The following is a 56,218-nucleotide window of genomic DNA, read 5'->3' on the forward strand; positions in this document are numbered from 1 at the left end:
CCGGCGTGCACCGCGGGTCCTCCAGCGGCTCCCCCTTCTCATACCGGTAGCGGCAGCTGCCCGCCGCGGGCTGCCGCTGCACCGTGTACGTCTTCTGCGGGCCGGCCCCCACCGCGATCGAGCGGGCCCCGCCCACGGCGCCCGGCGCAGACGCGGACGGCGCCGCAGCACCGGATGACGACGGGTCCGACACACCCAGCGGGACGGACGAACAGCCCGCCAGAAACAGACAGGTCAGCAGCGCGGACGAAGCGACGCGGCGGGCGGAGCACATGACGACCCCTCACGGGCAGGCGATGACTGAGCAGATGCTGCCCTACCGTAAATTCCGCACACCGGGCGGGGCGCCCGGGCGGGAGCACCCACGCCATCCGGCCGTCGGCCAGGCTGCGGCGGGCTGCAGTGTTCAACGGGGTGGTACGGGCGGCCACACGCAGGTTGCAGGCATCGTCGTAGCGACCCACCAGCAGAGTGAGCGGACGCGATGGTGTGGCTGAACCAGTGGGGCTTGCCGATGACGATGTCGGGGTGCAAGCAGGTCTTCGTCTTCGCCGACGCCAATGCACGGTGCCGTGCTCAGGGCGTAGACGTGGGGGGCGGGGGGGCAGCTCCGCACATGCTGCGGCATTCGTACGCGGTGATCACGCTGGAGTTGCTGTGGCGAGGCCATCTGCAGGCGCTGGGCGAGACGAACGAGCAGCAGCGGCTGACGTATCAGCGGGTGTTCGGTGATCCGCTGAACTGGGTGCGGATCAGGCTCGGTCACCGTTCGGCGACGACCATGGCGCTCTACCCGCACACCTTGCAGGAGCTGGAGACGCGCACCCGGCTGGAGCTGGTGCCGGAGGGGGCGTGGGAGCCGGTGGGCTTCAGGGAAGAGGGCTGGATGGAGCGGTCGGCGGTCGGCGGCCGGCGGTGGTCGCGTGAGCGAGGTGGCTCCGCGCGCAGGCCGCGGCCATGCGGCGGCCATGCTCGACGGCTTCTACGAGCCGCCTCCGACGGTGGAATTCCCCGAGGACCGCGGGACTCCGGTGGTGTGGTTCACCGGTGAGGACGGCCGCGAGCGCGTGTTCCGGTTCGAGGAGTTGCCGCTGCCGGGAGTGCAGCGGGACTTCGCGCACGCGCTCGGGGTGCGGATCGGGCCCCGGCGGCGGGCGCCCACGCTCGTCCGGCCCGGCCTCGGGATCAGATGGCGGTCAGAATAGCGCGCAGCCGCTCGTCCTCGCGGATGATGCTGTTCGCGATGCCTGAGTCGACGATGCGCCGGTCCTGCTCGGCGAGTTCGGCGACGCGCAGGCGCTGGTGGGTGCTCAGGGCGGTGGCACCGAGGGCTTGGAGGGCCTCGCAGGCGCCGGAGATGTCCGCTCCGGTTTCGACGGAGTGGAGGGCTGCCTCGGCGAGTTGGCCGAGGTCGACGACGTCGGGGTCGGTGATGGCGAGCAGTGCGAGGACGCCGGCAGGGGCCTTCTCGGGGTCGGCGAGCAGTTGTTCCAGTCGGGGGATCAAGGGCCGGGCGGCCGCGCCGAGGAGGGCGGTTGCGCGCATGGCGCGGACGGCGGTCCACCGGTACCAGAGCCGGTTGCCAGGGGTGCGGTCGAGGACGGAGGCCAGGATCGTGACGGCTTCCTCGGTGTCGCCGTCGATCTGCCACAGGGCGGTGGCGATCGCGATGTCGCGGTCCAGCTGTGGGGTGGTCGGCTCGGCGTCCTCGCTGACGGCTGCCCGCAGGGCGGGGAGCAGTCCGGCGGCCGTCGCGCCCAGGGTGGCGGCGGCCTGGGCGGCCTCGGCGACCTCCCGCGGGCCGGCGGCGAGCGCCTTGGCGACGGCGTCGAGCAGGACGTCGGTCTCGCCGGTGAGGTCGTGGTGGGCCTGCGCCACCATCAGCGACCCGGCGGCGGCACGCAGCACGGCGCCGGCCTGCTCGCGTTCGGCCTGCGGGCCGGTGGCTGCCACGGCGGTGATGGCGGTGGCCGCGTACTGGAAGCGGGGCAGCACGGCGTACAGCTCGGGCAGGGCGGCGGCGGCCTGCGGGCCCCACTGGCGCAGCAGGTGGACCAGGTCGGCGGTCTCGTTGTTGCCGAGCCCGTCCGCGGCCAGGCGTGCGCGGACGGCGGCGAGCAGGGTCGGGTCGAAGGGGAAGGCGGGGGCCTGGAAGTCTCCTGCGGCGTTGAGCGCGCGAGGGCGCTGGTCGAGGTCCCGGGCCAGCAGCGGGACGGCCTGTCGGGGCGCGACCCGGACGAGCACGGCCAATGCCTGGTCAGCCGCCTCGTCGTCGGGTTGGGCGGCGAGTTCGGCGAGGGCGGGCGCCGCCTCGGCGGCGGCCGGGCCGAGCTTGCCGAGCAGGGTCGACGCCGGGTACTCGGCGGCGAGTGGGGCGATGGCCGGGACGAGTCGCTGGGGAGCGCTGCGGGAGAGGCAACAGGCGTGGTCGGCCGCGGAGAGCGCCTCGGTCCGCACCTCGGGGCGGCCGTCGCGCAGGGCGGCGTCCAGCAGGGCGAAGGCGGTCTCGCGGTCTGCCTCGGTCTCGCGGCGCAGCAGGCTGTCGACGATCGCGTGCAGCGGCTCTCGGTGGTGCATGCTGTACCGGTCGGCGGTGAATTCGCGGGCGGGCAGCAGGCCGAGCGCGGCATCGTGGTGGGCGTCGGTCCACGGCTCCCCGGCGGCCAGAGCGACGAGGAGCGCGGCCAGACGCAGCGGCGCGGGCGTGTCTGCGCCGAGCAGCGCGCGGGTCTCGACGGCGGCGCCGGAGAGGTCGACCCTGCCGAGGGCGATGAGCAGTTCGGCCCGGACACCGGGATCGGGCTCGGCCGTCCACCGGCTTCGCAGGGCGAACGGGGCGGTCTCGGTATTCCGGGTGTGGCCGAGCGTCCAGGCGGTGAGCAGCCGGACGTTCACGTCTTCATGTGCCAGCAGCGGTATCAGCAGGGGGATTTGGGTGGCAACGGCGGCCCGGACGGCGCCCGGCGCGATCTTCCATTCATCATCGCTCTCGGCCAATCCGCCGAGCAGGCAGAGGACTTCGGTCGTCCCGGGCCGGGCAGCAGCGGCGATCCGGGCGAGGTACGGGACGGCGTCCACGCTGGCGGGATACACCGTGCCCTGGTGGAGGATGCACGAGTACAGCTCCGAGATCGCCTCCTCGGCATCACCGCCGCCCTCGGCGAGGGCGCGCAGCAGGTCGGGCAGGTCCTCGGCGGGACCGTAGGCGTGCGAGACGGAGGCCCAGGGGTGGGCGTCGAGGCCGGTGAGGGCGTCAGCGAGATCCATGGGCGTGATCTTCGCAGCCGGGTCCGACAGGACGGTCGGGGGCCTGTGGCGACCTGCGTCAGCGCGCCTGCTTCGCCGCCTTCGGCAGCGTGCGTCCCCGCCCGCCCCGCGCACTGGCCGGGGACGGCGCGGTGGAGGACGAGATGTAGAGGTCCTCGGAGTCGAGTCCGCCTACTCCGATGCCGGCTGCGGACGCCATGTGCCGTCGAGCGGAACGGCGGCGGCTGCCGCGATACGGTCGCGTGACTCCACCAGTCGGGTCCGCAGCGCCGGCAGGTCCACGTTCACCAGTACGCCGTCGCGTTTGACCGTGCGGCCGGCGACGAGGACGGTGTCGACCAGGCCGGGGTGACCTGCACTGACGAGGGTGGCGACCGGGTCGGTGACCGGGAAGACGGTCAGGTCGTCGGTGCGCAGCAGGATGATGTCGGCGTCCTTGCCAGGTGTGATGCTGCCTGTTCGGGCGTCGAGTCCGCACGAGGCGGCGGCGTCGAGCGTGGTGAAGGCGAGCAGGTCCCGGGAGCGCAGGCCGCCGTCCAGGCCGCGCTGTACGGCGAAGGCGGTGCGCATGGTGGAGAACATGTCGCCGCCGGCGGAGGGGACGTCGTCGACGGACAGCGTCGGGCGCAGGCCGGCGGCCAGCGCCCGGCCGGTCATCGGGTTGCCGAATCCCATCTTCAGCTCGACGTCCGGGCTGATCGACAGCGAACTGCCCGCGTCGGCGAGCATCCGCAGCTCCTCGTCGCTGAGTCCGTTGCCGTGCACGAACGTGGTGGTGTCCCGCAGCAGTCCGTGCTCGCGCAGATCGGCGACAGCGCCGGCTGCGATGTCCACGTGCAGGCTGGTGCGCAGGCCGAGTTCGGCCGCCAGGTCCAGTTCCCGGGCGACGGTGTCCATGCTGGTGGCCTCCGGGCCGCGCAGACCGAGCGCCATGGTGACCGGGCCGCCGTCGGCCAGTTGGGAGTGGACACGGCGGATGTCGGCGTCGACGGGGTCGGGGGTGCCCCATCCGGCGCCGAGGCAGAAGATCGACCGTCCGGGCGCGTCGCGCAGCGCGGCGACGGCGGCGTCCTCGTGCTGCGGGGTCTGGGCGACGTGGTACCAGTCCAGCATCGTGGTCACGCCGCAGTGGAGGGCCTCCAGGCGGCCGAGGAGGGTGCCGGCGTAGACGTCCTCGGGCCGGTAGTGGGGTTTGACCGTGCCGTGCATGGCCGCCGCCCACTCGGGGAACGTCCAGTCCGCGCCGACGCCCCGGAACGCGGTCTGCCAGGTGTGGCGGTGGTTGTCGACGAAGCCGGGCATGACGATCCGGTCGGTCGCGTCGATCCGCTCGGCGTCCGGGGCGTCGATGCGCTCCGCGACCTCGGCGATCACGCCGTCCTCGATGAGCACGTCACCGCGGGCGAGATCGCCGACAGCCGGGTCCATGCTGACCACGGTGCCGCCGGTGAGCAGGGTTTTCATCGGGTGAACTCCTTCACAGACATTTTCGGATGGTTCGAGGGTGTGTCGTGACCGCCGCCGGGGTTCCGCTCATGCGGGCGCCGATCAGGCGCGGGCGGTCAGGGCCTTCTGCCGCAGGTAGCCGATGAGGGAGAGCGCCAGGGCCAGGCCGCCGGTGAAGTACAGCTGCACGCGGGTGTCGGACTGGCGGGCCATGAGGGCCAGGATCGCCAGCACTCCCGCCAGCGCCAGCCAGGTCAGGGCCGGGAACGCCCACATCTTCACGACCAGCTTCTCGGGCGCCTCTCGCTCCAGTCGTCGGCGCATCCGCAGCTGGGCGGCGGCGATGAAGCCCCACACCACGAGCACGGCCGCGCCGACCATGTTGAGCAGCCAGGTGAAGACGGTCTGTGGCCACCAGTAGCTGAGCAGTACCGCGATGAAGCCGAAGGCGGAGGAGGCGATCACCGCGATCCGCGGCACTCCGCCGGAGACCGTGCCGACGGCTTTCGGGCCGTGGCCGCGGGCGGTCAGGGAGTACGCCATGCGGGAGGAGCCGTAGATGTTGGCGTTCATCGCCGACAGCAGGGCGATGAGCACGATGACGTTCATGAGCTGGCCGGCGGCGGGGATGTCGAGGTGGTCGAGGGCCGCCACGTAGGGGCCGCTGGTGGTGACGGCGGGGTCGCTCCACGGGATCAGCGTGACGATGACCAGCATGGATCCGACGTAGAAGACGGCGATCCGCCACATCGCGGTGCGCACGGCCGTGGCGACGCCGCGTACCGGGTGTTCGGACTCGGCGGCGGCGATGGTGACCGTCTCCAGGCCGCCGTAGGCGAAGACCGAGGTGAGCAGGCCGATGACCAGGCCGTTCGTGCCGTGGGGAAGGAAGCCGCCGTCCCCGGTGAGGTTGGCCGTGCCGGGGGCGTGGGTGCCGGGCAGTACGCCGAAGATCGCGAGGCCGCCCAGGACCAGGAAGAGGGAGATCGCGCCGACCTTCAGGGCTGCGAACCAGAACTCGAACTCACCGAAGTTGCGGACCGCCGCGAGGTTCGTGCCGCAGAACGCGGTCATGAACAACAGGACCCACATCCAGGACGGGGTGCCCGGGAACCAGCCGGTCATGATGCTCGCGGCACCGATCGCCTCGGCGCCGACGCCCACGCACAGCAGCGTCCAGAACATCCAGCCGGCGGTGAAGCCCGCCCAGGGTCCGATGGCCCGCTCGGCGTGCACCGAGAACGACCCGGAGGCCGGGTTGGCCGCCGACATCTCGCCGAGCATGCGCATCACCAGCATGACGAGCACGCCGGAGAGCGCGTAGGCGACGACGATCGACGGCCCGGCCGCCGCGATACCGGCACCGGAGCCGACGAACAGACCCGCGCCGATGACCCCGCCGAGCGCGATCATCGACAGGTGACGCTGCTTGAGCCCCTGAGCGAGCGGGGGGCCGCTGCGGGGCGCGTCACCGTGGCTTTCGTCGGCAGGTGCGGCGCCGGCGAGGGGATGGTTCTGCAGGTTGGGCATGGAGGTGCACCTCTTCGTTGAGCTGCTGGACTCTCAGGGGGCTGGCTGTGTCGAGACCCGCGCCGTTCACGCCTGCGCGCTCGGGTGGTTGGCGCCGCCGCCGCAGCACGCGGCCGACGCTCTCGCGGTGGTTCAGACAGTCGCCGCGGTGGCGTGTACGGCGTCGGCGGCGGCCAGTGCGTCGGCGACCAGGTCGGCGGTGTCCTCGGTGCCCGCGGCCAGCCGGACCAGGCCCAGCGGAACCGACTCGGCGATCTGGTCCTCGCTGAGCATTCCGCGCCACATGGACGCCGGGTGCACGGCCAGGGATTCCACGCCGCCGAGGCTGGCCGACCGGAGCGAGTAGCGCAGCCGGCTGAGGAAGGCGTCGGCCATCTCGAAACCGCCGGTGAACTCGATGCCGAGCACCCCGCCGAAGCCACTCATCTGGTCGGCGGCCAGCTTGTGCTGCGGGTGGCTCGCCAGACCGGGATAGTGCACCCGGGTCACGGCGGGATGCTCGTTCAGCGCCTCGGCGAGCGCCTGGCCGTTGGCGTTGTGCCGGGGCACCCGCAGCGGCAGGGTGCGCATGCCGCGCAGCAGCAGCCACGCGTCGATCGGGCCGAGCGTGGCGCCGGTGAGCAGACCGACGTCCCAGATCCGGTCCAGGAGCTCGGCGGGTCCGGCGATCACTCCGGCGGAGACGTCCGAGTGACCGTTGAGGTACTTGGTCGCGCTGTGCCAGACCAGGTCGATGCCGAGCTCCGCCGGCCGCTGGTTCAGCGGGGTGGCGAAGGTGTTGTCCGCCATGGTCAGCACGTTGTGCGCGCGGGCCAGGTCCGCGACGGCGCGCAGATCGGTGATCTGCAGCAGCGGATTGCTCGGCGTCTCCACCAGGATCAGGCGGGTCTGCGGGGTCAGTGCCTTCGCGAACGCCTCCGGGTCGGTCTGGTCGACCACGGTGGTCGACACCCCAAGGCGCGGAAGCAGGTTCAGCAGCACCGAGCCCGTGCCGCCGTAGGTCGACTTCTGCCCGATGACATGGTCACCGGCGGAGACCAGGGCCAGCACGGCAGTGGTGAGCGCGGCCATCCCGGACGCGGTGACCATAGCCGCCTCGGCGCCCTCCAGCTCCGCGACCACGGCCGCGACCTGTGCGTGGTTCGGGTTGCCGAAGCGGGTGTAGAAGTCCTTCCCGCGCGGTTCGACAGCGCCCTGCGCGAACGTCTCCCCGTCCTCGGCCCAGAACGTCGCCGTCTGGTAGATGGGCGGTGCCACGGCACGGGTGGGATGGATCTCGCGATCGGCGTGGACGGTGATGGTGCTCTTGCCCGGCATGGCCTGCCCTTCCATAGGCGTCGGTTACGACGACAGGAAGCGTGGCTGACCACGGCTCGAATATGGACGGATCTTGGCAACTTTGGCAGCAAATTGCGCTCACTGCGGGCTCACGATTGTGGTACTCGGTTGACAGGCGCAATAATCTGCCGCCATGGACGAGATGGATCGGGCGATTCTGGCCGTGCTCGCAAACAACGGCCGGATCAGCAACAACGAGCTGGCCGCCCGGGTCGGGCTGTCGCCGTCACCGTGCCTGCGGCGCGTGCGCCAGCTGGAGGAAGCCGGCGTCATCCGCGGTTACCGGGCGCTGATCGATCCTGCCGCGGTCGGCCGCAGTCTGCGAGTGTTCGCCGGGGTGCGGCTGATGCGGCACACCCGCGCGGACGTGGTCGCGTTCGAGCGCGGGATCACCCAGCTGCCCGGGGTGGTCGCCTGCCACCACATCACCGGCAACTTCGACTACCTGCTCCAGGTCGAGGTCGCCGACCTTCCCGCCTACGAGGACTTCCACGCCAACCAGTTGTCCGCCCTGCCCGGCGTGGCCACGGTGACCAGCTACGTCACCATGAAGACACTCTCCCCCGACACCACCTGACAGCCTGGTCCCGCCACCGGTGGTCTGGCACATGGATCACCGCGTAGCTGCCCGCGCTCCGGCAACCGCTGCGAACGCGCGGGCAGGTGGGGGTCAGAGGGTGATGTCGCCTCGGATGCAGACGGTGGCGGCGCCGCTGACCCAGACGGTGCCGTCCGCATCGGCGGTGATCTCGATGCTGGCGGCCCGTCCCAGCCTCGTGCCCTGGGAGACCCGGTAGGTGGAGGGTGCGGCGCCGGTGGCGGTGAGCCACTGCCCGACGCCGGCGCTCATGCTGCCGCACGCGGGATCCTCGGGCACACCGGCGCCGGGGGCGAAGGTGCGCATCTCGAAGTGGTGCTCTGACCCCTCGGGGTGGGCCCCGATCGCGCCGACCATCGCGGCCGGGATGAGGGACAGGTCAGGTTCGAGGGCGAGCACCTCCTCGGCCGTGGCCAGCTGAACCACCGCCCAGCCGGGCCCGTTGTCCACCCACTGGTGGGCCAGGACCCGCTCCCGCGTAATGCCGAACGCGGCCACGACCTGGTCCAGATACGCCTCGTCGAGCGCCCCGTCACGGACCCGTGGCGGGGCGGCGAACGACAGGGCGCCCTCGCCGCGGCGCACGGTGACCAGGCCGGCCGCGCACTCCTGCACGATCCGGTCGGCGTGCTGCGGCGTGCCGCCACCGTCCAGCCAGGCGCGCGCAGAGCCGAGGGTGGGGTGCCCGGCGAACGGCAGCTCGCCCTGAGGCGTGAAGATCCGCAGCCGGTAATCCGCCTCCTCGGTCGTCGTCGGCAGGACGAACGTGGTCTCGGACAGGTTCGTCCAGCGCGCCAGGCCCTGCATGTCCTCGTCGGTCAGGTCCGTCCCGTCCAGGACGACCGCGACCGGGTTGCCGCGATAAGGGATCGTGGAGAACACATCGACCTGCACGAACGAGCGGGTACGCGGCATGGTCATTGAGGGCCTTTCGTAGCGGCGGCAGCGGATTGTGTGCGCTCGCCCGTCGGTGGGCACGGGTCGGGTCCATCCCAATGGGTGCCCACGGGGCCAGGACAGTGCCAGTCGCGACACAGTGGACCGACTCGCCGGGGACTTGAAGACGAAGTTCACGGTCGGGCTCGTCCCGCCGCGACAGCGCGATGGCCGGCGTCCCGCGGGTGCGGGACGCCGGCCATCGAGGTGGGCGTCAGCTGGTGACGGCCGTGTGGAGGGCCTTCGCGTACAGGGCCTTCCAGAGGCTGCCCGCGCCCGGCATCACGCAGAAGACGAGGAGCGCGATGGACGCCAGCGTGAAGGGGAGCGGGCGCACCCACTGGTTCCAGCTCGCGAACCGGTCGGCGATGGTCAGCGAGTACACCCGGTCCGAGGCATAGATGGTGGCCAGCAGGGTGAGGAACTCTGCCCAGTGAGGCATGGCCGGCGTGCGGAAGATGCGCTTCACGATGGTCTCCTCTCTCAGCCGAAGTGACGGATGCGGGCTGCGGTCGCGGGGGCGTACGGCAGCCAGTCACTGGTCGTTCCAGTGGTGACGAACTCGGCGACGGCGGTCGCGAATTCGCGGCCCAGGGCGCGCTGGGCGTCGCCGTCCCCGGCGAGGACGGGGCTGTCGGGGGAGGCGTCGAAGGTGTTGAAGAGGAAGGGCAGTTCGGCGCAGTGGGTGGCGCCCAGGGCGTACGGGTCTTCGGCGGGGGCGTAGTCGAACTGGTAGACGTAGGTGGTGTTGCCACCGGCCGCGTGATGGTCGGCCACCTCCAGCGAACCGTCGCGGAAGAGGCCGTCGGTCTGCACCGCGGTGAAGATCTGCGCCGGCGTCGCCTGCTCGCCGAGGCGGGCGGCGTGCTGCTGGTAGACGTCCTGGGCGGCCTGCCGGCCGACCTGGGCGGTGAGGATGTCCAGAGCGCCGGTGGTGGTGAGGTTCTGGATGCGCGGGTCGAAGGCGAAGAAGGCGGTCGCCTCGTCGCGGGTGGTGCCGATCAGCAGCGGCTTGCCCTCCAACGCGCCGTCCGCGAGCGCCTGTTGCCGGGTGCGGGGCATGCCGGGGGCGCCGAGGACCGGGTACATCGGCGGGGCCGCGTTGCCCGGGGCGGCGAGCTGCACGGAGAGGCGGCCGTAGGCGTCCAGCAGCTGCTCGGCCGGCAGGGCGCGCAGGGCCTTCGCGGTGTCCGTGCCGGCCGGGATGCCCAGCAGGCGCAGATAGGCGTCGGCGTTCTCGGCGGCCTGGTGCGCATCCTGCGGGTTCAGGCCGAAGGGCCCGCTCTGCAGCAGCACCCGCGTAATGGATCCGTTCGTCGCGGGGTCGAGGGCGAGCATCAGGGAGGAGTAGGCCCCGGCGGACTGCCCGCCGACGGTCACGGTGCGCGGATCGCCGCCGAAGGAGGCGATGTTGTCCTGCACCCAGCGCAGTACGGCGGCCTGGTCCTGGGGGCCGAGGTTGGCCGCGCCGATCTGCGGCAGGTAGAGATAACCCAGGGGTCCCACACGGTAGTTGGCGGTGACGACCACGATGTCGCCCAAAGCGGCGAGGCGGTCGCCGTCGTACCAGTCCCAGCCGCCGGAGCCGCTGGTGAAGCCGCCCCCGTGCCACCAGAGAAGGACCGGGCGGGCTGCACCGTCCTCCAGCGCCCGGCGCGGAGTGAAGACGTTGACGGTCAGGCTGCCGTCCTCGTTCCAGTCCGGCACGCGCTGCCCCTGCACCTTCTCCAACCGGGAGGCCGCCTGCGCCGCATCCCGCACCTCCGTCCAGCCCGGGTGCGGCTGCGGCGACGCGAACCGCAGCTCGCCCACCGGCGACGCGGCGTACGGGATGCCCCGGAAGGAAACCGCCTCGCCCTCCACGACGCCCCTGACCTTGCCCCGATCGGTGTCCACGACCGTGTGCTCGATACCGGTCATCGTGCTCACCTGCTCTCTCTCGTCTCGGTTGCTCTGAGACTTTTCTAGGCGAGCAGGAGAATCCGAGCCAGAAATGCCCATCTCAATCGAGGAAGAAGGTCATAGGATCTTGCTTTATGGAGAAAGTGCGCCATCGGCTGAATGAGACGGACGGTCGGATCGCCGCCGCGATGCTGGCCGCCCCACGCGCCTCGTGGCGCACGGTCGGCCGTGTCCTGGGCATCTCGGAGCGCACCGTCGTACGGCGTGCGGCGCCGCTGTTCGGCGACGGGACCCTGCGGGCCACGGCGGTGCGCAACCCCATGCACTTCCCCGATCTGATCCCGCTGGCCCTGCGCATCCGCTGCAAGCCCAACCGGATCAGCGCCGTCGCCGCCACCCTGGCCCGCCGCCCGGACACCATCTGGGTGGACGTCCTCGGCGGCGGGGACGAGATCTGCACCATCCTCTTCCTGGACGGCTCCGACGCCCGCAACAACCTCCTGCTGCGCGACCTCCCCGCCACCCCCGCGGTCCAGTCCTGGACCTCTCACGTCCTGCTACGGGTCTTCCCGGCCGCCTTCGACTGGAGCGGCGGCCTGCTCACCGAGGCCGAACTGGCCAGCCTACGGCCGGACATGCCCGCGGTCCCCGACCGGCCGCCCCTCCAGCCCGTTGACCACCAGCTGATCACCGCACTGATCGAGGACGGACGCGCCGCCTACACCGACCTCGCCCGCCGCGCCGACACCACCGCTCTCACCGCCCGCCGCCGTCTTGAGGCACTGGTCGGCGGCCAGGTCCTCCGGCTCGCGACCGAGGTCGACCTCGCCCGGCTGGGCATCCGCACCGAGGCACTTTTGTGGATCACCGTCGCACCCGGCGGACTGGAGGAGACAGGCCGGCAGCTCAGCCGCCACCCCCAGGTTCGCTTCGCCTCCGCCACCACCGGCACCGCCAACCTCCTCGTGGCGGTCGCGGCAGCCGACCTCGACGCGCTCTACCACTTCATGAGCGACACCATCGGCGCCCTCGAACACGTCTCCACCGTCGAGATCACACCCATCCTGACCGGAGTCAAGAGGACCGGCCTGGTCCGCCCCGGCAGCCTCTGAGCCGAACCCAAGCGGCCTTCGGCGTCACCGACACCGGGCTGTACCGGATCCCGTGTCGTACGGGGTGATGTCGCGGTCGCCCACCGTCCGCAAACGGATCTCACCGAACCCGGCGGTGCCGCCGGTACGGCCGAAGGATCTGAACCAATACCGGGAATCAGGCCGCGACGAGCTCCTGCTCGCGGTCCGGCGTTTTGACCTTGGGCTTCTTGTTCGGCAGCGAGAGCCGGACGACCTTGCGCCACGCGGAGAACACCTGCTTGGGCAGCGGCCCGGTGACGTACTCCAGCTCGTACTTCTCGAACAGCGCGCGCACCTTCACCGCGACCTCGGCGTACCGGTTGCTCGGCAGGTCCGGGAACAGGTGGTGCTCGATCTGGTGCGACAGGTTGCCGGTCATGAAGTGCATGGCCTTGCTGCCGCTGATGTTCGCCGAGCCCATCATCTGGCGCAGGTACCACTGGCCGCGCGTCTCGCCCTTGATCGACCGGCGCTCGAAGACCTGCACGCCCTCGGGGAAATGCCCGCACATGATCACCGAGTGGGACCAGATGTTGCGGACCAGGTTCGCGGTGAACGTGGCGGCGAGCGTGGTGAGGAACGACGGGCCCGACAGCAGCGGGTGGATCACGTAGTCCTTGAGCACCTGCTTGCGGATCTTGCGGCCCACCGCCTTGGCCCGCGCGCGGAACTCCGGGTTCTTGCGGCGGCGCTTGTGCAGGTTCTTGCCGAGCTCCAGGTCGTACGCTGCGATGCCGTACTCGAAGAAGCAGGCGTTGATGAAGTTCCACAGCGGCTGGCCGAGGTGGAACGGGTGCCACTTCTGGTCCTCGTCGACGCGCATGATGCCGTAGCCGAGGTCGTTGTCCTTGCCGATCACGTTGGTGTACGTGTGGTGCAGCTCGTTGTGCGAGTGCTTCCACTGGTCGGCCGGCGAGACGTGATCCCACTCCCAGGTGGTGGAGTGGATCTTCGGGTCCCGCATCCAGTCCCACTGGCCGTGCAGGATGTTGTGGCCGATCTCCATGTTGTCCATGATCTTCGCCACGGACAGACCGGCGGTGCCGATCAGCCACGCGGGCGGGAAGATCGAGAACAGCAGCACGCCCCTGCTGACCAGCTCGAGCTTGCGCTGCGCCGAGATGACCTTGCGGATGTAGGCGGCGTCCTTCTCGCCGCGGCCGGCGATCACCTCGTCGCGGATCGCGTCCAGCTCGCGGCCGAGCTCCTCGATCTGCTCCGCGGTCAGGTGGGCGGTCGGGTCGATGGCGGTCAAGGTGCTCCTACCGTTCGATGTCGCACGGGCCCGCCGCGGCGGACACGCAGGTCTGGATGAGGACGCCCGGCTCGGCCTCGGTGATCTCGCCGGTGCGCAGGTCGCGGACGGCGCCCGCCTTGAGCGGCGAGACGCAGCCGAAGCAGATGCCCATGCGGCACCCGGAGGGCATGAGCACGCCGGCCTCCTCGCCGACGTCCAGCAACGGCGTGGCGCCGTCCGCGTCGACGGTCTTGCCGGTGGCGCTGAACGTGACCTCGCCGCCGTCACCGGCGACGACGATGCCGGGGCGGAAGCGCTCGATGTGCAGGCGCTCCGGGACGCCGTGCTCGCTCCAGTGCTTTTCGGCGGCGTCGAGCAGGCCCGCGGGTCCGCAGGCCCAGGTCTCGCGCTCGGCCCAGTCGGGCACGAGTTCGTCGAGACGGGCGATGTCGAGCATGCCGTCGGTGTCGGTGTGCACCTCGGTGAGCTGCAGCTTCTTGTCCGCGACCAGGTCGTGCAGTTCGTTGCGGAAGATCACGTCCTGCGGCTGTGGCGCGCAGTGGACCATGACGACGTCGTCGAACTCGGTGTCGCGCAGCATGCCCATCACGGGCGTGATGCCGCTGCCGGCCGTCAGGTAGAGCACCTTGGCGGGCTTGGCCTCCGGCAGCACGAAGTCACCGGTCGCCTGGTCGAGCTGGACCAGCGTGCCCGGTTTCGCCCTGCGGACCAGGTGGTTGCTGACCTTGCCGTCCGGGATCGCCTTCACGGTGATCGTGACGCGGCCGTCCCGGCGGTCTGTCGGCGAGGTGACCGAGTAGGCACGCCACAGGCGCACCCCGTCGACGTCGACGCCGATCCGCACGTACTGACCGGCCGTGTGGCCGCGCCAGCCCCGTCCCGGCCTGATCACGATGGTCGCGGCGTCACCCGTCTCGGGGTGCACGGCCTCGATGCGCCCACGCAGGTCAGCGCCCGCACGCAGCGGGCTGACCAGGTCGAGGTAGTCCGACGGCAGCAGCGGTGTCGTGACCATCTCCAGCAGTTTCCACGCCCTACTGCGGAGGGCTGCACTCGTCATGACTCCAGCTTGCTGTGCCTCAAGGCGTAAAGTCCTGACCGCAGGAGGTAAATCTGGTCGGCTGAATTGTTCGCAGGGAATGAAAACGTGAGCCATGCAATCCGGAGGGCCAGCGAACTGGCCCTGGATGAGACGACGGTCACCGCACTGCGGGCCGCGCTGAAGACCACCGCCGACGAGGTCGTCCAGGCGATCATCGACGAGGTCCCGCCCTACGCCAACGCCCTTTCGGGCCGCATGGGCGTCACCATCCGCCGATCCGTCCGCACCGCCCTGGGGCACTACCTGGACCTCGCGAGCGGGAACGCCACAGGCGGCGACGCCGGTGACGCAGCCTACGAGCTGGGCCGCGGCGAGGTCCGGGACGGCCGTTCGATGGACGCCCTGCTCAGCGCCTACCGCGTCGGCGCCCGCGTGGCCTGGCGAGGCCTGGCAGCGGGTGCCGTACCCGCAGGTCTGCCCGCCGCCGAGGTCGCCAAGTTCGCCGAGCTGACCTTCGCCTACATCGACGAGCTCTCCGCCGCGAGCGCCGCGGGCCACGCCGACGAACTGGCCGCCCAGGGCCGGGCCCAGGAGCGCCACCTGGAACACCTGGCCCGCGACCTCCTCGCCGGCGCGAGCCCGGACGTGCTGCTTGTCTCCGCTCAACGGGCCGGGTGGCAGCCTCCGGTTTCGCTGACCGCGGTCCTGCTGCCCGCCGCCCAGGCCAGGCCTGCCTACCGCGCGCTCGACCCGAGCACCCTCGTCCTCGACGATCTGCCGGACGCCTTCGGCGTGCTGCTCGTCCCCGATGCCGACCGATCACATCTCTTGCGGCAGCTGACCGACCGCACCGCCGTGGTCGGCCCGGCCCGGCCATGGACTCGTGCGTCCGCCTCGTACGCACGAGCCGTACGCGCGCGCTCCCTCTCCTCTGATATCCGCGACACCGAGGACCACCTGCCCGAGCTGGTGCTGAGCGCCGACGTGGACGCGTTCGCAGACCTGCGTGCCCGAGCCCTCGCCCCGTTGCGGACCTTGCCTGTCGCCACCGCGCGGCGGCTGGAGGAGACGTTGCGGGCGTGGCTGCTGCACCAGGGCAGGCGGGATGAGGTGGCGGCGGCGTTGTTCGTCCATCCCCAGACCGTCCGGTACCGGATGTCGCAGCTGCGAGAGCTGTTTCCGGATCTCGCATCGCCGCACCGGGTCCTTGAACTGACGCTGGCGGTCGGTCTTCGGGTCAGCTGACGCGTTCTTCGACCGCCCAGGACCGCGGCTGCGAGCGGTCCGGGAATCGTGCTACGTCCTGCCGAAGAAGGGAGAGGCGGCGGCGCACGGCACGGGGCCTATGACCATCGCCGAGGTACGGAAGTTCCTGGACGGCCACAAGGCGGTGCCCGTCGGCCTCGACGCCCAACGAGAGTCCACACCTCCGTGAAGGCCCTGGAGGACGACATCGCCGCATGGATCGACACCTGGAACGACAACCCACGGCCCTTCACCTGGACCAAGACAGCCTCAGAATTTCTGGCGCATCACACTAGGCGGGTCCTCCGGGCTGGTTGGACAAGGCGGCGAAGGTCTCGACGATCGCTCTGCGGTCGGCCTCCTGGGCGACCAGGGCGTGCAACAGAAGCCGTGCCTGAAACGGGCCAAGGTCGCCGGCCGGGATGAGACCGCGGTCGATGAGGTCCTTCTCCGATCCTGGGTAGCCGTACGTTCTGGTCAGAACGGGGCCATTGCCGATGCGCGAGGTAAGAACGACGGGGATGCGGGAGGCGAGCGCTTCGAGTGTCTCCACGAGGCGTTGGGGGACGTGGCCGACGCCGAAGGCGGCGATGACGAGCCCGTCGCAGAGGCTGTCCCACGCGGAGAGCAGTGTGCCGTCGTCACCGAGGCTGACTGCATACATGCCTACGCGGACCTCGCGGCTCGGTGGCCCGAGGGGAGCTGTCCGTCGGGGCGGGGAAGAGAGCAGACGTACGCGGTCCTCCGTGACGCGGCCGATGGGGCCTGCCCCAGGTGAGGCGAACGCTGCGGGGCTGGTGGTGTGGGCCTTGCGGACGTGCCGTGCCACGTGGATCTCGTCGTTCAGCACGACCAGCGCCCCGGCTCCGCGCAGGCACGGGTCTGCGGCGGCGATGACGGCCGCGAACAGGTTTGCGGGGCCGTCGGGGCCGGCCATCGTGGGGTTACGCATGGCGCCGGTGACGACGATGGGCTGGTCGTGACCGTGGTGCAGGCCGAGGAAGAACGCGGTCTCCTCGATGGTGTCGGTGCCCTGTGTGATCACGACACCGTCGATGTCGCCGCCGTCGAGGGTGTCGCCGATAACGGCGGCGAGTTCGGTGAGGTCGTCGAAAGTGAGTGACGCGCCGGGTACCCGGCGGAAGTCGTGGACGCGCAGCTCGATGCCGCACTTGTCAAGGCCGGGGACGCCGGCGAGGAGATCGTGTGCGGACAGGGCGGGTACGACTCCACCGGTCAGCGGATCGGTGGTCATGGCGATGGTGCCGCCCAGCGAGTAGACCGCCACCGTTCTCGTTGCACCCATCATGCCCCCAGGCTCGCGCTCGTCAGGTCCGGTTTCGTGAGGAGAATCGTCACGTGTCCCCGCCCACGGAGATCGCCTCATGCAGGCTATCGGTCGTTTCAGCGTGTGTGCCGGCCTCGAACCCGACCGGGCGATGCGTGGGGCGACCGCGCCGATCACAGTCCTCAACGAGGGGCCGCGACTGGTCTTATCGCGGCGGGGAGGGCGTCATGCACCCTGACGGAATGCCGCACATCATCACCCCGCGTCTGCGCTACGGCTCCACCGCCGTGCGCCCAGGCTGGGACCAGCTCCCGCAGGACATCCGCCGACTGATCTCACGACGCATGGACAAGCAGGATCGTCTTCTGCTCCGCCGGTGGCGGGAATCCGACCTCGAACCGTGGGCGGCCATGAACTCCGATCCTGAAGTCCGAGAACACCTGGGGGAACTGCTGACGCGGGAGCAAAGCGATACCTCAGTGGCACTCATGCGGGCCGAGTTCGACGAGCGAGGTTTTGGGTGGTGGGCGCTCGAAGCACGGGAGACCGGTGAGTTCATCGGCCGTGCCGGCTTGGACGAGGTGGGCGAGGACATGCCGTTCGCGGGAGTGGATATCGGTTGGCGGTTGACGCGTTCGGCGTGGGGCCACGGTTACGCCACCGAGGCCGCCTTGGCCTGCCTGGCTTTCGGCTTCGAGGTCCTCGGGCTGCAGGAAGTGGTGGCGTCGACGACCGTCCACAACCGTCGTTCCCAGGCAGTGATGCGCCGGATCGGCATGACCCGGGATCCGGCCGACGACTTCGAGGATCCGAGCGTGCCCGAGGGACCGCTTCGCCAGTGTGTGCTGTACCGGATGCCCTGCAGAGATGCTCACGGCCTCTCTCACGAGAGTCCTTCCGCGGCCGGCTGCGATGCTGACCTGTACGTCGAGCGACACCTGCAGCAGGTGGCTGTCGGGGCTGGTGACCGTGATGAACGGAGTGAGATCGTCGCGAGAACCGGCCCTGCGATGCCGACCGGGCCTTCCAGCGCTCCGCGCAGGGCGCTGCGTGACCGACTGCGTCGCCGACACAAGTCGGCGCCCGCGCTGGGGCCGCCTCTCGGTCGTCGGTCAGCAGGACGGGGATGCCGAGCTGGGCGCCGCGCCCGGCGCCGACCAGCCCCGGTGAGGATGAACGTCGTCATACCGGCGGCGGCTTGAAGTTCCTGAGCACGGCATCGAACTCGTCCTCGGCGAACGGCAGGCGCGGCAGCCTGCGGGGCGTATGGCTCACTCCGCACGCAGGCCGTCCGGCCGCATCAGCCGCAGCAACGGTGGCAGGGCTGAGGACGGTCACCAGCAGGACGACGGCGGCACCGATGCCAGTCATTGACAGCGCGCTCGCCCAGTCCACGCCCACCGGCCTGTCCGTCATCTCAGCAGGACCGCGCCCAGTGTCAGCCCGACCGCCGTGGCCGGCGCGAGGCCGAGCCCGAGATCGGGATCGCCGTCCGCCACAGCACGGACAGGCGCAGTGTGCGGCGCCGGGTGCCGAAGGCGATCAGCGACGACAGCAGCTTGCGGCGCTTGCGCAGCTGCTCCAGCCGCGACACCAGCAGACTCGCGCCGATCAGCGCCAGCACGCAGGCGGCATCGAAGAACAGGCCGGTGCGGATGGAGCGGACGCGTGGTTCTGCATTGCGCGGTATCGACCCTGGTGGAGCGCTCGGACGCGGCTCAACGGATCGCCGTTCTCGGCCTGCTACGCCTCGACGCCCTGTCGAGGAGCGGGCTGGCGGCGGGCGGCCGCGAGGCTGTCGGCAAGGCGGAGCAGGTCCGGGCTCAGGGGCGAGTCGGCGTTCCAGACCGCTTCGAAGGAGATCTGTACCTCGCGTCCCTCGTCCATCAGCGGCCGGTGGGGCACATCGGGGGATGTGAGCTTGGAGCGGGGGACCAGGGCCGAGCCCAGGCCCAGCTTGGTCCAGTCCTCCAGGACCTGGTAGCTGGCGGCCTCTCCCGGATAGGTGCACAGCGGCATTGCGTGGGCCTGGAAGAGCTGTGTGGTGAAGGTGGTCAGGCCGCAGGTGTCCGGTACGAGGATGAACTGCTTCTTGCCGGCCTCTTCGAGTTCCAGCGGAGTCGCGTCCGCCGAATCGGGGCTGACGACGACGATCGGCTCGACGTCGATGACCCGGTGCTCGAAGCGCGGCATCGCGGTGACGGCCGGGATCAGGATGATGTCGAGCTGCCCGGCCAGCAGGCATTCGCGCAGGTCCTGCATGTTCGCCTCGCGCAGCACGAGGTCACGGGGCGCTGGAAGGTCCTGCACCTTGCCGAATGCCCGGGCCACGAGGTGGGAGCCGATCAGGGGTGAGACGCCCATGCGGATCTTCTGCTCGCCGGGTTCGGTCAGCCGTCTGGCCTCCGCCGTCACGGCGTCGAGGGCGACCAGGGCGCGCTCGATCAGGGGCAGGATCCGGGTCCCGAACTCCGTCTGGGTCACCCCGCGCGGCGACCGGTCGAACAACCTGTCGCCGAGCCGCTCCTCCAGCTTGGCGATGCCGTTGGACAGGGCTGGCTGGGTGACGCCGTACGCCCGTGCCGCGGCGCTGAACGACTTGGTCTCGGCGACCGCCTGCGCGTAGCGGAGCCCTTCCGGGTTCAGGCGATCACTCATAGCCATGTCTTATCGCTCCATTCACTGATGTCCCCTACCGGGCTGGTGTCCCCCTGCCTACGGTTGGGTCCCTGCGGATCCAACATAACAACCACCTATATGACCCGTCGTGCCGGGAAGGGGGAAGAGGAGCCATGTCAGACACCGCCGTGACCATGGCCGCGACGGCGTCGCCGAGGGCAAGTGGGCCCGGGCCCGGGTGTCCGTCACGGCGAGCGGCGCGTGCAACGCCGGCCTCGGGACGGGCGGCCGCGGCCACCGGGGCGGGCACGTCGCCGTGAGGCCGACTGCGCTCCGGCGCCCCCGCTTCCGCATCGTCGTGGACACGGCCGATATCGCGTGACCCCTCCCTCCCAGCCTTGAAAAAAAGGAAATCACCCATGTCCCACCAGGACAGCCACGACGTGATCGTGGTCGGCTCCGGCGCCTCCGGACTGGCCGCGGCCACCGCCCTGCACGCCGCCGGCCGCGACACGCTCTGCCTGGAGGCCCGCGACCGCACCGGCGGACGCCTGCTGTCCGCTCCCACCTCGCATCCCGAGCGGGCCCTCGATCTGGGAGCCACCTGGTACTGGGACGGAGAGGAGCGCGTACGGGCCCTGGCCGCTCGCAGCGGCATCAAGACCTTCGAACAGCACCTCGCCGGCGACACCCTGCTTCAGGAGACCACCGCCGTACGCCGCTTGCACGGCAACCTGGTCGACGCACCCTCTCGCCGCTTCGCCGCCGGAGCCCGGAGCGTCACCACCGCCCTCGCCGCCGCGCTGCCCGCCGAGTCCCTGCGGCTGAACACGCCCGTCACCGCCCTTCACCCGGACGGACAGGGCGGCCTCGCCGTACGTAGGCCCCGTAGTCCTACCTCGGACACCAGGGAGCAAGTGACCCGCTGGTAGCTTTCAGGACTTCGTCGCGGCGATCTTCTTAGGCTGGCGGGGCACGGTCTTGGTCTTGTCGAGGTGCCCGTAGACCGTGGAGCGGGGGACGTTGAACATGTCGGCGATCTGCTGGACGGTCTTCTCGCGGGCGTCGTAGAGCTGCTGGGCCAGTTCGGCCTGGTCCGGAGTCAGCTTGGGCCGGCGCCCGCCGACTCGGCCGCGGGCCCGCGCGGAGGCGAGCCCGTCGTTGGTGTTGGCCACGATCAGCTCGCGCTGGAGCTCGGCGAGCACCGACAGCATCCCGAACATGGCACGGCCCTCCATGGTGGAGGTGTCGATGCCCTGCTCGATGACATGCAGGCCGATGCCGCGCTCGCGCAGCTCGGCACCGAGAGTCACCAGGTGCAGGACGGAGCGGGAGATCCGGTCGAGCCGGGTGACCTTCAATGTGTCGCCCTCGCGCAGCAGCTGCATAACGAGGTCGAGCTTTGGCCTGGACGCCTTGGCGCCACTCGCGGTGTCGACGTGGATGCAGTCGCGGTCGACTCCGGACCGCAGCAGGGCGTCGATCTGGTGATCGGGATTCTGGTCGGCGGTGGAGACCCGCGCGTAGCCGATGAGCATGTGTCGGAATCTATCGGCAGGACCGTTCGTCGACGTTGATTTCCGACGCGGGTTTTCGACAGTGCCCACCTGCGGGTTCGTGATCACGGGGTGGAGTGTCGGCAGACGGTCGTTTGCCGACACTCGGGTGTCATGCGGACCCGTGGGTCGTCGGCGTCGCGGTGCGGGCTGTTGGTTCGATACGGCGGCTCTCGGGTGTGGGGATGGCGATGTTGCGCATGAGGAGGAGTGCCGCGAGGGCGAGCAGCCCGGCGATGGCTCCGCTCCAGGCGATGGTGGATCCGATCGCGGCAGCGGGCGTGGCGTGATAGCTCATCAGGGACTGGCCGCAAGCCAGGCCGAACGCGCCGCCGATCTGTTTGGTGAGGGCGGCGCCCGCGGTGGCGGTGCCCATGTCGGCGTGCGGGACGCAGTTCTGGGTCGCGATGGTGATGCCGCTCATCGCGGGGCCGGTGCCCAGTCCGGCGATCAGCAGCCATACGCAGGTCCACGCCGGCGGTGTCGCAGTGTCCAGGGTGAAGAAGGCGGCGGTGCCGAGGGTGAGCAGTCCGGCGCCGGCCAGGAGTGCGGGCTTTGCGTGTCCGCTGCGCAGGACGGCGGTGGCGGTGAGCCGGTTGCCCAGCGTCATGCCGATGAGCAGGGGGAGGAGTAGGAGGCCGGAGACGGTGGCCGAGTGGCCGCGGACGTACTGGAAGTACAGGGGAAGGAAGACTCCGACTGGCAGCGCGGCGACCTGGAAGAAGAACCCGGCGGCCAGCAGGGCGCTGTAGGTGCGGTGTTGGAACAGCCGCATGGGCAGGACGGGGACGGCCGCGCGCCGCTCGACGGGAACAAGCAGGGCGAGCAGAGCCAGGCCACCGAGCAAGCAGCCCGCGACGGTGGGATCGGTCCAGGACGGGGAGGTGGTATTGCCTTTGAGGCTGAGGCCGGTCAGCGCCAGGGAGAGACCGGCGGCGAGCAGTGCGATCCCCGCGACGTCGAGGCGGCCGGATGGTGCTGTGGCGGGACGGTGGTCGGGCAGGAACCGGGCAAGGACGGCCGAGGCGGCCAAGCCGATGGGGAGGTTGAGCCAGAACGCCCAGCGCCAGCCGGCGTGGTCGGCCAGCAGTCCGCCGATGATCGGGCCGCCCACCATGCCGAGCACCATCATCGTGGCCAGCACCGTCTGCATCCGGATCAGGCCCTGCGCCCGGGAGGGCGGGTAGAGGTCACGGATCAGGGCCATGCCGAGGGTGAGCAGGGCTCCGGCACCCAAGCCCTGCACGGCGCGGGCGGCGATCAGCACCGGCATGGAGCCGGCCAGGCCGCAGGCGAGCGAGCCGGCCAGGAAGACGGCGAGTCCGCCGAGCAGTAACCGGCGGCGGCCGTAAAGGTCGGAGAAGCGGCCGTAGAGCGGGACGCTGACCGAGGAGGTGAGCAGGTAGGCGGTGACGAGCCAGACGTACCAGGGACCGCCTGCGCCGATCTGCTCGACGATGCGCGGCAGCGCGGTGCCGACCACGGTGCCGTCCAGCATGGCCAGGAAGGCACAGCCGAGCAGGGCGAAGGTGATCGCCGTCCGGCGGCGGGGTGTGAGCGTGTCGTACGCGTCAGGTGTGGTCATCGGGCCTCCTCGGGCGTGGTGAGGGCGCCGTTCAGGAAGAGGTCCACCAGTTCTTGGGTGGTCAGCGGGTCCGGGGCACCGGGACGGCCCGCGGACATGAGCATGAGTTGGAAGGCGTCCGCGAGGCGTTCCGGCGCCAGCCGCAGGGCGTCCTGATCGGGTTCGAACAGGGCGGCCAGGGCCGCGCGCGGCGCAGCAAGGCCCGCCTCGCGGTCCGGGGAGCGGCGGTCCGTGCCGGATGGGGACGCGGCAGGGCGCTCCAGCCGCCCGGCCGGAGCGAGGGCTCCGGCGACGGCGCCCATGCGTGCCATGTAGCCGTGCATCACCTCGGCCGCCTCGGTGAGCCGTGCCGCCAGTGGCTGGTCCAGTGCGATCGACTCCAGGTGGGCGACGGTGTCATCGGGACGTACTGCCTCGGCCATGCAGGCCGCGAGCAGTGCGTCCTTGTCAGCGAAGGCCCGGAAGATCGTGCCCTCTCCGATGCCTGCGGCGCGGGCGATCTTCGCGGTGGACACGGAGGCGCCGTACTCGACCACGAGGGGAAGGGCCGCAGCGACGATCATCGCGCGGCGCTGGTCGGGTTTCATGGGCGCCGCACGGCGCCTGGAGGGAGTGGAAGAGGTCTCTGTCACGCCTCCCACTTTACGGAGTGAGTACTCACTCCGTCAATGTGTATGGCAAGTCGCCACGGCGCGGTAGGCGGCAGCAGCGCTCAGGGGCCGGTTCATCGCCTCTCTGGCAGTCGGTCGCCTGCGGCCTGCCGTGGGCGTGGCAGGGGCAGGGGCAGCAGGTCGAGTCGTTTGTCCATGTCGAGGCGGAAGGTTCCGTACGGGTTGATGTTCGACCAGAACAAGGCGGTCAGACCACGCCGGTCCTCATCGGTGAGCTTCTTCGCCCAGACCGGTTCGGCGAGGACCTGCTGGAGCAGCAGGGTGTTGATGTGGACGAGGCTCGACTGGAGCAGGTGCAGGGCGAGCATCGAGGTCTCGGCGTGCTCCTTGTCCGGGCCGGTCAGGGCGCCGTCCTTGCCGTAGTGCAGGACGGTGTTCGCGCTGTTCCAGTTCTCCACGACCTGGAGACCGCCGTGGATCTCGCGGCGGAGGCCGGGGCTGGCGAGGTAGTCGCAGGCGAAGATTGTGCGGACGGCGCGGCCGAGCTCTTCGAGCGCGGCGTAGGTGGGGTGCTTGGGGCCGCCGCGGGTGAAGCGCCGCAGCACCTGCTCGGCCTCCGCCGTGCCCAGGCGCAGAGCAGTGGCGTACTTGACCATCTGGTCATACTGCTGCTCGATCAGGTCCCACTTGATGGCCCGGGCCAGGGATGTGCCGAGTGCCGGCCAGCCGGGCGGGTTGTCGTCGGGGCGGTACAGACGGATGCTGCCGATGTTCTTCAGTCGGGGCAGCAGGCGGAAGTTGAGCAGCTCGGTGAAGGCGAACCCGACCACCGAGGCGCCGTGCGTGTCGACGTAGTTGGACTCGATCTCGGCGTCCGTACAGTGCCGCAGCAGGCCCTCGATCATCGCCGCGACCTCGGACGACGAACAGCTCTTGAGCTGCGAGTAGATGCAGACGTTCTTCCGCTCTACGTGCCAGTAGATCATCACGCCGTTACCGCCGTAGCGGGCGTGGTACTCGGTCATGAAGTTCGAGGACCAGGAGCCGAACTTCTTCGAGTCCGACGCGCACGCGTTTCCCCGGCCCCACCAGGTGGCATCGCGGGCGGCAAAGGTGGCGTTCACCAGCTTCGTCACGGCGGCCCGCAGGTTGTCGACGGTGATGAAGTGCTTACGTACGTGCCGCAGCGCGGCTTCGGTCTCGCCGTGCTCGCCGGTCGCCACGATGGCGCGGATGCCCATGTTGGTGCCCAGCGCGAACAGGGCGAGCAGCAGCCGGCGCTGGAGGGTGGTGCGGTCGATGCGCTCGTACGCGGCGACGGAGGCGAACTCGTCGGTGAAGCCGGTCGTGAAGTCGGCGTTCTTCAGCACGTCCAGGAGGTCGAGGACGCCCCAGCGGCGTACGACCTCCTCCTTCAAGGCCGCCAGGCCGGTGGGCTCGTCCAGCTTGTCCAACTTCGGCACGGTGATCCAGGGCTCGCCCTTGCGGGTGGTGACCTTCACCCCGCCCGCCGAGCCATCCGCGAGCGCGGCCGACAACCGGTCCAGACCATCCGTCATCCGCCGCTTCAGGCCGGTGACGAACTCGGCTGGGTCCTGGGGCTGACGGATTGCGGCGTAATGCACGGTGCGGGTGGCCTCGAAGTCGCCGGGCAGGTCGTCCTCCGGGTTGCGCCAGCGCAGCCCGCCCTCGATGTAGATCTCGCGGCGCCGGATCGCTTCCCGCAGCGCGACCAGGACGCACAGCTCGTACGGGATGCGCTCGACCTTGCCCTTTTCGTCCACGACGGCCTCGCGCCAGTCCTTGCGTACAACGCCGTCCATCGGCACCGCGTCGGCGGCGTCGTAGAAGCGTGTCTTGCCGTCAACCTCGGCGTACTTCTCCAGCAGCCTCATCGCGTCATCACCGGCCGGTAGGCGGTGTTATTGCACTTGAAGCCCAGCGTCTTCAGCAGCGGCGGCAGCATCTGCCGGTAGTACGAGCTGTACGAGGAGCGCAGGGTGGTGCGGACCTTGGCCTTGAAGACCTTCTCGTTCGCCTTCGCCTCGGCTACCAGGTCGGGCAGCGTCTTCTCCCCGACCACCGGGTACAGCGCGGTGCGCACTACCTCGTCCGGCTTGCCGATCGCCGCGTCGGCGAGCTTGAAGAGGATGCCCTCCTTGCCGCGGACCTTCTTCAGCTCCGCTGTCAGCTGCTTCTCCACCCGCCGCTCGGCACGCGCGTTGATCTTGTGGACCAGAGCCACCAATAGCTCCACCAGCGCATCCGTGATCTCTGCCTGACGGGAGGAGCACAGCGCCGCGAGCAGCGCGATCCGTACATCCTCTGCGGTGTCGCGGAAGTCCGAGGGATACATCTTGATCGCCCGCGCCCGCCACGCAGCCACCATCTTCTCCGAGCAGTCCGCGAACAGCCCCTCGGGAAGGCCGAGTTTGCGCACGTCGTTCAGCTTGGCAATCTCGGTCAGCAGCGAATCCAGACCGACCGCGCCTGGGTCGCGCTTGAGCACAGCCAGCAGGGACGTGCCGTCCTCGTTGTCCTCCGTCACAAGCGCCAGCAGACGGGCCGTGCCCACGTCTCCGAGGCGCTCGATGGTCCGCGCGCAGAATGCACGCTCCCACCGGTTGCGGGCCGCCACCAGCACCTTCTCCACACGAGTACGGCCGGGCGGCTCGATCCGCTCGACACGGCACTGCACCAGCAGGGCCTCCCGCTGTCGGTCCTCGACCAGCTCGACCGGACAGACCTCTGTCGCCATCCACTCCGTCAGCCATTTCTCGTCCGCCACTGTCGACGGCCGGAACCCCAGCGCCTCGCGGATCTGCTTCCGGTGCCGCTTTGCGCCCGCCAGGTCGTACTCCGCGAGCTCGACCGCTGGCACCTTGACCAGACCGGCGACGTACTCAACAGCGGGCTGAGCGAACTCCTCGATGAACTCCGGGAACCGGCCCTCGATCTCGAAGAACTTGAGCATCAGGCAGAAGCCGAGCCTGGTCGGGCCGGACTTGTTGGCCACCAGATCCCAGTCGCCATCCACCAACGTCCAGCACGCCACCACGTCTTCCGGTGACCACTCCTGTCGCACACCCGCCCCTTGCCGTCGAACCGTCGGTTCATCCGATCAGCCCAATGAAACCCCCGAGCAGCAGGAAACGGCAGATCCGAGCCTCGAAACCTACCGGCGGGTTACTTGCTCCCTGGTGTCCGAGCTAGGACTACAGGGCCGTACTGGCGGCGAAGATCCCGGGGCGATCGGTGCGCTGGTGGGTGTGGTCAGCGAGGTGATCGCGCCGACCCTGCAACGAACTCCGAAGCGCTGCGGGCGGGGTGCTCCTGCGCCCTGATGTCGGCGAGAGGGCGGTGGCTCGCCGAAGCATCGGAGGCAGGAGCGGCTACGGGGCCGCGACGGCTTGTTCGGCCTGGGCGTGGGTCAGTTGCGTCCGGCCATGACGCCGCCGTCGATGTCCCAGACGGCGCCGGTGACCCAGTCGGTCTGGTCGGACAGGAGGAAGGCGACGGTGGCCGCGATGTCGTCGGGGGTGCCGGTGCGGCCGATCGGGTGGAAGTCGTTGAAGCCGTCGAGGGCGGAGTCGACGTCCGACTTGGGGATGAACTCCTCGTAGATGGGGGTGCGTACGACGGCGGGGGCGACGGCGTTGACGCGGATGCCGTGCGAGGCGAGTTCCATCGCGAGGTGCTGGGTCAGGGAGTGGAGGCCGGCCTTGGCCATGGAGTACGCCGAGGAGGGGGTGGCGGCGATGGCCTGGTGGGCCCACATGGAGCCGATGTTGACGATCGAGCCCTTGGCGCCGCGGGCGATGATGTTGGCGGTGACGGTCTGGGTGAGGAAGAAGAAGGCGCGGTTGATGGCCTGGTAGCGGTCGTAGTCCTCGGGCGTGTGCTCGAGGAAGGTCTTGGGGGCGAAGACGCCGGCTGCGTTGACGAGGAGGGTGGCGTCGGCGTGGTCCTCGGTGAGGGTGATGCACAGGCGGTCGACGGCGGCGGGGTCGGCCAGGTCGGCGGCGAGGCCGACGGTCTTGCCGTGGACGGACAGGGCGGCGGCGGCCTCGTCGGCGGCGGCCTGGGTGCGGCCGGTGACGACGGCGGTGCCGCCGGCGTCCAGGACGTGGCGGGCGACGGCGTAGCCCATGCCGCTGGTGCCGCCGATGACGACGACCTTCTGGCCGGAGAAGTCGAGGGTGGTGGTGCTGGACATGCGGTGCTCCTGTGCGGGTTGGTCAGGCGTAGGGGTTGAGGACGATGTAGCCGACGCGGCTGAGCCGGTCGGACGCGGGATCGGGCGGCAGCGCCTGACCGAGGTTCTCGGCCTGCACCTCGCTGATCCACTGATCGTGCTGGTACTCATGGTTGATGAGTGCCGTCAGCAAGTGGGCGACGGTCTCACGGAACTCGGTGAGTCGCTCGACGGTGGGCGACGAGGGCCTGGTGGCCCAGGTGCCAGCCGATGGCGCTGGAGTCCTCGTGCGGGCGCCAGGTCACCTCGTCCGGGGTGAGGTCCCGCCACAGGTCGTCGGTGTAGGCGACGGCACGGTCGTACTCGCGCAGCAACGCGGTGAGGTCGTCCATCACTCAGAGGTCGTCCATCACTCAGACCACGTCGTAGACGCGCACCTCGGGCGCCGCCTTCAGCAGTGGGGGCTGCTTGTACTTCTCGTACACCTGAAGTGTGATCTGAAGATATGCCATGGTTATAGCTCGCTCGATCGGCAGGGATGGAGGCGTGCGGTAGATGCCGCAACGTGCCTGCCAAATTAGGCAGAGCTTGTGGTGCGCGGTAGGGGATCTCTTTGAATCGGGCTATAAGCGATGCGTATGGCTGCCGGTTCCGTAGGCGGATGTCGCTTGACGTCGAGGTACAGCACGAGGCTGGTCGTACGCCTAGGAACTGCTTCTGACCTGCAGTGATGCAGGTAGAGGACCTGGGGTCGAGGTCATCTCCGGACTGGGTGGAATTTTCCAAGGGAAAATGCCAAAGCCATCGCCTTCGGCGGCCACTTTCCGTAGCCTCAGGGTCACCCGAATTCACTTGAACTCACCTGAACCACCCCGCGCCGCACCGTACTTGATCCGCATCAGTCGACAACGCGCCGAAGGGACACCGGTCATGGCCGTCGAGGCCGAGGTTCTGAACGAACTGCATCGGCTGCGCAGCCGAATGCCGCAGCTGACGGGGTCGTTGGCGGCCAGCGTCGACGGCCTCGTCCTCGCCCAGGACATGCCGGGGGTGGAGCCGGAAGGGCTGGCCGCGCTCACCGCGGCGGCGCTCGGCGTGGGGCGCCGCATGGTCGACGTCGCGGCCCGCGGCGAGTTCCGCGAAATGATCGTCCGCGGCGCCGGTGGTTACCTCGCGACGTACGCCGCCGGGCCGTCCGCCATCCTGACGCTGCTCGCAGACGACCGCACCAACGTCGGCCGTCTGCATCTGGAGGGGCGGCGCAGCGGCGCACGCATCGCCGAACTCGTGGCGACCCGGTTCGGGGACGAGCGGCCCGCCGTCACGCGGGGTCAGCCGGGTCCGCCGCCGGCTGCCCGTGGCCGGATCCTCGGCGCCCTGCCGGTGCGCATTCCGCCGCAGTCCCGGCACCAGTCCTGAGGGAGGCCCACGGCCGGGTCACGCCCGGCCCGGTCACGCCGCGCCGCCCTCCGCTTCCGCACGTCCGCGCCGTCGGCCGGCACGCCGTTCCGGGCCGGGGCCGATGCCCGACGAGGGTGCGCTGAACCCGCCGGGGACGAGTCGCGGCGGCCCCACGGTCGGCGTCGTCGGACCGGACGGAGCGGGACGGCCGTGAGGCTCCCGACCCACGGCCGGACCTGTGCCCGAGCCTGTGCCCCGGCTCGTAGGGGTGTCCGTCCCCGCGTCGGGAACGCGCGGCGGGGGCGGAACCGCCCGGCTCAGCAGACGGGTGTGCGGCATCAACGCGGCGCACGCGGAGCAGACTTCGCTGAGCGTCCAGACCTGACCGACCGACGGGTCGTGCCGCAGGACGAGGACGACCGCGCCCGCGCAGCTGATCCGGGTGCCCTCGTGCAGCGCGCACCGCTGGCGGCGGCACGAGCAGGCCGCGTCGTGATGCACCGCCGCCGCTCGGGCATGCGCGGCCGCGTGGGCCTCGGCGAAGCGGCGCAGGGCCGTGATGTCACGGGAACGCGGCGGCATCGCGCACGCCGAGGAGCAGGTGACCGACGCGCTGCGGTCCCGGTGTCCGACCACGCGGATCGTCCAGGAGCGGCCCGGACGGCGGGCCGAGGGAGCGTCAGGGTGCATAAGAGCCAAAGCACATGTCCTTCGCGGGGGAGGGAACGGGCAGGGAAGGGTGACGGCGAGTGGGGGAGCGGTCCGGGGTGGCGGTTTCGGCTCGGACCGACGGAAGTGACCTCGTTCACAGCATGCCCGTGGCCCCGCGGACCATTCGCGGTGTGCCCCCTCCGGCCGACACACGGCCTGTCGGCGCATACCCCTAAGCTCCTGCCATGAGCACAGGGGAACCCCACAGACGTGTCGTGGACGGCCGCTTCGAACTGGTCGAGCGGCTCGGCGGCGGAGGCATGGGACTGGTGTGGCGGGCCCACGACCTGGCCCTGCAGCGGGACGTGGCCGTGAAGGAGGTCCGGCCCCCGGACCCGGACCTGGCCGAGTACGACCCCGAGGGCGCTCGCACGCTGCGCGAGCGCGTCCTGCGGGAGGCCCGCGCGCTGGCCCGCGTCCACCACCCCAACGTCGTCACCATCCACCACATCGTCGACGGCGGCGGGAACACCTACCCGTGGATCGTGATGGAGCTGGTCGAAGGGGGCTCCCTCCAGGACCGGCTCGGACGGGGCGTGATGCCCCCGGTCGAGGCTGCGCGCCTGGGCCGCGGGGTGCTGTCGGCGCTGCGCGCCGCGCACGCCGTCGGTATCGAGCACCGCGACGTGAAACCCGCCAACGTCCTGTTGCGCCCCGACGGGCGGCCTGTGCTCACCGACTTCGGGATCGCCGCGGTCCGGGAGTCCGCCGGCCTCACCGCCACCGGCGCCGTCATCGGCTCGCCCGACTTCATGGCGCCGGAACGGGTCAGCGGCAAGGAGGGCGGTCCCGCCGCCGACCTCTGGTCGCTGGCGATGCTGCTGTACGTCGCCGTGGAGGGGCGCCATCCGCTGCGCAGGGCGAGCACGCTCGCCACGCTCGCCGCCGTACTCGGTGAGGACGTGCCCGCGCCGCGCCGGGCCGGACCGCTGACCGGCGTCCTCACGGCGCTGCTCGTCCGGGACCCACAGGTCCGCCCCGACGCTGCGGAGGTCGACCGGATGCTCGCGGCCGTGGCCGGGGACGCCCCGGGACCGTCCGGGTGGGCTGCTCCACAGGCCCAGCACGCACAGCAGGACCGGCACGCACAGCAGGACCGGCCGGCCCTGCACGCCCAGCAGGCTCAGCCGACCTCCTACCCGCTCGCGCCGCCTGCCGCCGAACCCGCAGCCGTCGTCACGCTCACCCCGTCGCAGGTCGGCGTCCCGGCTCGGAGTCGCCGGGTCCGTGCCACGGCGGTCACCGGAACCGTCGTCGCCATGGCGTTGACGGGAGTTCTGGTGTGGGCGCTGCTTCCGCAGACGAAGAACGACGACATCGGCAGTGCGCCCGCATCCGGCCCGTCCTCGTCTCCGTCCCCGTCGCAGAGCGTCCGGCAGGCGTCCTCCGGCGGCTCGTCCGGCGCCGCCGCGGCGGGGACCGTCGACCTGCTCAACGGCGACGGGGTGAGGACGGCGGTGGCGAAGCTGACCGCGGCCATGGGCGGGACGAAGGTCACCAGCCTCGCCGTGTACGGGGAGTACGCGATCGCCGACGCCCCCGTCGCCGGCCACCCGAAGCTCTACGACCGGTACATCTACCGGGGCGGGGACGTGGCGGTGAAGGACGGTCCGGGCGGCACCGTCATGGGCGGCGCCGTCCCCGTCGACCTGGACCTCTACGACTGGGACGCGGTGCCCGCGCTGCTGGCCAGGGCCGGAAGGACGCTCGGCGTGCCCGAGCCCACGAGCCGCTACCTGTCGATCAATCCCGCCTCCACCGTCTTCCACACCGATCCGTCGATGAGCGTGTACCTCTCCGACGACTACGGCAGCGCCTACCTCCGGGCCGACGTAAAGGGCCGGGTGATCGAGACCCACCCGCGCGACGACGGCTGACCGCGGCGGTCCGGGCGGCGGTCCGGCGGGCCGGTCATCGGCGGGTGAAGACGCCGAGCCCGTTCTTGTCGAACGCCTCCACGGTCACCCGCGTCGCCTTGCCGTCCCGGTCGCCGTGGAAGGTGACGCCGGACAGCCCCACCGCGTTCTCGCCGACGGTCCGGAAGCTGTAGGTGTCGCCGTCGTAGTGGGTCAGCCGGAACGTGGTCGGCTTGGGGCCCAGCCGCATGGTCAGCTCGCCGCCGGACGCGGTGACGGTCAGCGCACCGTAGTAGCCGTTGGCGTAGACGCCGGTGTAGGCGGCGAGGGGGCGGGCCTCGGCGGCGTCGGCGGGCGGCTTTGAGTAGTCGGTGGGGGAGCGGCCCGCCGCCGCTTCCTGGGCGTAGATCTTTCCGATCAGGTCGAGCCGGGCAGGCCGCTGCGGTGCGAGAGCAGATCGGCCACCGTGACGTGCTGTGTCACCCAGGGATCCCTGAGGGCGAGAGCGGGCAGGCGCCCGGCCACGGGTTCGTCCCAGCCGACGGTCTTGTCGCCCACCGCTCCCGCGATCACGGTCGACGTCAGCGGCTTCGACAGCGAGGCCAGCTCGAACACCGTGTCGGGTCGATCTGCCCGGCCCGACCCTCGTGGCGGACGCCGAAGCCCTTCAGGTAGACGACCCGGTCCTGGTAGACGACGGCGACCGCGACGCCGGGCACGCCGGTGCGGGCCATCCCGTTCTGCACGATGCCGTCGAGCCGGCCGACCGCCGAGTCCACCTCGGACTGCGTCAGCTGGGGAGGAGGCTGAGGAGGGGGAGTGGCGGCGAGGACGCACGGGGCGAGCAGAAGCGGAGCCAGGGCGAGCGCCGCCCCGGCCTTCCCCCGGCGGTGTGACCTTCTGCGCCGAAAGTTCATGGGCGCCATTGAACGCCGCACCGGATGCCGTGTCCTGCGGAGCTCCTGAGGGTCCGGCTCGGTTCGGCTCGGTGTTTCGCTGTGCAGGATATATCGGAAGCCGATATATTCAGTCCATGGCATCGAGGAGCATGACGCAGGCCGCCTTCTTCGTGCTGACGGCCCTCGCCGACCAGCCCCGGCACGGTTACGGCATCCTGCGCGAGATAGAGGAACTCTCGGACGGAGAGGTCCGGTTGAGAGTCGGCACGCTGTACGGCGTGCTCGACCGGCTCACCGCCGACGGCCTCATCGCCCTGGACCGCGAGGAGGTCCAGCAGGGCCGGCTCAGGCGCTACTACCGCGTCACCGAGGACGGGGTGCAGGCCCTCGCCGCGGAGGCGGAGCGCATGGCGGCCGGCGCCACCGCGGCCCGGAGCCGTATCGCCGAGGGCCGCCGCGCTCCCGGAACCGTCACTCCGCCCGCCACCGGGCCCGGACTCGCCGGAGGTCTGGCATGACGACTGCGACTGGCACGACGACCCTGCTCGAAGCGCGCTACCGCACCGTCCTGCGTCTGCTGCCCGCGTACTACCGCAGGGAGCGCGAGGAGGAGATGGTCGAGGTCTACCTCTGGGACATCGACCGTGACGCGCAGGACCAGAGCCGGCCCACGCTCGGCGAGGTGGCGAGCATCGCCGCCCTCGCCGTGCGGGCCCGGCTGGGCACCGCCGGAGCGCCCCGCCGCTACGTCCTGCTCGGCTCGTCCGTCCGCCTCTTCGCGCTCTTCGCCGTGGTGCTGCAGGCGGCAGCCGCTGTCGTCGACCGGGTGCTGGAGCTGACCTGGGCGACCACCGGCGGGTCCGCGCAGTGGCACATGTTCCTCACCGGGTTCATCGGCCGGGGAGCCGTCCGAGGGTTCGCGGCCGGGGCGATCTGGCTGCTGCCCCTGCTGTGGACCGTCGCCTGCTTCGCGCTGCTGCACGACCGCCGCCGCCTCGCGCAGGTCGCCGCGCTCCTCGCCGCGCTGCCCAGCCTGTGGCCGTTCCTCGCGCCGCTGGTGACGGACGCCTTCCTGCCGGACACGCCCTACGCCTCCGTCTCCGTGCTCTTCGCCTGGCTGTCGGCCCTGGCCCTGTGCGCCGCCCATCACCGCGACGCCCCCGCGGCCGCCCTGCCCGCGCTGCCACCGGGCCTGGCCTACCTGGCGTGCTGTGTGGTGATGGGCGCCTCGATCGTGCTGGTGCCGATGGCCGCCGACCCGGTCTGGGCGCCGACGACCTGCTTCCTCGTCGCGGCGCTGGGCCGGATCGTGTGGCGCACCCGCCACCCTGCCGCGCACGGGGAGGCCACGCTGGCCCTGGCCGTCCTCGGTCTGCTGGTTCTCGCACTGCGGCTGGCCGCCCTGTACCCGTGGCTCGACGTCCCCGTCCCCGCCGTGACGCTGGCGGCGTTCGTGTCCCAGGGCGCGGCCGCACTGCTCCTGACCGCGGCGCTGGCCGTCATCGCCGGCCGGGACCTCGCGGCCCGCTGACGGACTGTGTCAGTGGGGGAACGCCCGGGGCTGCCGCAGCGCAGGAAGGCCGTCCCGGAACTCCTCGATGCGGGTGCTGATCTGACGCATGAGGACGGTGTCCTCCAGCCGGTCCAGATAGAGGTTGCGGCGGGCCAGGCCCACGGCGTCGACGCAGAAGTACAGCGCCATGAGCGGGTTCACGAACAGCTCGCTGTTCCGGGTCCGTTCGGTGAAGCGCACGTCGCCGAAGTCGCCGCGCACGGCGGCCGCGACCGAGCCGTGCACGATGCTCGGGTGGCCGGGGGTGGCCGCCTGGGCGTGGGCGACCGCGTCGAGGTAGAGGGCGCCCTCCGTGCTGTCGCGGGGCAGGGAGAACGCGCCCAGGTAGGCGCCGTCGCGATCCAGCGCGGCCAGGTTCTCCAGGACCAGGGCGTGGTTGACGCCGTGGTACGCGTCCACGCCGAAGCCGAGGCAGGCCACCAGCCGGTGCGGGACCTCGTCGAGGACCTGCACGGCCGCCAGGCTCGCCATGTCCTCCTCGGGCGTGCCGAGGCCGTGCTCGTCGCCGCGCATCAGGATGTCCGTGCCGCCGTCGACCAGGACGACGGCGTCGATCCCGCCCAGGTGGTCCAGGAGGGCGCGGTAGGCGTCCCGCAGCGGTTTCACCCCGGTCCGGGGGAAGGCGTACACCGTCGCGGGCAGGCCGTGTCGGTCCAGCCAGGTGGCCAGGGTGTGTTCGGGGAAGTAGTCGCCGCGGGCGCGGGTGTCGGGGCGGACCGCCGCCACGTCCGGCTCCTGCCACACCTCGGTGGGCAGGCCGTACAGGTCGGCGAAGGACAGGTTGGCCAGGTGGACTTCCTTGCCGGCCGACCGCAGGGCGAGCGCCAGCGGCAGGCCCGCGTACACGTCGAAGCCGCCGCCCGCGCCCGCGACGAGCACCCGGCGCGCCTCGCGCAGCCGGGTGAAGAAGGGCGGTTCCTGGAGGGAGAACACCCCGGGACGCTAACAGGTGTCGATCGGCCGGCCCAGCGAAATACCGGCAACCGCCCTGAATCGCCGGTGAGTTGGGGTTCGGCGGGCCGGGGTTTTGCCGCGCGCCGCGCGCCGCGCGCCGGGGGACCTGCCGGGGGCCTGAAGTGGCCCCCGGACCCGGCTCCTTGGACTAAGCGCCGCTCTCCCGCAGCATGTCCTCGCGCTCGACGATCTTCACGCGCTCGCGGCCCTGCGGCTCGCCCAGCGCCTTCTCGGCGGCGTCGAGCCGGTACCAGCCCTCCCAGGTGGTGAAGCGGACCTCGCGCTCGGCGAGGAACGCGTCCACGGCCTCCGGCTCGGGCGAGACGGGCGTGTGCAGACGGCCGTTCGCGTGGTCGTCCAGCAGGTTGGACACCGTCTCGTTGGCGTCGCCCTTGGTGTGCCCGATCAGACCGATCGGACCGCGCCGGATCCAGCCGGTGACGTACGTGGACTGCAGGTGCGCACCGGACTCCTCGATGACCCGGCCGCCCTCGTCCGGGACCGTGCCCGAGTCGAGGTCCCAGGGGAGCTTCGGCAGCTTCTCGGAGAGGTAGCCGACGGCGCGGTAGATCGCCGTGACGTCCCAGTCCTTGAACTCGCCGGTGCCCTTGACGTTGCCGGTGCCGTCGAGGGCGGTGCGCTCGGTGCGCAGGCCGACGACCTTGCCGTCCTCGCCGAGGATCTCCGACGGGGACTCGAAGAAGTGCAGGAACAGCTTGTGCGGGCGCTCGCCGACGTCGCGGATCGCCCAGTTCTCCAGCGTCTTGGCGACCATGTCGGCCTGCTTGTTGCCGCGCCGGGTCGCGATCGAGCCGTCGTCGTAGTCGATGTCCTCGGGGTCGACGATGACCTCGATGTTGGGGGAGTGGTCCAGCTCGCGCAGCTCCATCGGGGAGAACTTCGCCTGCGCCGGGCCACGGCGGCCGAAGACGTGGATCTCCAGCGCCTTGTTGGCCTTCAGGCCCTCGTAGACGTTCGCGGGGATCTCGGTGGGCAGCAGCTCGTCGGCCGTCTTGGCCAGGACGCGGGCCACGTCCAGGGCGACGTTGCCGACGCCCAGGACCGCGACCTTCTCGGCCTCCAGCGGCCAGGTGCGCGGGACGTCCGGGTGGCCGTCGTACCAGGAGACGAAGTCCGCGGCGCCGTAGGAGCCCGCCAGCTCGATGCCCGGGATCGACATCTCACGGTCGGCCATCGCGCCGGTCGAGAAGATCACCGCGTCGTAGAAGGCGCGCAGGTCGTCCAGGCTGATGTCGCCCGGGTAGTCGACATTGCCGAAGAGGCGGATCTGCGGCTTGTCGAGGACCTGGTGCAGGGCCGTGATGATGCCCTTGATGCGCGGGTGGTCCGGGGCGACGCCGTAACGGATCAGGCCGAACGGGGCCGGCATGCGCTCGAAGAGGTCGATGGAGACACCAGGGTCGGCGGCCACATCGGACTTGAGCAGCGCGTCGGCGGCGTAGATCCCGGCGGGGCCGGCTCCGACAATGGCTACCCGCAGGGGGCGGGGCATGATCAGGTTCCCTTCGAGTGGCGACAGATCGACTCGGGGGAAGCCTAAACTGAGGCAAGCCTTACCCGGTACGCGGGTCCGGTCTATGGACTCATAAACATCATTTATGAGTAACCCGGGAATCAACCCCCGCTAAGGCAGCGGCTGTTCAGCCCAGATGATCTTGCCGTTGGGTGTGTAGCGGGTGCCCCAGCGATCGGTGAGCTGGGCCACGAGGAACAGCCCGCGCCCGCCCTCGTCCGTCATGGCCGCGTACCGCAGATGCGGTGACGTGCTGCTGCCGTCGGAGACCTCGCAGATCAGCGTCCGGTCCCGCAGCAGTCGGACGCGCACGGGCGCGCTGCCGTAGCGGATCGCGTTGGTGACCAGCTCGCTCAGGATCAGCTCCGTCGTGAACGACAGGTCCTCCAGGTCCCAGCGCGCCAGCTGCCGGACCACCGCCGCCCGCACCTCGCCCACCGCCGCCGGATCCACCGGCACGTCCCACTCGGCGACCCGGTCGGCGTCCAGCGCCCGGGTGCGCGCCACGATCAGCGCGATGTCGTCGTTCGGGCGAGCGGGCAGCATCGCGTCCAGGACGGCCTGACAGGTCTGCTCCGGCGAGCCGTCGGCGCCCCGCTCCAAGGCGGTGTGCAGCAGCTCCAGACCCGTGTCGATGTCCCGCGTCCGGTCCTCCACCAGCCCGTCGGTGTACAGCACCAGCGAGCTGCCCTCCGCCAGCTCCAGCTCGACCGTCTCGAACGGCAGCCCGCCCAGCCCCAGCGGCAGCCCGGCGGGCACCTCGGCGTACTCCACCCGCCCGTCGGGGTGGACCAGCGCAGGCGGCGGATGCCCGGCGCGGGCGACGGTGCAGCACCGGGCCACCGGATCGTAGATGGCGTACAGACACGTCGCCCCGGAAACCGGCGCGTTGACGCCGTCCGCCGCCTCGTCCTGGTCGATCCGGGCCACCAACTCGTCCAGCAGTCCGAGGAGTTCCTCGGGCGCCAGGTCCAGGGCGGAGAAGTTGTGGACCGCGGTGCGCAGCCGGCCCATGGTGGCCGCCGCGTGCAGCCCGTGGCCCACCACGTCACCGACGACGAGCGCCACCCGCGCCCCGGACAGCGGCAGCACGTCGAACCAGTCGCCCCCCACGCCCGCCTGGGCCGGCAGATAGCGGTAGGCGATGTCCAGGGCGTTCTGCTCGGGCAGGGTGCGCGGCAGCAGACTCCGCTGCAGCGTGACGGCCATGCCGTGCTCGCGGGTGAAGCGGCGCGCGTTGTCGATGGAGATCGCCGCCCGCGCCACCAGCTCCTCCGCGAGCACCACCTCGTCCGGGTCGAAGGGATCGGGCCGCTCCGACCGCCAGAAACTGACCACGCCCAGGATCAGCGCCCCGGCCCGCACCGGCACGGTGATCAGCGAGTGGATGCCGAACTCCACGACCTGCTCGGTCCGTTCCAGATCCTGGGCCCGCCAGCCCGGGGACTGGGCGAGACGCGCCTCCAGGACGGCCCGCTCCCCGCCGAGACTGCGGGCCTGCGGGGCGGAGTCCACGAACCGGATCCGCTCGCCCACCGCGTACAGCGGCGCGCCCTTGCGGATCCCGCTCATCGCCGTGCGCCGCAGCGCGCCCCGCGCCTCCGGCTCCTCGCCGTTCAGCACGGCGTCGAACAGGTCGACGGTCGCGAAGTCCGCGAACCTCGGCACCGCCAGCTCCGTCAGCTCCTCCGCCGTCCGGGCCACGTCCAGGCTCGTCCCGATGCCCACCCCGGCCGCGTACAGCAAGTCGAGGCGCTCGCGGGCCGCCTCCGCCCGGCCCGACAGAGCACGCAGCTCCGTGGAGTCGCGCAGCGTGGCCACGCTGCCGGCCGGTCCGCCCGCCAGGTCGGTGGGCCGCTGGTTGATCGCCAGCAGCCGGTCCCCGACCAGGTGCACCTCGTCCGTGACCATCCGCCCCGAGGCCAGCAACTCGGCCGTGTCCCGGTCCAGCCCCAGATCGAGGACCTGACGGCGTTCGGCGTCCGGCGGCAGGTCGAGCAGCCGCTGCGCCTCGTCGTTGGCGAGCAGCAGATCGCCCTCCCCGCCGACGATGATCACGCCTTCGCGCACGGCGTGCAGCACCGCGTCGTGATGCTCGTACATGCGGGTCATCTCGCGCGGTCCCAGGCCGTGCGTCTGGCGCAGCAGCCGACGGCTGACCAGCGCCGTGCTCGCCGTGGCCAGGGCGAGGGCCACCGCCGCGCTGGCGAGGACCAGCGGCAGCTGACGGTCGGCGTTGCCGCCGACGTGCGCGGTGGTGATCCCGGACGACACCAGTCCCACCACCCGCCCGTCGGCCGCCTTCACCGGTACGACGGCCTGCACCAGCCGGCCTATGGTCCCGTTGACCTCCTCGACCACGACACCGCCGTCCAGCGCCGGCTGGATCGTCCCGACGAACTTCTTGCCGATGCGGTCCGGCTTGGGGTGGGTGTAGCGGATCCCGTCGGTGTTCATGACGACGAGGAAGTCCATCTCCGCGGCCTTGCGGGCGGCCTCGGCCCGGGGCTGGAGCACGGCCGTCGGATTCGGGCTGTCCAGCGCCTGCACCATGCCCGGCGAGTTGGCGAAGGTCTCCGCGACGGCGAGGGAGCGGTTACGGGCCTCCTGGGTGGTGTCGTGCCGCACCTGGAGCAGCAGCGCCACCACGGCCGCGACGACCAGCACCAGAACGATGACCACCTGCAGGACGAACACCTGCGCGGCGAGACTGCGCCCGCCCAGCGCGGACTCGGGCGTACGCCGCACCCGCGGGCCCCGGGGACGACGGGCCGGCCGGGCATCCGAGCGCCCCAGGAGTCGGACCATGTGCCATGTCTACACTGCCCGGCCCCGTGAGGCGAGAGGCGTCACAGAGGGTCACCGCCCGCCCGCGTCATGCTCGCCTCGGGTGAACTCCCGTCGCCGCGCCGCGTGGCCAGCAGCAGGGCGATGTCGTCGGGCCGGTCGACGGCCTGCCGGGCCGTCGCGGTGAGCCGGTCCGCGACGTCCGCGAGGGAACGGCCCACGGGACCCTCGGCCTCGGCGAGGACCGTGCGCAGCGTCGTGATGCCCTCGTCGATGTCATGGCCGGCCCGCTCGACCAGTCCGTCCGTGTACAGGGCGAGGATCGCGCCCGGCTCCAGCCGCAGCTCCGTCACCGGGTAGTGGGCGCGCGGATCCACCCCGAGGACCACACCGCCGGGCAGCTCCACCACCTCGGTTCGCCCGTCGGCGTGGCGCAGCAGCGGCGGCAGATGCCCCGCGCGGGCCGCCCGGGCCACCCCGGTGGCCGGGTCCAGCCGGACATAGCAGCAACTGGCGAACTGACCGGGGTCCAGGTCGATGAGGAGATGGTTCGTGCCGCCCATGACCTCCTCCGGCGGCCGGTCCCCGAGCGCGAACGCCCGCACCGCGCTGCGCAGCTGCCCCATGGTGGCCGCCGCCTGCACCCCGTGCCCCTGAACGTCCCCGATGACCAGCGCCAGCCCGTCGCCGGCCTCCACGACGTCGTACCAGTCGCCGCCCACGTCCATGCCCTCCGTGCCCGGCAGGTAGCGGCCGGCGGTCTCCACGCCGGCGTGCTGCGACAGCCGCCGCGGGAGCAGCGCCTGCTGCAGCCCGCGGGCGAGGGCCGCCTCCGTGTCGTAGCGCTGGGCTTTCTCCATCGCGTGGGCGATCAGCCCGGCGAGCGCGGTCAGCACCGTGCGCTCCTCGGAGGTGAAGCTGCGCGGACGGTCGAAACCGAGGATGCATGAGCCGACCGGACGGCCCGAGGCGATCAGCGGGAGGAAGGCGCGGGAGCCCTCGACCGCGTCCAGGGCGATGCCCGGATAGGCGGCCGCGAGCTGCTGCATCGAGTCGAAGAAGAGTGGGCGGCCGGTGGTGAGCGTCTCCACGCCGGGCAGCCGGGCGTCCAGGGCGACCCCTTCGAAGGGGGCGAGGAAGCCTTCGGGGAAGCCGGACTCCCACGCCAGATACAGGTGCCGCTCCTGGAGGAGGTAGATGGCCAGCCGACGGCCGCCGAACGCCGGCAGCAGTTCCTGCATGACCACCGCCGACACCTGCCGGGCGGTCACCGCCTCCGTCAGTGCGATGGCCAGGACGATGGGCCGGTACTGCGGGGCCGTCGAGGCGGCGGTGTCCGGCGCGGGAGCGTCCGGGTCCGTGGGCTCGGGGGCCGCGTCGTGCGGCACCCGGCTCGCCGGGGCCGCCGTGCAGGTGATCAGATCCGGGCCCGGGTACAGCGACACGTGCAGCCATTCGCCCTCGTACGGCCGCGGGACGGTGGGCGGCTCGGCGGCGGCCGGCAGCCGCACATGGAAGTGCGCGGGATCCGGCGTCAGCAGGGCGCCCCGCAGGTGCTCCTCGGACGTCGGCTGGTTGAGCCACGGCACGGCCTCCCACAACGACCGCCCGACCAGCCGCTCCCGCGGCACGCCCAGGAGGTGCCCGGCCCGGGAGTTGGCGTAGACGACGAGCCCGAGCCGGTCGAGGCAGAACACGCCCTCGGGGAGCAGCTCGGCGGCGCCGTCGGCGAGGGCGCCCGGCCCAGGGTCGAGGAGGACGCCGGCGATGGGGCGGGGCGCGGCGGGGGACGCGGCGGGCTCGGCCGCCGTGCTCGTCGCCTCCCACAGCTCCAGCAGCCGCAGGCCGCCCTCGGTGGTGCGCACCTGGATCGGCAGCGGCGGGGGCCGGCCCCGGGCCGTCCGGTGCAGCAGACCGGGAAGGCGGTGGGCGTCCGTCGGGTCGACGGCCCTGGCCAGGGCGTCCAGCGTGGCCGGGAACGCGCCCGGCGGCAGCCCGAGCAGGGCGCGTGCCTGCTCGTCCAGGGTGACGGCGTCGGTCGCCGGGTCCCAGGAGAACCGCCCGACCCGCCCCGGGGCCGGTCCCGCGGCCGGCGGCCGTACGCAAAGCGGCTCGTCGTCCCAGGTCACGGCCTGGCCGCCCGCCCGCAGGCGCAGCAGGTCCGCGCCCAGGGCGTCCGCCACGGCCGTCAGCCGCTCACGCTCCGCCAGGACCTCCGCAGCGTCGTCCGCGGCCGGGCGCAGCACGGTCAGCACCCCGAACGAGCGCCCGTCCGCCACCACGGGCACGTACAGCGAACCGAACTGGAAGGGCAGGCCGGCCGCGAACTGCGCATAGCGCCGCATCATCTCGGCGGCGTTCGACAGCACGACCGGCACGCCCGTCCGGAACACGTCGGCCACCGGGAACGGGCGGTCCACCTGCACCCGCCACCAGGCCCGGAACAGCGGACCGGGCAGCCCCGCGAGGACCGCCAGGCGCAGCAGCCCGGACGTCGCCGAGCACAGGTACACGCCACCGGCGCGGCCGCCCGTCGTCCGCAGCGCGTCCGCCACGGCCCCGGTCAGCAGCGCGGGCGGCGGTCCGGACGGCTTCCGCTCGTCCCCGGCGCTCCCAGTCATCGGCCCTACCTCGTCCGTGCGCCGCCGCTTGGGCGACACAGCAAGAATGCGCCACATCAGGCCGGATGCGCATCCGCGCGCCGCACGAGGACGGACTGCGGGCCGCGGCCCGCACGCCCCGCTGCCGACCGTCAGGCAGCGGTCGGGCGCAGGGTGCTCTTGGCGAGTTCGTACGCCGGGAGCATCGCCTGGTGCTCCCCGTCGTCGAGCCCGCCGAGATGCAGGACGACGGGGCCCTCGGACGTGGTGACGGCGAGGGCGTGCTCCGTCCTCGGCTCGTCGAGCAACTTGCTGGTGATGACGTACTCGACCTCGGCGCCGTTGACGTCGCCCGACGTGAACGTGCGGTACTTCGCGCCGCTCGCTTCCTTCTCGGCGGCGACGAAGCCCTCCAGCACGGTGCGCGCGTCGGCGTCGCCCGGCTCACCGGTCCACGCGCGGAGGAACCCGATCTTCCCCGCGGGCTTGGCGTCGATCTCGCAGGCCATGGTGACCGGGCCCTGATGCAGCAGAGCGTCGGCGAGGTCGGCCAGGTCGCCGCCGGCGTTGCTCGCCTTCCCGGCGTCGACGGCCTTGGCCTTCCAGAACTCGGCGATGTCGAAGGTGACGGGAAGCTCGCAGGCGGACCCCTTGGCCCCGACGGACCCGCCGCGCTGCGCGACCTTCGCGGTCGCCTTCGCCGACGCCGTCGAGGCGGCGTCCTGGCTCGCGCCCTCGGCGCCGCATCCCGTCACCAGCCCCGCCGCCAGGACCGCCAGTGTCAGCCCCCGCCCCATGTACCCCACGTTCCCCGCCCCCACGCGCACTGCCGAGTCTCCTCTCGCCACCGGCTCGATGCCGACGGGGAACTGTAACCGAGAGGCCCCGACCGCTCCGCGGCGCGGAGGAGTGACGTGCCGTCATATCCCTGCCCGGCTGGGAATCCATAGCGGCAAGAGCAAGATCACGCCGCCCGTCATCGCCACGTTCCCACCGCTTCCTCCGCTCACAAGGGGCACACCACATGGCCGAGTCGACCCGCCGCAGACTTCTGGGCTCGGCCGCCGGCGCGCTGGGCGCCGCCGCGGCCCTCTCCCTCCTCCCGCCGAGCGTCCAGAAGGCGGTCGCCGCCGAACCGCCCCGCCGGGGCTCGCTCGCCGACGTCGAACACGTCGTCCTGCTCATGCAGGAGAACCGCTCGTTCGACCACTACTTCGGCACCCTGTCCGGCGTGCGCGGCTTCGCCGACCCCGACGCGCTCACCCTCGACACCGGACGGTCCGTCTTCCACCAGCCCGACACCGAGAACCCGAAGGGCTACCTGCTGCCCTTCCACCTGGACACCCACACCTCCAGCGCCCAGGCCATCCCGTCCACGAGCCATGCCTGGTCGGTGCAGCACGACGCGTGGAACGGCGGCCGGATGGACCGCTGGCTGCCGGCCCACCGCCAGGCCGACGGCGCGGACGGCCCCTACGTCATGGGCTACTACACGCGCGACGACGTCCCGTTCCAGTTCGCCCTCGCCGAGACCTTCACCCTCTGCGACCACTACTTCTGCTCGGTCCTCGGCCCGACCTGGCCCAACCGCCTGATGTGGATGACCGGCACGGTCGACCCCGACGGCGGCCGCGGCGGCCCCGTCATCGGCAACGCCGCGCCGACGCCGTTCGCCTGGACGACGTACGCCGAACGCCTCCAGGCGGCCGGGATCGACTGGAAGGTGTACCAGCAGGAGGACGACTACGGCTGCAACATGCTGGAGCAGTTCGCCGCCTTCAGGGACGCGCAACCGGGCTCCGAGCTGTACGAGCGAGGCGTACGACCGCAACCGGAGGGCACGTTCGAGGACGACGCCCGGGCCGACCGGCTGCCGACCGTGTCGTGGATCCTGCCGCCGGGGCCCCAGTCGGAGCACCCCGACTATTTGCCGGCTGCCGGGGCGGCCTTCGTCGCCGCCAAGATCGAGGCCATCGCGTCCGACCCGAGGGTCTGGCGCAAGACCGCGTTCATCCTCAACTACGACGAGAACGACGGCCTGTTCGACCATGTGCCCCCGCCGACCCCGCCCGCCGGGACGCCCGGCGAGTTCGTCGGAGGGCTGCCGATCGGCGGCGGCTTCCGGGTCCCCGCGATCATCGTCTCGCCCTGGACCGTGGGCGGCTGGGTGGCCACGGAGCCCTTCGACCACACCTCGACCCTGCGGTTCCTGGAAAAGCTCACCGGGGTCGAGGAGCCCAACATCAGCGACTGGCGGCGCACTGCCTTCGGCGACCTCACCTCCGCCTTCCGCTTCGCGTCGGCCGCCCCGCGCGCGCCGGCGCTGCCCGACGACACGGCGGAGCAGCTCCAGCAGGCCCAGGAGGAGGTCGCCGTCCTGCCCAGACCCACGCTGCCGGGCGCCGAGCAGACCTTCCCGTACCAGGAGCCGGGCCGTCGACCACAGCGCTGAGCAGAACGGCCCGGCCCACCCTCAGGCGACGGCGTCCGGCGGTTCTGCGCGCGTAGACAGGGGAGCGCCCTGCGGAAGGAAGAAGAGGGCGCAGATGCGCAGCGTCTCCCGTTCGCGGTTCTCCGCTCGGTGCACGCCCTGCGGCCCCACCGGCTCGACGATGCACCCGCCGGCGGGCGTCACGCACTCGGACCCGTCCGCCAGGGTCCGGGTCAGGACGCCCGCCGTCACCACGGCGACGACCCGGCCCTCGTGGTAGTGCCAGGGCAGCGAGCCGCCCGGCGGAATCTCGTAGTCCGTCACCACGACCCTGCTGTCCTCGGGGACGGCCAGAGCGAGCCGTTCGGTGAGGAGGCCGTCGGCGAGCAGGGTCGGTACGGGTTCGTCGGCGGGGCGGGCCTCCACGGACGGCGGGCGGTTCACGCGGCGGTCGTCCGGGACGGGCGGGGGCCAGGGGCGCCGCGAGCCGGTCGGGCCCGCTGTGCGACGTAACCTGGCCGGGGTCATGTTCCGCTGGTCAGTGCGTTCCACGGAAGTGACATTAGCCCACTTGAGTTACGTGAAAGTGACCAGGTGTCATCGGGTGCCCCTGCGAAATGTGAGGTAAACGGCTTGCGGACGGAGTGAGCCTCGCAGGCCGTCTTTGCGTCTTCCAGGGCGTGACTCGTACGAAACCCCGTGCGACGAGTGTGTGGGGGGAGACCTTGAGCATCCTGCGTCCGGACGTGGAGCGGCCCCGCGACAGCCAGGGCGAGCCTCGCGACAGCCGTACCGAGGGCAGACCCCGCGACAGCCGTACCGAGGTCAGGCCGCGTGGCGGCATCCGCGTGCTCGCGCCCGCCGCCGCGTTCGTCGCCCGGACGCTACGGGGCGAGTGGTACGGCATCGTCGTCGACCCCCTGCGACAGCTGCGCCGACGCGGTCCCGGCGCGCTGCTGCTGGCGTTCGTGGCCTGCGGGGGAGTGATCTTCTTCCATGCCATCGCCCAGCACCCCGCCGGTGAGACGGCGGTAAGGATCCTCGGCGGGGTCCAGGGCGATCTGCCCCTGTGGCTGGCCCTGCTGCGCACCCCCGTCTCCCTGTACGTCCCGGCGCTCGACCTGCCGGTGTGGGCCGGCATCACCCAGCTGTTCATCGCCTTCGCCCTCGCCGAACTGGCCCTCGGCCGTCGCAGGACCCTGCTGATCGCCTACACGTCCACCCTGGCCGGCACGCTCACCGTGCGGGTGATGCTGGCGTTGGGGCCGGGCTGGTGGGGCCTCGGCCTGCCGCCCGAGATCGGACGCGTGCTCGACACCGGCCCCTCCGCGGCGGTCGTCGGGCTGTTCACGTACCTCGCGGTCGTCCGCCGCGCGCCCGTCGTCTTCATCCTGACCGGCGGCTCGATGGTCCTCGAGTCGGTCGCCAAGCCCAATCTCGCCGGCCGCGAGCACCTCATCGCGGTCGCCGCCGCCGTCGTCCTGGGCCTGCTGCACGAGCGTGCGCTGCGGCGGCGGCAGATCCGGTCCGTGCCCGCGGGCATGTCGATGGAATGAGCAAAGGTCCAGGCCAGAGCGTTTTCCTGAGATGTTGCTATGAATTCGTGGGGTGGTTGAACACTTCCGTGCGCTCCTGCGTATAACGCCGGGGGATTTCATGCCCGCGGCCGCCGACGACGCGTAGGAGCACTCCTTGGTACAGAACAGGCGCAGACGCCCGACGGGCGGACGACGCGCGAGCTTCGCGGCCGTGGCGCTGATCCTCGGCGGCGGCGGACTGATGGCGGTGAACGTCTACGCCTCGGCCACGGACGGCGGCTCGGTGGAACTGGCCGGAGTCGGCGCCGTCACCATCGACTGTCCCGACGTCGGCAACGGCCTGACGTCCGTCCCGGAGGCGGCCGCGCCCGAGGTCGACCGCGAACTCGCCCTTCTCGACGAGCAGATCGCCGGCGCCTACCGACAGCTCCAGGACCAGGCGCAGGCCGTGCGGGAGGACAACTCCTTCGCCGACAACGCGGTGATGAACCCGCTGAAGGAGAAGCGCGGCGCGACGATCCAGCGCATCGCGGACGCCATCGACCGGGCCGGCGACCGCCCGGCGGGCCTGGAAGCCCTCGCCGCCTGCACGCTGCGGATCACCGAAGAGCAGGTGCAGAACCAGGATCAGAGACAGGACCAGGGTCAGCAGCAGAACCAGGGGCAGCAGCAGAACCAGGATCCGAGTCAGGGCCAGAACCAGGGCGGCGACGGGCAGGATCAGGGCAAGGGACAGGATCAGGGGGCTGGACAGAACGGCCGGCAGGGCAACGGCGGCCAGGCCGGTAACGGGCCCGTCGCCGCGGACTACGCGGACATCACCACCGTCCAGCCCGCGCAGCAGAGCTCGGATCCCGGCTCGGGCCCCTCCCGCGGCACGTTCGTCACCAGCTGCGGCGTCAACGCGAACGGCCTGTTCAACTCCGACAACGTGATCGTCGCCCCGGGCGTCACCAACGGCGCCCACCACTTCCACGACTACGTCGGCAACCAGGCCAACAACGCGTTCGCCTCCGACGACGACTTGGCGAAGGCCGGGACGAGCTGCGTGGACCAGGGCGACAAGTCCACCTACTACTGGCCCGTGCTGCGTCTGCAGAACGGCGCCCAGGAGCAGGACGCGGGCAGTCCCGGCGGCGGGATCGAGGGCAACGCAGGCGAGATCGTCACCCCGAAGGCCGTCACGCTGACCTTCGTCGGCAACCCGCGCGCCCAGGTCACCGCCATGCCCCGGCTGCTGCGCATCATCACCGGCGACGCCAAGGCGTTCGTCAACGGCCCGGCCAAGGCCAACGCGTCCTGGAGCTGCACCGGGTTCGAGGACCGGCAGCTGAAGGACAAGTACCCGCTCTGCCCGGCAGGCAGCGACGTGGTGCGCACCTTCCGCTTCCAGAGCTGCTGGGACGGCGCCAACATCGACAGCGCCAACCACCGCACCCACGTGGCCTTCGCCGCCGCGGACGGCTCCTGCCAGGCCGGCTTCAAGGCCGTCCCGCAGCTGGTGCAGCGCATCGTGTACGACGTCGACGCGCCGAGCCTCGCCGACGGCGGCAGGCCCACCCCGCTGTTCGCCGTGGACTCCTTCCCCGAGCAGCTGCACAAGCCGGTGACGGACCACGGCGACTTCATCAACGTCTTCGACGACGACCTGATGCGCGAGATGGTCGACTGCATCAACACGGGCCGCACCTGCGGCGCGGGCACGGAACCCGGCTCGGACGACGGCGCCGGCAACGGCAACGGCAACGGTTCCGACGGGGGCACGCAGGAGCCGTCCCAGTCTCCCGAGGCGCCCGCGAGTGAGCCCGCGGCCAACCAACCCGCGACCAACGAGCCCGTCCCGACCGAGCCCTCGATCAAGGCAGCCACCTCGGCGCCGCCCGCCATCGACTCGAAGGGCGAGATCGGCACCCCCGCGACCGCTCCCGATCGGACACCGGACCCCGCCGACCCGGCCCCCGCCGACCAGGCCTCCGAAACCACCGCTCCGGCGACCACCTCTCCCGGCACCGTCATCCCCGGGGGGACCCAGCCCCAGGCCGTCCAGGGCGGACTCGCCGAGACGGGCGCCAACCTGTGGCCCGCGGCCGGCGGAGGCCTGCTGGTGATCGCCGGGTTCGTCGTGCTGTGGCGCAACGCACGCCGTACGCACTGAGACTCAGCCGCTGCGACCAGGGCCCGTCGCACCGCCGACGGGCCCTGTGTGCCCTGTGTGCCCTGTGCGCAGTCAATTCGGGTACTCCCGCCCGCAAGGAACCATCCCACCGCCCGACCGCGCGGTATATGTCGCTCGAACCGCGCGTGACGATGGGAGATCCATGGAGCACACACCGACCACGGCGCCCACGGCAGCCACGGAGTACTACGACCTCGGCGCCTACGGTCGGTCCGTGACGACCTCGTCCCCCGAGGCCCAGCTGTGGTTCGACCGCGGGCTGGTCTGGTCGTACGCCTTCCACCACGAGGAGGCCGTCGCCTGCTTCGAGGCCGCGGTCCGCGCCGACCCGGACTGCGCCATGGCCCACTGGGGCATCGCCTACGCCCTCGGTCCCAACTACAACAAGCCGTGGGAGTTCTTCGACGACGAGGACCTGGCACGTACCGTCGCCCGCACCCACGCCGCCGTCGAACTCGCCCATCAGAAGGCCGTGGCCGCCACCCCCGTCGAACGGGCCCTGATCGGCGCGCTGCGCGTCCGCTACCCGCAGACCCGTCCCGCCGAGGACTGCTCGGTGTGGAACGAGCCCTACGCCGACGCCATGCGGGCCGTCCACGAACTGGCCCCCGACGACCTCGACGTCGCCGCCCTGTACGCCGACGCCCTGATGAACCTCACCCCCTGGCAGCTGTGGGACCTGCGCACGGGCGAGCCCGCCGAGGGCGCCCGCACATCGGAGGCGAAGGCGGTGCTCGACCGCGCGCTCGCACATCGGGCCGCGGACGGGCACCCCGGCGTCCTGCACCTCTACATCCACCTCATGGAGATGTCACCCACCCCCGAGGCCGCCCTCCAGGTCGCCGACCGGCTGCGCGGCCTGGTGCCCGACGCAGGCCACCTCCAGCACATGCCCTCGCACCTGGACGTGCTGTGCGGCGACTACCGCCGCGTCGTCGCCGACAACACGACCGCGATCGCCGCCGACGAGAAGTACCGGGCGCGCTCCGGGACGATGAACTTCTACACGCTGTACCGGTCGCACGACTACCACTTCAAGATCTACGGAGCGATGTTCCTCGGCCAGTTCCGGACCGCCCTGGAGACCGCGGAGCGTCTGGAGGCCTCCGTACCGGAGGAACTGCTGCGGGTGCAGAGCCCGCCGATGGCCGACTGGCTGGAGGCGTTCCTCGGCATGCGCTTTCACGTGCTGATCCGCTTCGGCCGCTGGCAGGACATCCTCGACGTGCCGCCGCCCGCCGACCCGGTCCTGCACAGTGTGACCACCGCGATGCGCCACTACGCCCGGGGCGTAGCCCTCTCCGCCACCGGCCGGATCCCGCAGGCCGAGGCCGAACGCGACCTGTTCCACGCGGCGGCCGACCGCGTCCCCGAGACCCGCATGCTGTTCAACAACACCTGCCGGGACATCCTCGCCATCGCCTCCGCGATGCTCGAAGGCGAACTCGAGTACCGCAAAGGCAACCACGACCTGGCCTTCGCCGCGCTGGAGCGGTCGATCGAACTGGACGACGGCCTTCCCTACGACGAGCCCTGGGGCTGGATGCAGCCCACCCGTCACGCCTACGGCGCCCTGCTGCTCGAACAGGGCCGGATCGTGGACGCCGAGGCGGTCTACCGCGCCGACCTCGGACTCGACGACGCACTGCCCCGCCCCTCCCAGCACCCCGGCAACGTCTGGTCCCTGCACGGCCTCCACGAGTGCCTGGTCAGGCTGGGCAAGGAGGCCGAGGCGAAGATCGTGGCCCAACAGCTGAAGTTTGCCGCCGCCCTGGCCGACGTACCCGTACAGGCGTCCTGCTTCTGCCGCCTCGACGCCGTCGCCGACACAGGCGACGGCACCGGGACCGCGGTCACACCAGGGTGCTGCGCCATGGACAATTGATCGAGATCGTTGGCGCTGTCGACGCACAACAGGGAGCCTCGGAGCATGGCGGGCGCACGGTGAACGAGACACGTAGGACGAAATGGGCGCTGCCGCACCTCGGGCGGGCGCAGCTGGATGCCGTCGCCCGCGCGCGGGGCTGGGCCCGGCTCGCCCTGGTGTTGGTCGCCGCCTGTGTCGCGGTGGTGATGGCGGGCGCGGGATCCGGTGGCTGGCTGATCCTGCTCGCCGGATTCGCCCTCCTCGCGCTGGCCGGCGCGGGTGTGTGGTGGATGCTGGCGCACCGGGGCGGACCCCGGGTGCTCGGCGGCCTGTTGGCCGTCACGGCCCCGGTGGGCGTCATGGTGCTGTACGCCATGTCGGGCCTGTGGCCGGTGGCGGTGGGCGCGCTCGGCCTGTGGGCGGGGGCCCTGGCCTCGGCCCGGGCTTCGCTGCGCAGTGTGCGCCGCCCCAAGGGCACGCACGGCCGCAGGACGCCGCCGCCGCGCCGACCGGTCCTGATCATGAACGTGCGCTCGGGCGGCGGGAAGGTCGAGAAGCACGGCCTGGTCGAGCACGCGGAGGCGCTCGGCGCCAAGGTCGTCCTGCTCGGCGCCGACGACACCTACACCGACCCGGCGGTGGAGGCCCGCCGGGCCGTCGCCGAGGGCGCGGACCTGCTCGGCGTCGCGGGCGGCGACGGCACCCAGGCGCTGGTCGCGGCCGTCGCCGCCGAGCACGACGTGCCGTTCCTGGTCATCGCGGCCGGCACCCGCAACCACTTCGCCATGGACCTCGGACTCGACCGCACCGACCCCGTGCGCAGCCTCGACGCCCTCACCAACGGCGTCGAACTGCGGGTCGATCTCGGCGACGTCAGCGGGCGGCCCTTCGTGAACACCGTCTCCTTCGGGGCGTACGCGGAGATAGTGCAGAGCCCCGATTACCGTGACGCCAAGGCGTCCACCGCCCTCGACCAGCTGCCCGACCTGTTGCAGGGCGGCTCCGGCCCGACCCTGGACATCCGCACGGACGACACCCATGTCCACGCGCCGCAGGCCCTGCTGGTCAGCAACAACGCCTATGCGCGCGCCGACCCGCTCGGCGGCGGCCGCCGTCCCCGGTTGGACGCCGGACTGCTCGGCGTGATCGGCATCCGGGTGGAGGGTGCGGCCCAGGCCGCCGAGCTGGCCCTGCTCGGCGAGCGTGCGGGCAGCATCATCTCGGTGACCTCCCGGCGTGTCGTCGTCGAGGCCGACCGGGAGCGCATCGCGGTGGCCGTCGACGGCGAGGCACTCGAACTGCCCACCCCCGTCGTGTGCACGGTCCGGCCGGCCGCGCTGAGGATCCGGGTGCCCCGGCACCGCCCGGGCGCCGCCTACGCGCCCCCCACGGTCGACTGGCGGCGCGTCGTCCGCCTCGCGCTCGGCCATCCCGACCCCCACACGATCAAGGAGGCCTACGATGTCTGACCGCCGACCGAAGCTTTCCACCCCGCGCCTGGTCAGTGACCTGGCCACCATGGACCAGGCCCTGTACGAGACGGTCACGGTGACCAGGACACCCACTCTGGACACCGCGCTGCGCCGGCTGTCGGCCGCCGCCGACCACTCCAAGCTCTCCTTCACGGTCGCCGCGGCGCTCGCCCTGCGCGGCGGCCGCCCGCGCCGCGCAGCCGCCCTCGGCGTCGCGGCCATCGGCGTCGCCTCGGCCACCGCCAACCTGCTCGGCAAGCAGCTCGTACGCCGTCCGCGACCGTACCGGGCCGAGGACTCGCCGTTCCCGGGCCGGCATGTGCCGATGCCGCAGTCGGCGTCGTTCCCGTCCGGGCACACCGCCTCGGCCGTCGCCTTCGCCGCCGCGGTCGGCCCGACCCTGCCGGTCTCCGCGGTCCCGCTGGGCCTGCTGGCCTGTGCGGTGGGCTACTCGCGGGTCCACACCGGCGTGCACTACCCGGGCGACGTGGTGGCCGGTGCGCTGCTCGGCACGGGCGCGGCGGCGGTGGTCCTGGCGCTCGCCGCCCGCGACGAACGCTGAGAGGTCGTCCTACTCCCTGCCGCAGCAGAGGAAGAGGTGGGGTTCGGGCGAGGCCTCGGGATGGTCGGGGGTGAACAGCACGCTCTCCTCGGCCAGCACGGTCAGTCCGGCCCCGGTGACCACGGCGACGAGATCCTCACCGGCGAAACTGGTCACCCGCACGGGCTGCCCCATGAACACGGCGTCGACCCCCTGCACGTCCACCGGCACGGTGGCGAGCACGAGACTGCCCCCGGGCCGCAGCGCCCGCGCCAGCCGGCCGACCAGGTCGCTCTGCTGCGCACGATCCATCTGGAGCAGGGAGAAGTACACGCATGCCGCGTCCAACGAGCCTGCGTCCAACGGGAGTTCACGCGCATCGGCGCGGCGGAACGTCGCCTGCGGCACCTGGCGCGCGGCGAGGTCGACCATCACGGGGGAGACGTCGACGCCCAGCACCTCGTGCCCCGCCCGTGCGAGGGTCTCGGCCGTGGGCCGACCCGTGCCGCTGCCGACGTCCAGCACCCGACTGCCCGGCGCGAGCCGCCCGAGCAGCCACTCCAGGGACCGGCGGTGCGCCTCCGAGTGCGCGAACGCCCTCTCGTACGCGGCTCCCAGCGCGTCGAACACCCGCGCCGCCCGCCGCTTGTCGTCCTCGTCCGCCAAGACGTCCTCCCCTTCGCGACGTGCGGGTCCCGCGCATCCTCGCACTCCTGACGGCACCTCACAACGGTGCGCCGACACGGCCGTTCACCCCGCCCCGCCCGCGTCGAGCAGCGCCAGCAGGGTGCGGGCGTCGCGCACCGTGGGATGCCCCTCGCCCAGGTGGACGGCCGCCTCCGCCACCGCCCGCCCCGCGTGAGCGACCCCGCCCGGCTCCGCGCAGCCCAACAAGGCGTACGACACCGAGAGCCGCAGCGTGAGCGGATGCCGGCCGCCCAGCCGCTCACGGGCCTCGGCGTGGAACTCCCCGCACTCCCGGCGAGCCTGCTCCGTGGACCTCGACCCGCCCTCCTGCTCCCAGGCCAGGACCCGTGCCTCGATCTCGCGGGCCGCCTCCTGCGACCCCGCCGCCCGGTCCTCGACCTCGTCGACCGCGGCCGCGATCGCCGCCGCCGGCTCGGCGTCACCGGCGGCGCCGGCGGCTGCGACGGTGGTTCGCTCCGCCTCGCTCCGCGTGTAGGCCAGCGTCTCGTGTCGCAGGGTGACCGGCAGCGTGGCGTGCTCGCGGATCAGGGCGCGGGCCTCCGCGGAGAGCGGCGGCGCGTCGAGGGGGCCCGACTCGGCCGCCTCCGGGAGCAGTTGTGCGGCGACCTCGGCGGGCGACGGCCGCCGGGCGGGGTCCGGGTGCAGACAGTCCCGGACGACACGGTCGAGGCCGGCGGGCAGGCCCGACAGGTCGGGCGTGTTCGTGCTGATGCTCTCCACGACGGTCGGTGCGTCGCTGCCCCAGGGCAGCCGACCGAGTGCGAGCCGCGCCAGCAGCGTGCCGAGGGAGAAGACGTCGCTGGCCGGGGTGAAGCGGGCGTCGCCGCGCAGCTGCTCGGGGGAGGCGTACGCGTAGGTGCCCGCGAACCCCTCGCGGGGCTCGGTCAGCCGCTCGATCTGGGCGATGCCGAAGTCGATGACGCGCGGCCCGTCCTCGGTCATCAGCACGTTGGCCGGCTTCAGGTCGAGGTGGACGATCCCCGCCTCGTGGATCGCGGTGAGCGCGGTCGCGATGCCCGCGCCCACGCGCCGCACGGTCGGCTCGTCCAGCGCGCCGAACCGCTGGACGAACTCCTGCAGGGAAGGCGCGGAGACGTACGGCACCGCCATCCACGGGGTGACGCCGGCGGTGTCGGCGGCGATCACGGGGACGGTGAACCGTTCCTCACGCACCCGGCGCGCGGCCTGCACCTCGTGGGCGAAGCCCTCCCGGATGTCGGCGTCCGCCGCGTACTCGGCGTGCAGCGTCTTCACGGCGACGAGGATCCCGTCGGCGTCCCGGCACAGGTAGACCCGCCCGAACCCGCCCTTGCCGATGCGTTGCAGCACCTCGTAGGAGCCGAAGGCCGGCGGGTCGTCGGCCACCCGGGACGCCCGGGCCCGGGGAGTGCCGCGCCAGCCGCCGAGAGCCACGGCCCCCTCGTCGAACACGGTGACCGCGGGCGGTGCGGCCGGGGCGGGCGGCCGGTCCTGCGGCTCCTCCTCCACGGCCACCTGCAACGTCACCGCCACGGGACCGTCCGAACCGAACGAGAACGCCTGCGCCTCGACCTGTTCGCCGTCGCGTGCCCGGACGCACACCGCGGGCAGTCCCAGCCGCCCGCAGAGGTCGGCGTCCTCGGCCGTCGGCTCCGGTGCGGGGCGGGCGAAGTACAGCGCGAGGACGTCGTGGCCCTGGTCCGCCAGCTGCTTCAGCAGCAGCTGCCACCGTTCGACGGGCACCGCCTGCGGGCCGCGCCCGCCGGTCTGTTCCGCGAGGCCGGTGACCACCGTGGCGACCCCGGTCCCGCTCCTGCCCGTCAGCAGGCCGAACGCCGTGACCGGCGCCGACACCACGTCCTGGGCCAGCGCCCGGCTCGCCTCCTCGCCGATCCGCAGCACGGTCTCCGCGGCCCGCGCGGCCAGCCCGTCGCGCTGGGCGCTCAGGGTGTCGTACTCCGGGGAACCCGGGCCCTGCCCCCGCAACTCAAGGCAGTCCAGGACCTGTTGGAAGACGCGGCTGGCCGTCGCGAACTCCTCGGCGGCGACCGCCGCCTTCGCCTGGGCGACGCGCGCGTCGAGGGCCTGTTCGCTGCCCGCCCCGTACAACTGCTCGCTGGCGTCGGCGAGTTGCCCGTACATGCGCAGGGCGCGCCGCAGATCGCCGCCCTCCTCGATGGCGCGGGCCGCCTCCCAGAGGTCGCGTACGCCGTCGTGGCCGCCCTCCTGGCCGAGCGGCAGGCTTCCGGCGAGTCGCGCGTAGTAGCTCCTGGCGATGCCGGTGATCCGGTGGGCCGGGCCCAGTCTCTGCTCGGCGCCGCGCAGCATCTCGGTGAACGTGCGGAGCGCGGCGGCGGTGTCGCCGGACTCCAACTGCCAGTGCCCGACGTTGCACTGCAGGTCCAGCGCGGCCTCGGTACGGCCTTCCGTCTCCGCCGTGCGCCGCATCGCCTCGTACCGGCGCACGGCCTCCTCGGGACGGCCGGCCCGGCCGTGCCAGTGGGCCAGCTGGTGACGGGCCAGATGGGTGTGCGGATGGCCGGCGCCCTGATGGGTCTCCTGGTCCGCGGACAGCCGTGCGAACAGCTCGACCGCGGCCACCGGATTCCCCGACTCCCCGGTCCAGTGGGCGCGTTGGTGGCGCATGATCAGCGTCTCGGGGTCGTGCGGTCCCAGCCTGCGGGCGGCCCGGTCGACCAGTGTGCTGTACTGCCGCTCCGCCTCCCTGTACCGCCCGGCCCTGCCGCTCTGCTCGGCGACGGCCGCCGCGGAGTGCAGCTCCTCCACCACGCGCTCGCGACCGTCCCCCTCGGACGCGCTCTGTCCTCGCCTGGCTCCCCACCGCATCCGGTGCCTCCGTCCGTCGTTCCGCACTGATCAGTTCACGCCAGGGGTGTGGAGGCGGTTCCCGGAACCGGCCGGAATCCTATTTTCGGCTACCGTAAGTAACATGATCCAATCCTCTTGACGTGGGCCCTACTGGTGAGTAGCTACGGCCCCGGCAACCGTCGTTTCCGTTCGGAGGACCCCCCATGCCCTCTCCCGAGGATGCCCTGCAAGAGGCCCGCACCGCCTACGAGGAGCACGTCCGCACCTGCCGTCAGTGTCACTTCGACATGTCGCCGTGCGCCGTCTCCAAGCACCTGCTGCGCATCTACAACAACGCCAGAAGAGCCCAGGCGCGCCCGAACTCCACGGCGCGCTGAAGGAGCGGTCGGCTCACCCCCGCCGTGGGGGCGCCGTCACCGTCAGGTTCCTGATCTCGTAGCCGCCGATCTCGTCCTTGAACGAGACCCGCGGTGAGCTGGTCATCCGCAGACCTTCGAGCGCGAAGAGCCTGCTGAGCAGGACGTCCGCCTCCAGTACGGCGACCCCGGCGCCCGGACAGCGGTGGGCGCCGTCCCCGAAGGCCAGCCCGGCCGCCCCCGGGCCCAGCTCCAGCACCCGGCCCGGGCGCAGCAGGCACGGGGCGCGGCCCACGACGTCCGGATCGGCGTTGGCCTCGTCGACGAAGACGGTGATCAGCTCCCCGGGGCCGACCGACGCCCCGCCGACCCGCATCGACGCGGTGGTCCGGCGGGACAGACGGCCCACGACGGGCTCCAGCCGCAGGATCTCCCGAAGCAGTTCCAGCCGCTGCGG

49 protein-coding genes and 4 pseudogenes (1 of these 53 cut by a window edge) are annotated in these 56,218 nt (G+C 71.6%); 18 read left to right on the top strand and 35 right to left on the bottom strand.

Annotated features, from left to right (window positions below; all coding sequences use genetic code 11):
• Positions 1–274 (bottom strand): annotated as a pseudogene (locus ACIBAF_RS31885) (hypothetical protein); the annotation flags it as partial.
• A gap of 342 nt (positions 275–616) precedes the next feature.
• Here ACIBAF_RS31885 and ACIBAF_RS31890 point away from each other — a divergent pair.
• Positions 617–1,051 carry a hypothetical protein gene (locus tag ACIBAF_RS31890; RefSeq protein ID WP_399467650.1) on the top strand — a complete coding sequence of 145 codons (435 nt, stop codon included), beginning with the start codon at positions 617–619 and terminating at the stop codon, positions 1,049–1,051.
• Positions 1,052–1,185: 134 nt separating this feature from the next.
• Here ACIBAF_RS31890 and ACIBAF_RS31895 read toward each other — a convergent pair whose 3' ends face one another.
• The 5 genes from ACIBAF_RS31895 to ACIBAF_RS31915 form a co-directional block, all read right to left on the bottom strand.
• A complete protein-coding gene (locus ACIBAF_RS31895; RefSeq protein WP_399467651.1) occupies positions 1,186–3,267 on the bottom strand; it encodes a HEAT repeat domain-containing protein in 2,082 nt (693 codons plus the stop codon).
• 58 nt (positions 3,268–3,325) lie between these two features.
• Positions 3,326–3,466, bottom strand: coding sequence for a hypothetical protein (locus tag ACIBAF_RS31900; RefSeq protein ID WP_399467652.1), 141 nt, complete (start codon positions 3,464–3,466; stop codon positions 3,326–3,328).
• Positions 3,439–4,731 (bottom strand): amidohydrolase family protein, encoded by a 1,293-nt coding sequence (locus tag ACIBAF_RS31905; protein ID WP_399467653.1) that lies wholly within the window; start codon positions 4,729–4,731, stop codon positions 3,439–3,441. The genes ACIBAF_RS31900 and ACIBAF_RS31905 overlap by 28 nt, the downstream gene beginning before the upstream one ends.
• A gap of 84 nt (positions 4,732–4,815) precedes the next feature.
• Entirely contained in the window at positions 4,816–6,243 is a 1,428-nt protein-coding gene (locus tag ACIBAF_RS31910; protein WP_399467654.1) for an amino acid permease, read from the bottom strand.
• Positions 6,244–6,375: 132 nt separating this feature from the next.
• The gene (locus ACIBAF_RS31915; RefSeq protein WP_399467655.1) at positions 6,376–7,560 is read right to left on the bottom strand and encodes a trans-sulfuration enzyme family protein; all 1,185 of its coding nucleotides are present in this window, start codon (positions 7,558–7,560) and stop codon (positions 6,376–6,378) included.
• A gap of 154 nt (positions 7,561–7,714) precedes the next feature.
• Between ACIBAF_RS31915 and ACIBAF_RS31920 the strand changes: the two genes are divergently transcribed.
• Positions 7,715–8,158, top strand: a complete 444-nt coding sequence (locus tag ACIBAF_RS31920) for an Lrp/AsnC family transcriptional regulator (protein ID WP_399467656.1) — start codon at positions 7,715–7,717, stop codon at positions 8,156–8,158.
• A 93-nt stretch (positions 8,159–8,251) separates the two neighbouring features.
• On the opposite strand, the gene ACIBAF_RS31925 is transcribed toward ACIBAF_RS31920, so the two are convergent.
• From ACIBAF_RS31925 to ACIBAF_RS31935, 3 genes are all read right to left on the bottom strand, one after another.
• On the bottom strand, positions 8,252–9,100 hold the full coding sequence (locus ACIBAF_RS31925) for a PhzF family phenazine biosynthesis protein (RefSeq protein ID WP_399467657.1): 849 nt from the start codon (positions 9,098–9,100) through the stop codon (positions 8,252–8,254).
• 229 nt (positions 9,101–9,329) lie between these two features.
• Entirely contained in the window at positions 9,330–9,584 is a 255-nt protein-coding gene (locus tag ACIBAF_RS31930; protein WP_399467658.1) for a hypothetical protein, read from the bottom strand.
• Positions 9,585–9,598: 14 nt separating this feature from the next.
• A complete protein-coding gene (locus ACIBAF_RS31935; RefSeq protein WP_399467659.1) occupies positions 9,599–11,035 on the bottom strand; it encodes a carboxylesterase/lipase family protein in 1,437 nt (478 codons plus the stop codon).
• 116 nt (positions 11,036–11,151) lie between these two features.
• On the opposite strand from ACIBAF_RS31935, the gene ACIBAF_RS31940 reads away from it, so the two are divergent.
• Entirely contained in the window at positions 11,152–12,129 is a 978-nt protein-coding gene (locus ACIBAF_RS31940; RefSeq protein WP_399467660.1) for an Lrp/AsnC ligand binding domain-containing protein, read from the top strand.
• 157 nt (positions 12,130–12,286) lie between these two features.
• On the opposite strand, the gene ACIBAF_RS31945 is transcribed toward ACIBAF_RS31940, so the two are convergent.
• Both ACIBAF_RS31945 and ACIBAF_RS31950 read right to left on the bottom strand, forming a co-directional pair.
• Positions 12,287–13,405, bottom strand: coding sequence for a fatty acid desaturase family protein (locus tag ACIBAF_RS31945; RefSeq protein ID WP_399467661.1), 1,119 nt, complete (start codon positions 13,403–13,405; stop codon positions 12,287–12,289).
• A gap of 7 nt (positions 13,406–13,412) precedes the next feature.
• Positions 13,413–14,468 carry a ferredoxin reductase gene (locus tag ACIBAF_RS31950; RefSeq protein WP_399467662.1) on the bottom strand — a complete coding sequence of 352 codons (1,056 nt, stop codon included), beginning with the start codon at positions 14,466–14,468 and terminating at the stop codon, positions 13,413–13,415.
• A gap of 87 nt (positions 14,469–14,555) precedes the next feature.
• Here ACIBAF_RS31950 and ACIBAF_RS31955 point away from each other — a divergent pair, with 87 nt between their 5' ends.
• Together ACIBAF_RS31955 and ACIBAF_RS31960 are read left to right on the top strand one after the other, a co-directional pair.
• On the top strand, positions 14,556–15,695 hold the full coding sequence (locus ACIBAF_RS31955; RefSeq protein ID WP_399467663.1) for a PucR family transcriptional regulator: 1,140 nt from the start codon (positions 14,556–14,558) through the stop codon (positions 15,693–15,695).
• A 150-nt stretch (positions 15,696–15,845) separates the two neighbouring features.
• Positions 15,846–15,980, top strand: a pseudogene (locus ACIBAF_RS31960) (IS630 family transposase); the annotation flags it as partial.
• Positions 15,981–15,987: 7 nt separating this feature from the next.
• Here the strand turns inward: ACIBAF_RS31960 and ACIBAF_RS31965 are convergent.
• Positions 15,988–17,004 carry an asparaginase gene (locus ACIBAF_RS31965; protein WP_399467664.1) on the bottom strand — a complete coding sequence of 339 codons (1,017 nt, stop codon included), beginning with the start codon at positions 17,002–17,004 and terminating at the stop codon, positions 15,988–15,990.
• A gap of 323 nt (positions 17,005–17,327) precedes the next feature.
• On the opposite strand from ACIBAF_RS31965, the pseudogene ACIBAF_RS31970 reads away from it, so the two are divergent.
• Positions 17,328–17,840, top strand: a pseudogene (locus tag ACIBAF_RS31970) (GNAT family N-acetyltransferase); the annotation flags it as partial.
• A 414-nt stretch (positions 17,841–18,254) separates the two neighbouring features.
• On the opposite strand, the pseudogene ACIBAF_RS31975 reads toward ACIBAF_RS31970, so the two are convergent.
• Positions 18,255–18,652: pseudogene (locus tag ACIBAF_RS31975) on the bottom strand (FtsX-like permease family protein); the annotation flags it as partial.
• A gap of 74 nt (positions 18,653–18,726) precedes the next feature.
• Positions 18,727–19,641, bottom strand: coding sequence for a LysR family transcriptional regulator (locus ACIBAF_RS31980; RefSeq protein ID WP_399467665.1), 915 nt, complete (start codon positions 19,639–19,641; stop codon positions 18,727–18,729).
• Between the two features lie 380 nt (positions 19,642–20,021).
• On the opposite strand from ACIBAF_RS31980, the gene ACIBAF_RS31985 reads away from it, so the two are divergent.
• On the top strand, positions 20,022–20,534 hold the full coding sequence (locus ACIBAF_RS31985; protein WP_399467666.1) for an FAD-dependent oxidoreductase: 513 nt from the start codon (positions 20,022–20,024) through the stop codon (positions 20,532–20,534).
• Between the two features lie 3 nt (positions 20,535–20,537).
• On the opposite strand, the gene ACIBAF_RS31990 is transcribed toward ACIBAF_RS31985, so the two are convergent.
• From ACIBAF_RS31990 to ACIBAF_RS32025, 8 genes are all read right to left on the bottom strand, one after another.
• On the bottom strand, positions 20,538–21,140 hold the full coding sequence (locus ACIBAF_RS31990; RefSeq protein WP_399467668.1) for a recombinase family protein: 603 nt from the start codon (positions 21,138–21,140) through the stop codon (positions 20,538–20,540).
• A 130-nt stretch (positions 21,141–21,270) separates the two neighbouring features.
• Positions 21,271–22,743: an MFS transporter gene (locus tag ACIBAF_RS31995; RefSeq protein ID WP_399467669.1), complete on the bottom strand. Its 1,473-nt coding sequence runs from the start codon at positions 22,741–22,743 to the stop codon at positions 21,271–21,273.
• Positions 22,740–23,375 (bottom strand): TetR/AcrR family transcriptional regulator, encoded by a 636-nt coding sequence (locus ACIBAF_RS32000; RefSeq protein WP_399467670.1) that lies wholly within the window; start codon positions 23,373–23,375, stop codon positions 22,740–22,742. Before ACIBAF_RS32000 ends, ACIBAF_RS31995 begins: the two co-directional genes overlap by 4 nt.
• Before the next feature lie 92 nt (positions 23,376–23,467).
• The gene (locus ACIBAF_RS32005) at positions 23,468–25,249 is read right to left on the bottom strand and encodes a Tn3 family transposase (RefSeq protein WP_399467671.1); all 1,782 of its coding nucleotides are present in this window, start codon (positions 25,247–25,249) and stop codon (positions 23,468–23,470) included.
• Positions 25,246–26,439 (bottom strand): DUF4158 domain-containing protein, encoded by a 1,194-nt coding sequence (locus ACIBAF_RS32010; RefSeq protein WP_399467673.1) that lies wholly within the window; start codon positions 26,437–26,439, stop codon positions 25,246–25,248. The genes ACIBAF_RS32005 and ACIBAF_RS32010 overlap by 4 nt, the downstream gene beginning before the upstream one ends.
• A gap of 345 nt (positions 26,440–26,784) precedes the next feature.
• Positions 26,785–27,570 carry an SDR family NAD(P)-dependent oxidoreductase gene (locus tag ACIBAF_RS32015; protein WP_399467674.1) on the bottom strand — a complete coding sequence of 262 codons (786 nt, stop codon included), beginning with the start codon at positions 27,568–27,570 and terminating at the stop codon, positions 26,785–26,787.
• 22 nt (positions 27,571–27,592) lie between these two features.
• A complete protein-coding gene (locus ACIBAF_RS32020; RefSeq protein WP_399467675.1) occupies positions 27,593–27,742 on the bottom strand; it encodes a hypothetical protein in 150 nt (49 codons plus the stop codon).
• 13 nt (positions 27,743–27,755) lie between these two features.
• A complete protein-coding gene (locus ACIBAF_RS32025; RefSeq protein WP_399467676.1) occupies positions 27,756–27,941 on the bottom strand; it encodes a DinB family protein in 186 nt (61 codons plus the stop codon).
• A gap of 538 nt (positions 27,942–28,479) precedes the next feature.
• Here ACIBAF_RS32025 and ACIBAF_RS32030 point away from each other — a divergent pair.
• Positions 28,480–28,968: a roadblock/LC7 domain-containing protein gene (locus ACIBAF_RS32030; protein WP_399467677.1), complete on the top strand. Its 489-nt coding sequence runs from the start codon at positions 28,480–28,482 to the stop codon at positions 28,966–28,968.
• Positions 28,969–29,001: 33 nt separating this feature from the next.
• Here ACIBAF_RS32030 and ACIBAF_RS32035 read toward each other — a convergent pair whose 3' ends face one another.
• Positions 29,002–29,640: a hypothetical protein gene (locus tag ACIBAF_RS32035; protein ID WP_399467748.1), complete on the bottom strand. Its 639-nt coding sequence runs from the start codon at positions 29,638–29,640 to the stop codon at positions 29,002–29,004.
• 206 nt (positions 29,641–29,846) lie between these two features.
• Between ACIBAF_RS32035 and ACIBAF_RS32040 the strand changes: the two genes are divergently transcribed.
• Positions 29,847–31,538: a serine/threonine-protein kinase gene (locus ACIBAF_RS32040; RefSeq protein WP_399467678.1), complete on the top strand. Its 1,692-nt coding sequence runs from the start codon at positions 29,847–29,849 to the stop codon at positions 31,536–31,538.
• 34 nt (positions 31,539–31,572) lie between these two features.
• Here ACIBAF_RS32040 and ACIBAF_RS32045 read toward each other — a convergent pair whose 3' ends face one another.
• The 3 genes from ACIBAF_RS32045 to ACIBAF_RS32055 are packed head-to-tail and all read right to left on the bottom strand — an operon-like array spanning position 31,573 to position 32,434.
• On the bottom strand, positions 31,573–32,004 hold the full coding sequence (locus ACIBAF_RS32045) for a DUF3471 domain-containing protein (RefSeq protein WP_399467749.1): 432 nt from the start codon (positions 32,002–32,004) through the stop codon (positions 31,573–31,575).
• On the bottom strand, positions 31,935–32,132 hold the full coding sequence (locus ACIBAF_RS32050) for a serine hydrolase (protein ID WP_399467679.1): 198 nt from the start codon (positions 32,130–32,132) through the stop codon (positions 31,935–31,937). Before ACIBAF_RS32050 ends, ACIBAF_RS32045 begins: the two co-directional genes overlap by 70 nt.
• Positions 32,099–32,434: a hypothetical protein gene (locus ACIBAF_RS32055; protein ID WP_399467680.1), complete on the bottom strand. Its 336-nt coding sequence runs from the start codon at positions 32,432–32,434 to the stop codon at positions 32,099–32,101. The genes ACIBAF_RS32050 and ACIBAF_RS32055 overlap by 34 nt, the downstream gene beginning before the upstream one ends.
• 131 nt (positions 32,435–32,565) lie before the next feature.
• On the opposite strand from ACIBAF_RS32055, the gene ACIBAF_RS32060 reads away from it, so the two are divergent.
• Together ACIBAF_RS32060 and ACIBAF_RS32065 are read left to right on the top strand one after the other, a co-directional pair.
• Entirely contained in the window at positions 32,566–32,934 is a 369-nt protein-coding gene (locus ACIBAF_RS32060) for a PadR family transcriptional regulator (RefSeq protein ID WP_399467750.1), read from the top strand.
• On the top strand, positions 32,931–33,947 hold the full coding sequence (locus ACIBAF_RS32065) for a hypothetical protein (protein ID WP_399467681.1): 1,017 nt from the start codon (positions 32,931–32,933) through the stop codon (positions 33,945–33,947). The genes ACIBAF_RS32060 and ACIBAF_RS32065 overlap by 4 nt, the downstream gene beginning before the upstream one ends.
• 9 nt (positions 33,948–33,956) lie before the next feature.
• On the opposite strand, the gene ACIBAF_RS32070 is transcribed toward ACIBAF_RS32065, so the two are convergent.
• From ACIBAF_RS32070 to ACIBAF_RS32090, 5 genes are all read right to left on the bottom strand, one after another.
• Positions 33,957–34,922, bottom strand: a complete 966-nt coding sequence (locus ACIBAF_RS32070; RefSeq protein ID WP_399467682.1) for a DUF1152 domain-containing protein — start codon at positions 34,920–34,922, stop codon at positions 33,957–33,959.
• 169 nt (positions 34,923–35,091) lie between these two features.
• Positions 35,092–36,456 (bottom strand): FAD-dependent oxidoreductase, encoded by a 1,365-nt coding sequence (locus tag ACIBAF_RS32075; RefSeq protein WP_399467683.1) that lies wholly within the window; start codon positions 36,454–36,456, stop codon positions 35,092–35,094.
• A gap of 132 nt (positions 36,457–36,588) precedes the next feature.
• A complete protein-coding gene (locus ACIBAF_RS32080; protein ID WP_399467684.1) occupies positions 36,589–39,285 on the bottom strand; it encodes a SpoIIE family protein phosphatase in 2,697 nt (898 codons plus the stop codon).
• 41 nt (positions 39,286–39,326) lie between these two features.
• Positions 39,327–41,885 (bottom strand): SpoIIE family protein phosphatase, encoded by a 2,559-nt coding sequence (locus tag ACIBAF_RS32085; protein WP_399467685.1) that lies wholly within the window; start codon positions 41,883–41,885, stop codon positions 39,327–39,329.
• Between the two features lie 131 nt (positions 41,886–42,016).
• Positions 42,017–42,661: a lipoprotein gene (locus ACIBAF_RS32090; RefSeq protein WP_399467686.1), complete on the bottom strand. Its 645-nt coding sequence runs from the start codon at positions 42,659–42,661 to the stop codon at positions 42,017–42,019.
• 227 nt (positions 42,662–42,888) lie between these two features.
• On the opposite strand from ACIBAF_RS32090, the gene ACIBAF_RS32095 reads away from it, so the two are divergent.
• Positions 42,889–44,316, top strand: a complete 1,428-nt coding sequence (locus tag ACIBAF_RS32095; protein ID WP_399467687.1) for an alkaline phosphatase family protein — start codon at positions 42,889–42,891, stop codon at positions 44,314–44,316.
• Between the two features lie 21 nt (positions 44,317–44,337).
• Here the strand turns inward: ACIBAF_RS32095 and ACIBAF_RS32100 are convergent, their stop codons facing one another.
• Positions 44,338–44,739 carry a cupin domain-containing protein gene (locus ACIBAF_RS32100; protein ID WP_399467688.1) on the bottom strand — a complete coding sequence of 134 codons (402 nt, stop codon included), beginning with the start codon at positions 44,737–44,739 and terminating at the stop codon, positions 44,338–44,340.
• Between the two features lie 398 nt (positions 44,740–45,137).
• Here ACIBAF_RS32100 and ACIBAF_RS32105 point away from each other — a divergent pair, with 398 nt between their 5' ends.
• From ACIBAF_RS32105 to ACIBAF_RS32125, 5 genes are all read left to right on the top strand, one after another.
• Positions 45,138–45,851: a hypothetical protein gene (locus tag ACIBAF_RS32105; protein WP_399467751.1), complete on the top strand. Its 714-nt coding sequence runs from the start codon at positions 45,138–45,140 to the stop codon at positions 45,849–45,851.
• Positions 45,852–46,074: 223 nt separating this feature from the next.
• Positions 46,075–47,988, top strand: coding sequence for a DUF1996 domain-containing protein (locus tag ACIBAF_RS32110; protein ID WP_399467752.1), 1,914 nt, complete (start codon positions 46,075–46,077; stop codon positions 47,986–47,988).
• Positions 47,989–48,151: 163 nt separating this feature from the next.
• Positions 48,152–49,894 carry a hypothetical protein gene (locus ACIBAF_RS32115; protein ID WP_399467689.1) on the top strand — a complete coding sequence of 581 codons (1,743 nt, stop codon included), beginning with the start codon at positions 48,152–48,154 and terminating at the stop codon, positions 49,892–49,894.
• 59 nt (positions 49,895–49,953) lie between these two features.
• On the top strand, positions 49,954–51,345 hold the full coding sequence (locus tag ACIBAF_RS32120) for a diacylglycerol/lipid kinase family protein (protein ID WP_399467690.1): 1,392 nt from the start codon (positions 49,954–49,956) through the stop codon (positions 51,343–51,345).
• Positions 51,338–51,910, top strand: coding sequence for a phosphatase PAP2 family protein (locus ACIBAF_RS32125; protein WP_399467691.1), 573 nt, complete (start codon positions 51,338–51,340; stop codon positions 51,908–51,910). The genes ACIBAF_RS32120 and ACIBAF_RS32125 overlap by 8 nt, the downstream gene beginning before the upstream one ends.
• 9 nt (positions 51,911–51,919) lie before the next feature.
• Here the strand turns inward: ACIBAF_RS32125 and ACIBAF_RS32130 are convergent, their stop codons facing one another.
• Both ACIBAF_RS32130 and ACIBAF_RS32135 read right to left on the bottom strand, forming a co-directional pair.
• The gene (locus ACIBAF_RS32130; RefSeq protein WP_399467692.1) at positions 51,920–52,555 is read right to left on the bottom strand and encodes a class I SAM-dependent methyltransferase; all 636 of its coding nucleotides are present in this window, start codon (positions 52,553–52,555) and stop codon (positions 51,920–51,922) included.
• A gap of 84 nt (positions 52,556–52,639) precedes the next feature.
• Complete coding sequence (locus ACIBAF_RS32135) at positions 52,640–55,366, bottom strand: protein kinase (protein ID WP_399467693.1); 2,727 nt, start codon at positions 55,364–55,366, stop codon at positions 52,640–52,642.
• A gap of 242 nt (positions 55,367–55,608) precedes the next feature.
• Here ACIBAF_RS32135 and ACIBAF_RS32140 point away from each other — a divergent pair, with 242 nt between their 5' ends.
• A complete protein-coding gene (locus tag ACIBAF_RS32140; RefSeq protein WP_319339921.1) occupies positions 55,609–55,782 on the top strand; it encodes a hypothetical protein in 174 nt (57 codons plus the stop codon).
• Positions 55,783–55,795: 13 nt separating this feature from the next.
• Here the strand turns inward: ACIBAF_RS32140 and ACIBAF_RS32145 are convergent, their stop codons facing one another.
• Positions 55,796–56,218: the 3' end of a cytochrome P450 gene (locus ACIBAF_RS32145; RefSeq protein WP_399467694.1), read on the bottom strand. 771 nt of this gene lie beyond the right edge of the window; the window shows 423 of its 1,194 coding nt (coding positions 772–1,194); its start codon lies off the right edge, out of view; its stop codon occupies positions 55,796–55,798.

It is taken from the genome of Streptomyces sp. NPDC051677, from assembly GCF_044453465.1.
Lineage (GTDB): Bacteria > Actinomycetota > Actinomycetes > Streptomycetales > Streptomycetaceae > Streptomyces.

Excerpts from the sequence above, each read along its gene's own strand:
- ACIBAF_RS31925 (WP_399467657.1), bottom strand. The coding sequence starts at position 9,100 with ATGACCATGCCGCGTACCCGCTCGTTCGTGCAGGTCGATGTGTTCTCC.
- ACIBAF_RS31990 (WP_399467668.1), bottom strand. The coding sequence starts at position 21,140 with ATGCTCATCGGCTACGCGCGGGTCTCCACCGCCGACCAGAATCCCGAT.
- ACIBAF_RS32025 (WP_399467676.1), bottom strand. The coding sequence starts at position 27,941 with ATGGACGACCTCACCGCGTTGCTGCGCGAGTACGACCGTGCCGTCGCC.
- ACIBAF_RS32090 (WP_399467686.1), bottom strand. The coding sequence starts at position 42,661 with ATGGGGCGGGGGCTGACACTGGCGGTCCTGGCGGCGGGGCTGGTGACG.
- ACIBAF_RS31985 (WP_399467666.1), top strand. The coding sequence starts at position 20,022 with ATGTCCCACCAGGACAGCCACGACGTGATCGTGGTCGGCTCCGGCGCC.
- ACIBAF_RS32095 (WP_399467687.1), top strand. The coding sequence starts at position 42,889 with ATGGCCGAGTCGACCCGCCGCAGACTTCTGGGCTCGGCCGCCGGCGCG.
- ACIBAF_RS31940 (WP_399467660.1), top strand. The coding sequence starts at position 11,152 with ATGGAGAAAGTGCGCCATCGGCTGAATGAGACGGACGGTCGGATCGCC.
- ACIBAF_RS32030 (WP_399467677.1), top strand. The coding sequence starts at position 28,480 with ATGGCCGTCGAGGCCGAGGTTCTGAACGAACTGCATCGGCTGCGCAGC.
- ACIBAF_RS32055 (WP_399467680.1), bottom strand. The coding sequence starts at position 32,434 with ATGAACTTTCGGCGCAGAAGGTCACACCGCCGGGGGAAGGCCGGGGCG.
- ACIBAF_RS32060 (WP_399467750.1), top strand. The coding sequence starts at position 32,566 with ATGACGCAGGCCGCCTTCTTCGTGCTGACGGCCCTCGCCGACCAGCCC.
- ACIBAF_RS32140 (WP_319339921.1), top strand. The coding sequence starts at position 55,609 with ATGCCCTCTCCCGAGGATGCCCTGCAAGAGGCCCGCACCGCCTACGAG.
- ACIBAF_RS32035 (WP_399467748.1), bottom strand. The coding sequence starts at position 29,640 with ATGCACCCTGACGCTCCCTCGGCCCGCCGTCCGGGCCGCTCCTGGACG.
- ACIBAF_RS31950 (WP_399467662.1), bottom strand. The coding sequence starts at position 14,468 with ATGACGAGTGCAGCCCTCCGCAGTAGGGCGTGGAAACTGCTGGAGATG.
- ACIBAF_RS32085 (WP_399467685.1), bottom strand. The coding sequence starts at position 41,885 with ATGACTGGGAGCGCCGGGGACGAGCGGAAGCCGTCCGGACCGCCGCCC.
- ACIBAF_RS31895 (WP_399467651.1), bottom strand. The coding sequence starts at position 3,267 with ATGGATCTCGCTGACGCCCTCACCGGCCTCGACGCCCACCCCTGGGCC.
- ACIBAF_RS32080 (WP_399467684.1), bottom strand. The coding sequence starts at position 39,285 with ATGGTCCGACTCCTGGGGCGCTCGGATGCCCGGCCGGCCCGTCGTCCC.
- ACIBAF_RS32110 (WP_399467752.1), top strand. The coding sequence starts at position 46,075 with ATGGCGGTGAACGTCTACGCCTCGGCCACGGACGGCGGCTCGGTGGAA.
- ACIBAF_RS32125 (WP_399467691.1), top strand. The coding sequence starts at position 51,338 with ATGTCTGACCGCCGACCGAAGCTTTCCACCCCGCGCCTGGTCAGTGAC.
- ACIBAF_RS31980 (WP_399467665.1), bottom strand. The coding sequence starts at position 19,641 with ATGAGTGATCGCCTGAACCCGGAAGGGCTCCGCTACGCGCAGGCGGTC.
- ACIBAF_RS31900 (WP_399467652.1), bottom strand. The coding sequence starts at position 3,466 with ATGGCGTCCGCAGCCGGCATCGGAGTAGGCGGACTCGACTCCGAGGAC.
- ACIBAF_RS32115 (WP_399467689.1), top strand. The coding sequence starts at position 48,152 with ATGGAGCACACACCGACCACGGCGCCCACGGCAGCCACGGAGTACTAC.
- ACIBAF_RS32040 (WP_399467678.1), top strand. The coding sequence starts at position 29,847 with ATGAGCACAGGGGAACCCCACAGACGTGTCGTGGACGGCCGCTTCGAA.
- ACIBAF_RS32075 (WP_399467683.1), bottom strand. The coding sequence starts at position 36,456 with ATGCCCCGCCCCCTGCGGGTAGCCATTGTCGGAGCCGGCCCCGCCGGG.
- ACIBAF_RS31915 (WP_399467655.1), bottom strand. The coding sequence starts at position 7,560 with ATGCCGGGCAAGAGCACCATCACCGTCCACGCCGATCGCGAGATCCAT.
- ACIBAF_RS31905 (WP_399467653.1), bottom strand. The coding sequence starts at position 4,731 with ATGAAAACCCTGCTCACCGGCGGCACCGTGGTCAGCATGGACCCGGCT.
- ACIBAF_RS31910 (WP_399467654.1), bottom strand. The coding sequence starts at position 6,243 with ATGCCCAACCTGCAGAACCATCCCCTCGCCGGCGCCGCACCTGCCGAC.
- ACIBAF_RS31935 (WP_399467659.1), bottom strand. The coding sequence starts at position 11,035 with ATGACCGGTATCGAGCACACGGTCGTGGACACCGATCGGGGCAAGGTC.
- ACIBAF_RS32005 (WP_399467671.1), bottom strand. The coding sequence starts at position 25,249 with ATGAGGCTGCTGGAGAAGTACGCCGAGGTTGACGGCAAGACACGCTTC.
- ACIBAF_RS31920 (WP_399467656.1), top strand. The coding sequence starts at position 7,715 with ATGGACGAGATGGATCGGGCGATTCTGGCCGTGCTCGCAAACAACGGC.
- ACIBAF_RS31890 (WP_399467650.1), top strand. The coding sequence starts at position 617 with ATGCTGCGGCATTCGTACGCGGTGATCACGCTGGAGTTGCTGTGGCGA.
- ACIBAF_RS31995 (WP_399467669.1), bottom strand. The coding sequence starts at position 22,743 with ATGACCACACCTGACGCGTACGACACGCTCACACCCCGCCGCCGGACG.
- ACIBAF_RS31965 (WP_399467664.1), bottom strand. The coding sequence starts at position 17,004 with ATGATGGGTGCAACGAGAACGGTGGCGGTCTACTCGCTGGGCGGCACC.
- ACIBAF_RS32015 (WP_399467674.1), bottom strand. The coding sequence starts at position 27,570 with ATGTCCAGCACCACCACCCTCGACTTCTCCGGCCAGAAGGTCGTCGTC.
- ACIBAF_RS32065 (WP_399467681.1), top strand. The coding sequence starts at position 32,931 with ATGACGACTGCGACTGGCACGACGACCCTGCTCGAAGCGCGCTACCGC.